The sequence below is a fragment of the Sphingomonas chlorellae genome, from assembly GCF_056485145.1.
The window spans coordinates 1-57,671 of the sequence record NZ_JBQXXM010000006.1; the positions used below are offsets into that span (position 1 = coordinate 1).

The 57,671-nt window shown below is 67.6% G+C and carries 48 protein-coding genes; 24 read left to right on the forward strand and 24 right to left on the reverse strand.

Annotated features, from left to right (window positions below; all coding sequences use genetic code 11):
- Window positions 1–457 precede the first annotated feature (457 nt).
- From glmS to ACT3CF_RS15095, 7 genes are all read left to right on the forward strand, one after another.
- Entirely contained in the window at window positions 458–2,281 is a 1,824-nt protein-coding gene (glmS, locus tag ACT3CF_RS15065) for a glutamine--fructose-6-phosphate transaminase (isomerizing) (RefSeq protein ID WP_478424141.1), read from the forward strand.
- 274 nt (window positions 2,282–2,555) lie between these two features.
- The gene (locus ACT3CF_RS15070; RefSeq protein ID WP_478424143.1) at window positions 2,556–4,355 is read left to right on the forward strand and encodes a hypothetical protein; all 1,800 of its coding nucleotides are present in this window, start codon (window positions 2,556–2,558) and stop codon (window positions 4,353–4,355) included.
- A 64-nt stretch (window positions 4,356–4,419) separates the two neighbouring features.
- A complete protein-coding gene (locus tag ACT3CF_RS15075; protein ID WP_478424145.1) occupies window positions 4,420–6,690 on the forward strand; it encodes an SAM-dependent methyltransferase in 2,271 nt (756 codons plus the stop codon).
- Complete coding sequence (locus tag ACT3CF_RS15080; RefSeq protein WP_478424146.1) at window positions 6,687–7,520, forward strand: phytanoyl-CoA dioxygenase family protein; 834 nt, start codon at window positions 6,687–6,689, stop codon at window positions 7,518–7,520. The genes ACT3CF_RS15075 and ACT3CF_RS15080 overlap by 4 nt, the downstream gene beginning before the upstream one ends.
- Entirely contained in the window at window positions 7,517–8,731 is a 1,215-nt protein-coding gene (locus ACT3CF_RS15085; protein ID WP_478424148.1) for a hypothetical protein, read from the forward strand. The genes ACT3CF_RS15080 and ACT3CF_RS15085 overlap by 4 nt, the downstream gene beginning before the upstream one ends.
- Before the next feature lie 59 nt (window positions 8,732–8,790).
- A complete protein-coding gene (locus ACT3CF_RS15090) occupies window positions 8,791–10,461 on the forward strand; it encodes a hypothetical protein (RefSeq protein ID WP_478424150.1) in 1,671 nt (556 codons plus the stop codon).
- A 152-nt stretch (window positions 10,462–10,613) separates the two neighbouring features.
- Window positions 10,614–11,513: an HpcH/HpaI aldolase/citrate lyase family protein gene (locus ACT3CF_RS15095; protein ID WP_478424151.1), complete on the forward strand. Its 900-nt coding sequence runs from the start codon at window positions 10,614–10,616 to the stop codon at window positions 11,511–11,513.
- A gap of 46 nt (window positions 11,514–11,559) precedes the next feature.
- Here ACT3CF_RS15095 and ACT3CF_RS15100 read toward each other — a convergent pair whose 3' ends face one another.
- Window positions 11,560–11,964, reverse strand: coding sequence for a response regulator (locus ACT3CF_RS15100; protein WP_478424153.1), 405 nt, complete (start codon window positions 11,962–11,964; stop codon window positions 11,560–11,562).
- On the reverse strand, window positions 11,961–13,766 hold the full coding sequence (locus ACT3CF_RS15105; protein WP_478424155.1) for a PAS domain S-box protein: 1,806 nt from the start codon (window positions 13,764–13,766) through the stop codon (window positions 11,961–11,963). The genes ACT3CF_RS15100 and ACT3CF_RS15105 overlap by 4 nt, the downstream gene beginning before the upstream one ends.
- Before the next feature lie 561 nt (window positions 13,767–14,327).
- Here ACT3CF_RS15105 and ACT3CF_RS15110 point away from each other — a divergent pair.
- Window positions 14,328–16,115 carry a putative bifunctional diguanylate cyclase/phosphodiesterase gene (locus ACT3CF_RS15110; RefSeq protein WP_478424157.1) on the forward strand — a complete coding sequence of 596 codons (1,788 nt, stop codon included), beginning with the start codon at window positions 14,328–14,330 and terminating at the stop codon, window positions 16,113–16,115.
- Window positions 16,116–16,137: 22 nt separating this feature from the next.
- Here ACT3CF_RS15110 and ACT3CF_RS15115 read toward each other — a convergent pair whose 3' ends face one another.
- From ACT3CF_RS15115 to ACT3CF_RS15135, 5 genes are all read right to left on the reverse strand, one after another.
- Complete coding sequence (locus tag ACT3CF_RS15115) at window positions 16,138–16,869, reverse strand: 3'(2'),5'-bisphosphate nucleotidase CysQ (RefSeq protein WP_478424159.1); 732 nt, start codon at window positions 16,867–16,869, stop codon at window positions 16,138–16,140.
- Window positions 16,851–18,764, reverse strand: coding sequence for a sulfate adenylyltransferase subunit CysN (cysN, locus tag ACT3CF_RS15120; RefSeq protein WP_478424160.1), 1,914 nt, complete (start codon window positions 18,762–18,764; stop codon window positions 16,851–16,853). The genes ACT3CF_RS15115 and cysN overlap by 19 nt, the downstream gene beginning before the upstream one ends.
- Window positions 18,764–19,669: a sulfate adenylyltransferase subunit CysD gene (cysD, locus tag ACT3CF_RS15125; RefSeq protein WP_478424161.1), complete on the reverse strand. Its 906-nt coding sequence runs from the start codon at window positions 19,667–19,669 to the stop codon at window positions 18,764–18,766. The genes cysN and cysD overlap by 1 nt, the downstream gene beginning before the upstream one ends.
- A 182-nt stretch (window positions 19,670–19,851) precedes the next feature.
- On the reverse strand, window positions 19,852–21,141 hold the full coding sequence (locus ACT3CF_RS15130) for an exopolysaccharide biosynthesis polyprenyl glycosylphosphotransferase (RefSeq protein WP_478424164.1): 1,290 nt from the start codon (window positions 21,139–21,141) through the stop codon (window positions 19,852–19,854).
- A gap of 201 nt (window positions 21,142–21,342) precedes the next feature.
- Window positions 21,343–22,653, reverse strand: a complete 1,311-nt coding sequence (locus ACT3CF_RS15135; protein ID WP_478424166.1) for a UDP-glucose dehydrogenase family protein — start codon at window positions 22,651–22,653, stop codon at window positions 21,343–21,345.
- A 511-nt stretch (window positions 22,654–23,164) separates the two neighbouring features.
- Here ACT3CF_RS15135 and ACT3CF_RS15140 point away from each other — a divergent pair.
- The 3 genes from ACT3CF_RS15140 (at window position 23,165) to ACT3CF_RS15150 (ending at window position 27,415) form a co-directional block, all read left to right on the forward strand.
- On the forward strand, window positions 23,165–24,487 hold the full coding sequence (locus tag ACT3CF_RS15140; RefSeq protein WP_478424167.1) for an EAL domain-containing protein: 1,323 nt from the start codon (window positions 23,165–23,167) through the stop codon (window positions 24,485–24,487).
- Between the two features lie 30 nt (window positions 24,488–24,517).
- Window positions 24,518–26,956 (forward strand): ATP-binding protein, encoded by a 2,439-nt coding sequence (locus ACT3CF_RS15145; protein WP_478424169.1) that lies wholly within the window; start codon window positions 24,518–24,520, stop codon window positions 26,954–26,956.
- Window positions 26,957–27,025: 69 nt separating this feature from the next.
- Window positions 27,026–27,415, forward strand: coding sequence for a response regulator (locus tag ACT3CF_RS15150; RefSeq protein WP_478424171.1), 390 nt, complete (start codon window positions 27,026–27,028; stop codon window positions 27,413–27,415).
- Window positions 27,416–27,437: 22 nt separating this feature from the next.
- Here the strand turns inward: ACT3CF_RS15150 and ACT3CF_RS15155 are convergent, their stop codons facing one another.
- Window positions 27,438–28,733 (reverse strand): MFS transporter, encoded by a 1,296-nt coding sequence (locus tag ACT3CF_RS15155; protein ID WP_478424173.1) that lies wholly within the window; start codon window positions 28,731–28,733, stop codon window positions 27,438–27,440.
- Between the two features lie 295 nt (window positions 28,734–29,028).
- On the opposite strand from ACT3CF_RS15155, the gene rpsU reads away from it, so the two are divergent.
- From rpsU to ACT3CF_RS15170, 3 genes are all read left to right on the forward strand, one after another.
- Window positions 29,029–29,235, forward strand: coding sequence for a 30S ribosomal protein S21 (rpsU, locus tag ACT3CF_RS15160; RefSeq protein WP_478424459.1), 207 nt, complete (start codon window positions 29,029–29,031; stop codon window positions 29,233–29,235).
- Window positions 29,236–29,399: 164 nt separating this feature from the next.
- Window positions 29,400–29,939, forward strand: a complete 540-nt coding sequence (locus ACT3CF_RS15165; protein WP_478424175.1) for an FKBP-type peptidyl-prolyl cis-trans isomerase — start codon at window positions 29,400–29,402, stop codon at window positions 29,937–29,939.
- Between the two features lie 212 nt (window positions 29,940–30,151).
- Window positions 30,152–30,934, forward strand: coding sequence for a metallophosphoesterase family protein (locus ACT3CF_RS15170; RefSeq protein WP_478424177.1), 783 nt, complete (start codon window positions 30,152–30,154; stop codon window positions 30,932–30,934).
- Between the two features lie 267 nt (window positions 30,935–31,201).
- On the opposite strand, the gene ACT3CF_RS15175 is transcribed toward ACT3CF_RS15170, so the two are convergent.
- Entirely contained in the window at window positions 31,202–31,429 is a 228-nt protein-coding gene (locus tag ACT3CF_RS15175) for a hypothetical protein (protein ID WP_478424179.1), read from the reverse strand.
- A 305-nt stretch (window positions 31,430–31,734) separates the two neighbouring features.
- Between ACT3CF_RS15175 and ACT3CF_RS15180 the strand changes: the two genes are divergently transcribed.
- Complete coding sequence (locus ACT3CF_RS15180) at window positions 31,735–32,790, forward strand: M48 family metallopeptidase (RefSeq protein ID WP_478424181.1); 1,056 nt, start codon at window positions 31,735–31,737, stop codon at window positions 32,788–32,790.
- Window positions 32,791–32,802: 12 nt separating this feature from the next.
- Here ACT3CF_RS15180 and wecC read toward each other — a convergent pair whose 3' ends face one another.
- Together wecC and wecB are read right to left on the reverse strand one after the other, a co-directional pair.
- Window positions 32,803–34,095 carry a UDP-N-acetyl-D-mannosamine dehydrogenase gene (wecC, locus tag ACT3CF_RS15185; protein WP_478424183.1) on the reverse strand — a complete coding sequence of 431 codons (1,293 nt, stop codon included), beginning with the start codon at window positions 34,093–34,095 and terminating at the stop codon, window positions 32,803–32,805.
- Window positions 34,079–35,209 carry a non-hydrolyzing UDP-N-acetylglucosamine 2-epimerase gene (gene wecB / locus ACT3CF_RS15190; RefSeq protein ID WP_478424185.1) on the reverse strand — a complete coding sequence of 377 codons (1,131 nt, stop codon included), beginning with the start codon at window positions 35,207–35,209 and terminating at the stop codon, window positions 34,079–34,081. The genes wecC and wecB overlap by 17 nt, the downstream gene beginning before the upstream one ends.
- Window positions 35,210–35,620: 411 nt before the next feature.
- On the opposite strand from wecB, the gene galU reads away from it, so the two are divergent.
- On the forward strand, window positions 35,621–36,487 hold the full coding sequence (galU, locus tag ACT3CF_RS15195; protein ID WP_478424187.1) for a UTP--glucose-1-phosphate uridylyltransferase GalU: 867 nt from the start codon (window positions 35,621–35,623) through the stop codon (window positions 36,485–36,487).
- Between the two features lie 24 nt (window positions 36,488–36,511).
- On the opposite strand, the gene ACT3CF_RS15200 is transcribed toward galU, so the two are convergent.
- The 9 genes from ACT3CF_RS15200 to ubiE form a co-directional block, all read right to left on the reverse strand.
- A complete protein-coding gene (locus ACT3CF_RS15200) occupies window positions 36,512–37,507 on the reverse strand; it encodes an NAD-dependent epimerase/dehydratase family protein (protein WP_478424189.1) in 996 nt (331 codons plus the stop codon).
- 77 nt (window positions 37,508–37,584) lie between these two features.
- Window positions 37,585–38,343: a HesA/MoeB/ThiF family protein gene (locus ACT3CF_RS15205; RefSeq protein ID WP_478424460.1), complete on the reverse strand. Its 759-nt coding sequence runs from the start codon at window positions 38,341–38,343 to the stop codon at window positions 37,585–37,587.
- A complete protein-coding gene (locus tag ACT3CF_RS15210) occupies window positions 38,340–38,717 on the reverse strand; it encodes a hypothetical protein (protein ID WP_478424190.1) in 378 nt (125 codons plus the stop codon). The genes ACT3CF_RS15205 and ACT3CF_RS15210 overlap by 4 nt, the downstream gene beginning before the upstream one ends.
- 7 nt (window positions 38,718–38,724) lie before the next feature.
- The gene (dut, locus tag ACT3CF_RS15215; protein WP_478424192.1) at window positions 38,725–39,171 is read right to left on the reverse strand and encodes a dUTP diphosphatase; all 447 of its coding nucleotides are present in this window, start codon (window positions 39,169–39,171) and stop codon (window positions 38,725–38,727) included.
- Window position 39,172: 1 nt separating this feature from the next.
- Window positions 39,173–39,898, reverse strand: a complete 726-nt coding sequence (locus ACT3CF_RS15220; protein WP_478424194.1) for an alpha/beta hydrolase — start codon at window positions 39,896–39,898, stop codon at window positions 39,173–39,175.
- A gap of 112 nt (window positions 39,899–40,010) precedes the next feature.
- On the reverse strand, window positions 40,011–41,231 hold the full coding sequence (coaBC, locus tag ACT3CF_RS15225) for a bifunctional phosphopantothenoylcysteine decarboxylase/phosphopantothenate--cysteine ligase CoaBC (protein ID WP_478424196.1): 1,221 nt from the start codon (window positions 41,229–41,231) through the stop codon (window positions 40,011–40,013).
- Window positions 41,228–42,307 (reverse strand): hypothetical protein, encoded by a 1,080-nt coding sequence (locus ACT3CF_RS15230; protein WP_478424197.1) that lies wholly within the window; start codon window positions 42,305–42,307, stop codon window positions 41,228–41,230. Before ACT3CF_RS15230 ends, coaBC begins: the two co-directional genes overlap by 4 nt.
- 20 nt (window positions 42,308–42,327) lie before the next feature.
- Complete coding sequence (gene ubiB / locus ACT3CF_RS15235) at window positions 42,328–43,863, reverse strand: 2-polyprenylphenol 6-hydroxylase (protein WP_478424199.1); 1,536 nt, start codon at window positions 43,861–43,863, stop codon at window positions 42,328–42,330.
- 79 nt (window positions 43,864–43,942) lie between these two features.
- A complete protein-coding gene (gene ubiE / locus ACT3CF_RS15240) occupies window positions 43,943–44,674 on the reverse strand; it encodes a bifunctional demethylmenaquinone methyltransferase/2-methoxy-6-polyprenyl-1,4-benzoquinol methylase UbiE (RefSeq protein WP_478424201.1) in 732 nt (243 codons plus the stop codon).
- A gap of 105 nt (window positions 44,675–44,779) precedes the next feature.
- Between ubiE and mutM the strand changes: the two genes are divergently transcribed.
- The 3 genes from mutM (at window position 44,780) to dnaA (ending at window position 47,851) form a co-directional block, all read left to right on the forward strand.
- On the forward strand, window positions 44,780–45,589 hold the full coding sequence (gene mutM / locus ACT3CF_RS15245; protein WP_478424203.1) for a bifunctional DNA-formamidopyrimidine glycosylase/DNA-(apurinic or apyrimidinic site) lyase: 810 nt from the start codon (window positions 44,780–44,782) through the stop codon (window positions 45,587–45,589).
- 168 nt (window positions 45,590–45,757) lie between these two features.
- Window positions 45,758–46,021, forward strand: coding sequence for a 30S ribosomal protein S20 (gene rpsT, locus ACT3CF_RS15250; RefSeq protein ID WP_478424205.1), 264 nt, complete (start codon window positions 45,758–45,760; stop codon window positions 46,019–46,021).
- A 462-nt stretch (window positions 46,022–46,483) separates the two neighbouring features.
- Entirely contained in the window at window positions 46,484–47,851 is a 1,368-nt protein-coding gene (gene dnaA / locus ACT3CF_RS15255; protein ID WP_478424461.1) for a chromosomal replication initiator protein DnaA, read from the forward strand.
- Window positions 47,852–47,981: 130 nt separating this feature from the next.
- Here dnaA and trpS read toward each other — a convergent pair whose 3' ends face one another.
- The 3 genes from trpS to secB all read right to left on the reverse strand — a co-directional run bounded on the left by trpS (window position 47,982) and on the right by secB (window position 51,315).
- Window positions 47,982–48,971, reverse strand: coding sequence for a tryptophan--tRNA ligase (trpS, locus tag ACT3CF_RS15260; protein WP_478424207.1), 990 nt, complete (start codon window positions 48,969–48,971; stop codon window positions 47,982–47,984).
- Window positions 48,972–49,133: 162 nt separating this feature from the next.
- Entirely contained in the window at window positions 49,134–50,702 is a 1,569-nt protein-coding gene (murJ, locus tag ACT3CF_RS15265; RefSeq protein WP_478424208.1) for a murein biosynthesis integral membrane protein MurJ, read from the reverse strand.
- 103 nt (window positions 50,703–50,805) lie between these two features.
- Complete coding sequence (secB, locus tag ACT3CF_RS15270) at window positions 50,806–51,315, reverse strand: protein-export chaperone SecB (RefSeq protein ID WP_478424210.1); 510 nt, start codon at window positions 51,313–51,315, stop codon at window positions 50,806–50,808.
- A 165-nt stretch (window positions 51,316–51,480) separates the two neighbouring features.
- On the opposite strand from secB, the gene ACT3CF_RS15275 reads away from it, so the two are divergent.
- The 4 genes from ACT3CF_RS15275 (at window position 51,481) to ACT3CF_RS15290 (ending at window position 55,823) form a co-directional block, all read left to right on the forward strand.
- Window positions 51,481–52,125, forward strand: a complete 645-nt coding sequence (locus tag ACT3CF_RS15275) for a Tim44/TimA family putative adaptor protein (protein ID WP_478424212.1) — start codon at window positions 51,481–51,483, stop codon at window positions 52,123–52,125.
- Between the two features lie 14 nt (window positions 52,126–52,139).
- Window positions 52,140–53,495, forward strand: coding sequence for a murein transglycosylase A (mltA, locus tag ACT3CF_RS15280; protein WP_478424214.1), 1,356 nt, complete (start codon window positions 52,140–52,142; stop codon window positions 53,493–53,495).
- 56 nt (window positions 53,496–53,551) lie between these two features.
- A complete protein-coding gene (locus ACT3CF_RS15285; RefSeq protein WP_478424463.1) occupies window positions 53,552–54,085 on the forward strand; it encodes a Smr/MutS family protein in 534 nt (177 codons plus the stop codon).
- A gap of 64 nt (window positions 54,086–54,149) precedes the next feature.
- Entirely contained in the window at window positions 54,150–55,823 is a 1,674-nt protein-coding gene (locus ACT3CF_RS15290; RefSeq protein ID WP_478424216.1) for a putative bifunctional diguanylate cyclase/phosphodiesterase, read from the forward strand.
- A 13-nt stretch (window positions 55,824–55,836) separates the two neighbouring features.
- Here the strand turns inward: ACT3CF_RS15290 and dapE are convergent, their stop codons facing one another.
- Window positions 55,837–56,961 carry a succinyl-diaminopimelate desuccinylase gene (gene dapE / locus ACT3CF_RS15295; protein WP_478424218.1) on the reverse strand — a complete coding sequence of 375 codons (1,125 nt, stop codon included), beginning with the start codon at window positions 56,959–56,961 and terminating at the stop codon, window positions 55,837–55,839.
- 31 nt (window positions 56,962–56,992) lie between these two features.
- On the opposite strand from dapE, the gene ACT3CF_RS15300 reads away from it, so the two are divergent.
- On the forward strand, window positions 56,993–57,454 hold the full coding sequence (locus ACT3CF_RS15300; protein ID WP_478424220.1) for a cupin domain-containing protein: 462 nt from the start codon (window positions 56,993–56,995) through the stop codon (window positions 57,452–57,454).
- The last annotated feature ends 217 nt before the right edge of the window (window positions 57,455–57,671 follow it).

The window sequence follows — 57,671 nt, forward strand, 5'->3', positions numbered from 1 at the left end:
GGCGGCCGTTCGGGGCGGGCTAGGAAGCTGGGCCCCGGCTCGGGGCCGGGGCGACGGGTTTTTGTGCGGTTCGGGTGGTGGGCGGCCGGGTTCCGGGTTCGGGGTTGGGGCGTCGGGCGGCCGTTCGGGGCGGGCTAGGAAGCTGGGCCCCGGCTCGGGGCCGGGGCGACGGGTTTTTGTGCGGTTCGGGTGGTGGGCGGCCGGGTTCGGGGTTGGGGCGCCGGGCGGCCGTTCGGGGCGGCCTAGGAAGCTGGGCCCCGGTTCGGGGCCGGGGCGACGGGGTTTGTGCGGTTCGGGTGGTGGAGTGGCCGGTTCCGGTTCGGGGCTGGGGCGGCGGGGGTGTCGTGGGGCCGGGGCTGTGCGCGGGGACGGGGGAGTCGTTCAGCTTGTTGACAGCGCCCGGCCCCTAGGCGCGGCCGCCCGCCCGCGCTAGGGCAGGGGCCAGGAGGTTTTTCCCATGTGCGGAATCGTCGGAATTGTCGGTAAGGAAGATGTGGCGGAGCGCCTGTTCGACGGGCTGAAGCGGCTGGAATATCGCGGCTATGACTCGGCGGGCATCGCCACCGACGTCGACGGGCGCATCGAGCGGCGCCGCGCGTCGGGCAAGCTGGTCAACCTGGGCAAGGAACTGGCGGCGCACCCGCTGCCCGGCACCACCGGCATCGCGCACACGCGCTGGGCGACGCATGGCGGGCCGACCACCAACAACGCCCATCCGCATGCCACCGGCGAGGTGGCGGTGGTGCACAACGGCATCATCGAGAACTTCAAGGCGCTGCGCGAGGAACTGGTCGCGCGCGGGCGCCAGTTCACCAGCGAGACCGACACCGAGGTCGTCGCGCATCTGGTGAGCGAGAAGGTCGAGGCGGGGATGGCGCCGGCCGACGCGGTGCGCGAGGTGCTGCCGCGGCTGCAGGGCGCGTTCGCGCTCGCCATCCTGTTCCGCCAGCATCCCGAACTGCTGATCGGCGCGCGGCTCGGCTCGCCGCTGGTCGTCGGCTATGGCGACGGCGAGACCTATCTGGGGTCGGACGCGCTCGCGCTGGCGCCGCTGACGCAGCGCATCGCCTATCTCGACGAGGGCGACTGGGTCGTCATCACGCGCGAGGGCGCCGAGATCTTCGACCGCGAGAACAACCCGGTCGAGCGCGCGGTGACGATTTCGGGCGTGACGGGCGAACTGATCTCGAAGGGCAACCATCGGCATTACATGCTGAAGGAGATCTATGAGCAGCCGATCGTCGTCGCACAGACGCTGCGTTCGTACCTGCAGCGGATGGACGAGCGGATCACGCTGCCCATCCCCGATTTCGACCTGACCGCGATCAAGCGCGTCACCATCGTCGCGTGCGGCACCAGCTTTTACGCCGGGATGGTCGCCAAATACTGGTTCGAGCAGTTCGCGCGCGTGCCGGTCGACCTGGATGTCGCATCCGAGTTCCGTTATCGCGCGCCGGTGATGGAGCCGGGCGGGCTGATGATCGTCATCAGCCAGTCGGGCGAGACCGCCGACACGCTGGCGGCGCTGCGCCATGCGCGCAGCGAGGGGCAGAAGATCGCCGCGGTGGTCAACGTGCCGACCAGTTCGATGGCGCGCGAGGCCGACCTGTTGCTCCCGACGCATGCCGGGCCGGAGATCGGTGTCGCGTCGACCAAGGCGTTCACCTGCCAGCTGGCGGTGCTCGCCGCGCTCGCCGCCAACCTGGCCGTCGCCAAGGGGCTGATGCCGCACGAGGAAGAGCGCCGGATCGTCCGCTATCTGAGCGAGACGCCCGCCGCGCTCAACGCCGCGCTGGCCTATGACGAGGCGATCCAGGGCGTCGCGCAGACGATCGCCAACGCGCGCGACGTGCTGTATCTGGGCCGCGGCACCGACTATCCGCTGGCGCTGGAAGGCGCGCTGAAGCTGAAGGAAATCAGCTATATCCACGCCGAGGGCTATGCCGCGGGCGAGATGAAGCACGGGCCGATCGCGCTGATCGACGACAATGTGCCGGTGATCGTCATCGCGCCGTCCGGCCCGTTGTTCGACAAGACCGTGAGCAACATGCAGGAAGTGCAGGCGCGCGGCGGCAAGGTGGTGCTGATTTCCGACTATGACGGCATCCAGGCCGCGGGTGACGGGTGCATGGCGACGATCACCATGCCCAAGGTCCACCCGCTGATCGCGCCGCTCGTCTATGCGGTGCCGGTGCAGTTGCTCGCCTATCACGTCGCGGTCGCCAAGGGCACCGACGTCGACCAGCCGCGCAACCTGGCCAAGTCCGTCACCGTCGAGTGACGCGCCGCCCGCCCGTGCCGTGCCCGACCGGGCGCCGGCGCGGGCGGGCAGGTGCCCGATACCTCCATTCTGACTTCGGGAACGGATGCGATCGCCGTTGAGGCGTGCTGCGACGCGCATATAACCGGCAGCAATCGCAACGCTTTTCCTTAGCGTTTTCAGGACCGACCGATCGTTTTCGGCGCCCCGGGGGGGCGTCGGGCGCGTGACGGCACAGCGCCGTTTCGCGGGGCGACGGCGCGCGTCCGCAAGGCGCGGGGCAGGGGAGGGAATGATGGCCAGCTATCCGTTCACCGTGCAAAGCAGCCTGGGCGAAACCGTCAACGTCTATTCGACCTTTTCGCCGGCGCCGACCAACCCGCCGTCGACCGATCCGTCGGCCTATATCCCCACCTATACGTTGCTGGGCAGCGTGGCCGCGAACGCGACGGGCAGTTTCGCCACCGACGAGCCGCTGGCGCGCGTGGTGATCGCCCGCCAGTCGGACCAGTTTCCGGTCAAGCTGGCGGTCATCGACGCGCTGACGCCGAGCACCCAGTCGGTCACGGTCGCACCCGCCGACGTCAGCGTCGCGCAGAGCGGATGGCAGCTTTACCAGAACCTGGTCAGCCAGCCCTTTACCCCGACCGCGCTTGGCTTCACCGCGCTGGTCGAGAATACGCCGGTGACCGGGCTGATCCCGGCGGCGGCGACCTTCTTCAACCAGAACGGCGCGCCGGGCCTCGATTTCGGGCTCTATTCGGCGATCGGCTATTGGGCGACCAACCGGCTCTATGCCTTTCCGGGCGTCTATTATTGCTATTCGCCCCCGGCGGCGAGCGCGATGGGCTTCATCGTGCCGACCGAGTCGATCGGGACGCTGACGATCGCCGACGGCACCGCGAGCTTCACTCCCGCGAACGGGCAGGGGCCGGCGGTGCCGCTGGACTTTGCCGGATCGCAACTGACCAGCGCGGGCGCGACGGCGCAGGCGGGTTTCATGCTGACCGGCGTGATCCGCGACCTGGCCTGGGAGGGCAAGCCCGACACGATCACCTGGGCCTTTGTCGGCACGCATGACGGGCAACAGTTCATCGCCCAGTCGTACCAGGACCCGCAGCTCCCCTGGTACGCGGTGTTGTACGACATGGTCTATGGCGCGTTCTTCACCGTCCAGCTCGCAATGGCGGTCGATTCGGCGATCAACCTGCTCGGCGCGGTTCCCGACGGGCTGAAATGGCTGACGGAGAATGTGCAGGCGATCGCGGGCAAGATCCGCACCGCGCTCAACAGCACCGGCGACACCGCCGCGCCCGACAGCGCGGTGGGCGACGACGCCGACCCGATCAACATCGACATCGACATCGATATCGATATCGACATCGATGTGGACGTCGACATCGATATCGACGTGGACGTCGACGTGGACATCGACATCGACGTCGATGTCGACTTCATCGCGGTGGTCGATGTGGACGTGGACGTCGACATCGACATCGATATCGACGTCGTGACCGACAACGACGTCGACGTGGACGTCGATGTGGACATCGATACCGACGTCAATGTCGAGCCGGGCGCGATCGCGTCGGTGCTGGGACGACTGGGCAACTGGATCATGGCGAAGGCGCTGCCGACGCTGATCGAGGGCGTTGCCATCTATGTCGCCTTCCAGACCGCAGGCACGCTGCTCGAGGCATGGCGCAAGCAGGACGAGCAGGACATCGCGAACCTGCAGCCGCGCCAGACCACGGGGCTGGGGCTGCTGATCAACTATATGCTCAACGGCGCGATCCCGGTCGCGACGCGGTGGACGACCTTCTCGCAATATGTGCAGGAAGTCGGCGGCGACCCGACGACGCTGGAGGTCACGCTGTCGACGCTGCTCCAGACCAAGAACAGCCAGGCCGACACCGAGCAGCAGAACTGGCGCTGGCCCGCCGACGCGCAGAAGGCGCTGGTCACGCAGATGAGCGCCAATAGCGGCGACAAGGCTTATCTGGCGTTCCAGACGCTCGCCGCGGCGACCTATGACGGCAAGCCCTTGCCGGTGAAGGTCGGCGCCGGGGTGGCGATGACCTATCTGAAGGGCTGAGCGCGCGCCGCCCATTCCCCAGTCCGTGCCCCGGTTCCCCCGTTTCGCACCGAAAGGAAGGACGATGCCCGTCTCCCGGCTTCAGCCCAGCCCTGACCTGTACCCCGATGCCGAGGCGCATCGCCGCCGCTGGCGCAGCCTGGCCCGCGCGATCGCGGCGCGCGGTGCGACGATCAGCGACGACCCCGCCGCGATCACGCCGCCCGCGCAGCCCGGCATGCTCGAGATCCTGGGATCGGGGATCGAGGCGATCGGTTTTACCCGTGCCGACGAGGCGCGCATCCGCGCCGCCGACGAGGTGTTCTTCTGTGTCGCCGATCCGGCGACGAAGCTGTGGCTGCTCGACCAGCGGCCCGACGCCTATGACCTGTACGCGCTCTATGACGACAGCAAGCGGCGTTACGTCACCTATATGCAGATGGCCGAGGCGATGCTGCACCCGGTGCGCGACGGGCGGCATGTCGTCGCGATCTTTTACGGCCATCCCGGCATCTTCGTCCTCGCCACGCATCGCGCGGTGAAGATCGCGCGGCGCGAAGGGCACCGCGCCGAGATGCGCGCCGCGGTGAGCGCGCTCGACACGCTGTGCGCCGACCTGGGCGTCGATCCCAGCCAGCCGGGCATGCAGATGTACGAGGCGACCGACATGCTGATCCGCGCGCGGCGCCCCGATCCGGGACTGCACCTGGTGCTGTGGCAGGTGGGGCTGATCGGCGAGCTGGGGTATCGGCGCCAGGGCTATCTCAACAGCAATTTCGCGGCGCTGCTCGACTATCTCGAGCCGCTGTACGGCCCCGACCATCCGGTCGTGAACTATGTCGGGTCGCGTTATCCGGGCGTCGAGCCGCTGATCGACCGGCAGACGATCGCGTCGCTGCGCGATCCGGCGGTACAGAGCTGGGTGACGGGGATCTCGACCTTTTACCTGCCGCCGCGCGCGGCGGCGCCCGCCGACCCGGCAATGCTCGCGCGGCTGGGGTTGCTCCAGCCCGGCCAGAGCGTGCAGGCGGGTACCGACCCGCTGCGCGTGATCGACCAATATGGCCCGCGCGAGCGCCGCGCCTTCACCGACTTTGCGCGGTTCGACGTGCCGCAGAGCTATCAGTGGCAGCCCGACAGCGCCGCCGCGCGGTTCGTCGTCGCGCTGTGCGAAGACCCGGCGCTGCGCGACGCATATCGCCGCGATCCGGCGGCGGCGGTGGCGCAATGGCCGGGGCTGGCGCCGCGCGAGCGCGCGTTGCTGGCGCGGCGCGAGGCGGGGGCGATCCAGCTTGCGGCCAAGGGGCTGCGCGGCACCGGCGAGCCCGAGAACCGGCGGCTGTTCGAAAAGCTGATCGGCCGCGGCAGCACGAGCGCGGCGTTGCTGGCGGCGGTGCGTTCGGCACCCGCGGGCGAGGCGCGCGCCGCCGCCGAACGCTGGCTGCGCGCGAACGCCATGCCCGCCGATTTCGATGCGCTCGCCGCCGATTTCCAGCAACTGCTCCGCCGCGACCTGGGCGTATGGACCGGGCTGTACCTGGCGCCGGGGCGCGAGCTGGCGCTTTCGGTATTCGGCCGGCCGGGCGGCGGCACCGTGCGCGTCGACCTGAACGGCGTGCGCATCCAGCAGGCGCGGTTCGAGAAGGGCGTGCTCGTCTGGTCGGCGGGCGCGGGCAACGCCAGTTCGGGCTATCTCCAGCCCGACCTGACGCCGCGCGGCGCGCGGCGCTGGGTGGGGCTGATCTGGCCCGCCGGGGCCGGGCCGGATGCGGCGTACAAGCTGGTGCTCGACGCGCACGAGGCCGGCCAGCAGCCGGGCGACTTCAATGCGCTGCCGGACGCGACCGCGCTGGCGGGCGAGTATCGGCTGATCGTGCAGCACGGCCCGCTTGCCGAAGTCGTTCCCGCGACGATCGCGGCGGGGGCGATGACGATCGGCGGCGTGCCGGTCTCGGCGCGGATCGGCGACGGGCGGGTCGCGTGGGAGGGCGGCAGCGGCAAGCTGGCGTCGGGCACGCTCGAACTGGTGTGCGACCCCGTCACCGGCCGGCCGCTGGCGCACGGCAGCGCCCGCAGCGCCGCGGGCACCACGGTCGCGCTGCGCGGAATGATGCTGATCGACGATGCGACGGCGACGGCGCTCGCCGCGTCGCCGCGGCTGGGGCTGCCCGACTGGGCATGGCGCCCGCTGGTGGCGATGATGGCGGGCGCGAGCCGCAAGGGCGGGCTGTTCCTGTGGCACGGCTATGCCCGCACCGGCACCAGCCTGAGCCGGGTCCGGCGCATCCTGGCGCGGCTGCACCGCGACGGCGCGCGCGCGGAGGCGAGCGCGCCGCAATCGGGGGATATCGCATGAGCAGCGCCGCCGCGTCGGTGGCCGCGCCTGCGGCACCGCCGGGGCTGCGCCCGCCGCGCGGCGCCATGGGCGGGCATCCCGCGGGGATCGCCGATGTCGACCGGGCTGCGCTGACGCACGCGGCGGGGCCGGTGCCGCAGCGCCCGTGGATCCTGCTCGATTACGACACGCGCCGCTTCCCCTTTGCCGCGGTGCTGGGGCGCGACGTGTTCCGGGTGGGGCGGCTCGACCAGCTCCATGCCTATCTGGCCGACGACCGGCGGCGGCGCGGCCAGCGGACGGCGCTGCACGGCGGCGACAACCTGTTGCTGGGCGCGATGATGCAGCGCCAGCCCGCGGGGGCCGATTTCTGGACGCTGTATCACGGCTTCATGCTGCGCGTGCTGGCGCCGCTGGTGGGGCGGGGGCTTTCCTATACGTGCAACCCGAAGCTGCGCGTCCACCTTTCGGGCACGCCGAGCGTCAGTTCGTTCCACCACGACATCTGCGTCACGCGGCGGATCGACCAGGTCAATTTCTGGCTGCCGTTCACCGATGTCGACCAAGGCGCGACGCTGTGGCTGGAGAGCGATTACGGGCGCGGCGATTTCGCGCCGGTGCCCGTCGCCTATGGCCAGGTGCTGATCTTCGACGGCGGCTATCTGGGGCACGGATCGGTCGCCAACCGGTCGGGGGTGACGCGCGTCAGCCTCGACATGCGCTTTTCGTACAAGCGGGCCAGCACGCGCGCCGAGGGCGTGGCGCTGATGGACCGCATCATCGCCGCGATCGGCGCGCGCCGCGCCGCCGACGCCGCGTCGCCTTACCAGTCCGAGGAGCCCAGCGCATGAACGAGCCCGATCCCGCGGCGGGTATCGCCGCCCTTGCCCTTTCCGCCCATGATCCCGCAGCCATCGCCGGCAGCGACCGGCTTGCCGCCGGGCGGACGCCGTGCACGGCGACGGTGGTCCATTACGGCCCGTGCGGACGCCGCGTCGCGCGGCGCGGCGAGGTCGATTATTCCGGGCTGGGGGCAGGGGGCGGCACGATCGACTATCGTGCCCGCGACGCCGGGGGCGTGCTGCGGTCGCAGTCGACCGTGACGGTCGACGGCGACGGGCGCCCGCAGTCGGCGCAGACGCGACTGCTCGACCCGACGGGCGCGCTGCGCGGCACGATCGCCACCGACTATCGCGTGCTGGTGTGCAATCCCGCCGGGCTGCCCGCGGCGGGAAGCGCGCGCTTTACCGTCAGCGACGCGCAGGGGCAGCCGACGCATCGCGCGACGATGGACTATGCCGGCGAGCGGCCCGCGCTTTACCGGCTGGAGACGCTGACGAACGCGGCGCCCGAACAGCTCGAGGTGGATTTCCGCAAGGCGGGCTTTGCGGGGTTGCGGCTGGCCGGCGGCGCGCTGGCGGTGACGCGCCGCGCCGGCGCCGCGTTGACGCTGGCGAGCGTCGCCCAGTCGCAGCTCGGCCCCGAAGGGCGGCCGCAGCGGCTGCACACGATGCGGTTCGCCCCCGACGGCAACGGCGTCGTCGCGCAGAGCAACAGCGATTATGCGGGGATCGTTTTCGATCCCGTTGGACGCATCCTGGCGGGCGACCTGCTGGTGACGAGCGAGGACGCCGACGGGCAGGTGGGCGCCGTGACGCGGTTCCGCTTCGTCGGCGGAAGGCTGGTCGCGACGTTCGACGGACGCCGCCCGGTGCCGCCGGTGCCCCCGTCCGCGATGCCCGCGATACCCGCGAACGTGCCGGCCGCGTTGCCGTGGCAACCGTCGCGCGCGCCCGACCGCAGCATCGCGCGCCGCCGCCCCGACGGCACGCTGGCCCAGCGCAGCGACGACTGGCTCGCCCCCGGCAGTGCGGTGCCGATGCGGTCGCAGATCATCGATTTCGCGCCCGACGGCAGCACGCCGGTGCGGCTGACCGACCTCGACTATCGCGCCGTCCGCTTCGATCCGGAAGGCAATCCCCGGCAGGGCGCGATCGTGGCCGAGCGGTTCACCGGCGGCGCGCGGTCGAGCAGCACCGTCATCCGCTACGCCCAGGCCTGAACCGGCGCGCCATGCGGACACAGCCTTGAAACGAACCGGCATCCAACAGGAGGAAGCAAATGGACGTGAACAAGAACTGTTCGATCACCAACCAGTCGGGCAAGGGCGTCGTCGTGCTCAACGCATTCGACGCGTCGACCAACATCGCGAAGAACTCGCCGCAACAGGGCTATCTGCAGTCGCTGAAACTGCTGCCGCTTTCGGACGGGACGCAGGTGCTGGCGAACGGGGCGACGGGGACGGTGACGCTCGACGGCACCTATGTCGATTCGAAGGGCAAGACCCAGCCCTGTTATATCTACCAGCTGCTGATCTCGCAGCCGGACTCGCTGTTCCCGGCGAAGGTGGTGGGCGAGCAGCTCGACTTCACCTCGCTCGCCTATCCGGCGATCACCGTCACCGCCGCCGATGCCGCGAACATGGCGAAGGCGTTGAGCTTTTGCCAGAACATCATGACCTCGCCCTCGTCGAAGATGGCGTCGTCGTTCCAGTCGACGATGACCGATGCGTTCAAGCTGCCGACGGTGGCGCAGAGCGAGCAGGCGATCGCCGACTTCTTCAACCAGTATGACGTGTTCAAGGGGCTGGATTTCCCCAGCTATCTGGCGGTGAGCACCTGGCTGCGCGGTTTTGCCTATCTGTGGGGCATGAACGACAACGGCCAGCCGGGCCGCACCTATTACGTCTATTCGGCGGGGACCGACGGCAAGTCGGCGACGACGAGCGAGGGGTCGATCGTGTTCGCGCGCAAGGGCAATGCCCCGTCGCCCGCCGACCCGACCGACCGGCAGAGCGGCATGACGATCGTGCTGACCGGATCGGACGGCAGCACGACCAACCTGAGCTTCGACCAGGGGCAGATCGTCGACACCGCGGGTGCCGTCGCGCTCAACGCGTCGTTCGGGTTCAAGGGCACCTTTACCGGCAAGGAGAGCGACACGACGGTGTGGCCGATCCTGACCGGCACGCTGCTCAACAAGAAGGTGATCGCGATCCCGCTGCCGCCCGAATCGGGCTGGGACAAGTTCTGGTCGGGGCTGAGCTTCGAGAAGCTGCTCAACTATTTCCTCCAGGCGATGGGCGTCTGGATGGCGATCGACTTCCTGAAGCAGAAGCTCGCCGGCAAGGACAACAAGCTGAAGGACGACCAGTCGAACGAGAACAGGGGCGGCGAGCCCGATCCGCAGCAGCAGCAGCAGGACGCGCAGCAGGCGGGCGAGGAAATCGGCAACCAGGCACGCCAGGCGGACCAGCAGCTCGCCGATCGCGTCGCGGGCGACGGCAATGTCAACGTCCCCGTCGACGACGTGCAGTTCGGCCAGCAGGTCTCCGAGGTGCGCGGCCAGGGCGCCGAAGCCTATCGCCAGGTCGCCGAGGACAATATCGGCGGCGGGCTCGACAGCGCCGGCGAGCAGTTGCGCGACCTTGCGCAGATCGAGGTCAACCCGCAGATCGAGGAGGCCGAGGGCAACCTGATCCAGGCGCGCGAGAGCCTGAGCAACGGCGAGCTGGATGCCGCCAATCAGGGGCTGGGCGAGGTGAATGTCGAGCTGCCGCAGATCGTGCAGGACATGGGCAGCGCGGTGAGCGAGCAGTTGCAGGAGCAGGTGCGCGACGCCGTCGAGGCGCAGGAGGAAGCATCCGACATCGCCGACGACATGAGCGAGAATTCGGACGAGGCGGCGTCGGGCGAGGAGGAGCCGTTCGACGATCCCGTGATCCCCGAATAAGCGGCATGAACCGCCCCGCGCCGTGCGCGCGGGGACCGCGACGGCGCCTCCCGTGGCCGGGGGGCGCCGTTGGTCGCTCTGCCATCGGCGATGCTATGAGGCCGCGACGAGACAGGCGACCCCGATTCGGGGCGGAGAGGGAAAAAGCCGAGATGCAAGCGAGTGATGCGCGTTCCTGGCTGTTCGCGCCGGGCGACAGCGAGCGGAAGATGGAGAAGGCGGCGGCGGGCGAGGCCGATGTGGTGATCCTCGATCTGGAGGATGCCGTCGCCGAGGCGGAGAAGCCCGCCGCGCGCGGCCGGGTCGCGGCATTCCTGGCGGCGCAGCCGGCGGCGGCGCGCGCGCGGTTGTGGGTGCGCATCAACCCGATTGACGGCCCGCACGCGCTCGCCGATCTGGCCGCGGTAATGCCCGCCGGCCCGGGCGGCATCATGCTGCCCAAGGCGAACGGGCGCGGCGATGTCGAGACGCTCGACCATTATCTGTCGGCGCTGGAGGTTGCGGCGGGAACGCCGCGGGGGGCGACGCGCGTGATCGCGCTGGTCACGGAAACCGCCGCGGCGATGTTCACCACGGGCAGCTATGCCGGTGCGCCGCGGCTGGCGGCGATGAGCTGGGGCGCCGAGGATCTGGCCGATGCGCTGGGCGCGAGCAGCAACCGCGGCGCCGATGGCGGCTATGGTTTCACCTATCGGCTGGCGGGCAGCCTGTGCCTGATCGGCGCGGCGGCGGCCGGGGTGGCGCCGGTGGAGACGATCGAGGCGGAGTTCCGCGACCTGGACGTGGTGCGGCGGCGGGCCGAGGGCGCCCGGCGCGACGGCTATCGCGGCATGCTGGCGATCCATCCGGCGCAGGTGCCGGTGATCAACGCGGCGTTCACGCCCGATGCCGACGAGATCGCCGAGGCGGAGGCGATCGTCGCGCTGTTTGCCGCCCATCCGGGCGCGGGGACGATCGGCCATCGCGGCGGCATGGTCGACCGCCCGCATCTGGCGCGCGCCGAAGCGGTGTTGCGGCGTGCGGGCCGGACGGCGGACGGCGCGCGCGGCTGACCAACGGGCGGGGCTGGCCACGACGCGGCTGACGAACGGGTGCGGCTCAGCCCCGGCGCAGCGCGTCGAGCAGGGCCGCCACCTCCTGCTGGCGATAGGGCTTGCCGAGCAGGCGGCTGTCCTCGAAACCCTCGGGCGGGGTGCCGTAGCCGCTGGCGAAGGCGAAGGGGATGCCGCGGTCGCGCAACAGCGCGGCGATCGGCGTGCTGCGTTCGCCCGAGAGGTTGATGTCGAGGATCGCGACGTCGAAGCTGGCGCTGCGGGCAAGCGCCAACCCCTCGTCGAGCCGCGCGACCGGCCCGACCGGCGTGCAGCCGATCGCGTCGAGCATGTCTTCAAGGCACATCGCGACGACCGGCTCGTCCTCGACCACCAGCACGCGGACGGCGGCGGGACGGCTGGCCCCGCCCCGGTCGGCTGCGGCGGACGGGCAGGGCTGAATCGCGATCATCGGGAACGGCTTTCCTGGGGCAGCGGGGCCTCGACCGTGCAGACGAGCCCCTGTTGACGAAAGGCGATGGTGACGGCGCCGCCGAGCTCGGCGGCGAGGCCGCGTTCGATCATGCGCGTGCCGAAACCGCGGTGGCGCGGCACCTCGACCGGCGGACCGCCGCTTTCGGTCCAGTGCAGGACGAGCCGTGCCGCGTCGTCGGCGCCCGTGACCGACCAGTCGATCGCCACGCGGCCGGCGGACGCCGAGAGCGCGCCGTGCTTGACCGCGTTGGTGGCGAGTTCGTGGATGGCGAGCGCGAGCGAGATCGCGGTCTTGGGCGCGATCATCAGATCGGGGCCGTCGAGCGTGAAGCGGCCCTCGTCGCCGCCATGCGGGGCGACCGCGTCGGCGATGATGCGGCGCATCGACACCGGCGTCCATTGCTGGCGCGTGAGCAGATTGTGCGCCTCCGACAACGCGGCGAGCCGCCCTTCGAAGGCGCGGCGCCCGGCCTCGGGTTCGACGCCGCGGCGGAAGCTCTGCTGCGCGATGCCCTGGACGATCGCGAGCGTGTTCTTCACGCGGTGGTTGAGCTCGTCGATCAGCAGGCGCAGATGCGCCTCGGCGCGCTTGGCTTCGGTGACGTCGCGGCAGATCGCGTGGAGGCCGGTGGGCACCCCGTCGGGGCCGACGGTGATCTGCGAATTGGTTTCCCACACCAGCCGACGACCGTCGCGGGCGAGGACGTGGAGCGTCAGCCGCGTCGACCCGCCGTTGCCGCAGCGGGCCAGCCCGGCCTTGAAGGTGGCGGCGCTGCGCGCAAAATCGCCGGCATCCATGAAGTCACCGATCGAACGACCCACCATTTCGGCCTGGGCATAGCCGAGCGCATGTTCGACCGCCGGATTGACCGAGGTGATCCGTTGATCGAGGTCGGTGGTGATGAGGAAGTCGTTGGCCTGTTCGAAGATCGTGCGGAAGCGCGTTTCGCTGGCGCGCAGCCGCGCTTCGGCGCGCTTCGCCTCGGTGATGTCGAACGAGACGCCGACGAAGCGGGTCGGGCGCCCGTCGCTATAGTCAACGCGCGTGCCGTGGCTTTGCAACCAGCGTTCGCCGCCGGTATCGGCCCGCAGGATGCGATATTCGATCGTGTAGGGCGTGCCCCGGTCGAAGCAGCGCCGCGCGGCGGCCTCTGCGCGCGGGCGATCCTCGGGATGGATCCGGTCGAGCCAGTCCTGGAAGCTGCCGCGCCCATCGGCGCGCCGGGGCATGCCGAACAGGTCGAAGCGATTGGCGGACCATTCGCCGGCGAGCGTCGTCAGGTCGAGCTCCCAGGTTGCCATCCCGGCATCCTCGATCGCAAGCCGCAGGCTTTCCTCGCTCTTGCGCAACTCGGCCTCGCGTTCGCGCAGCGCGAGCTCGATCTGCTTGCGGTCGGTGAGGTCGTGGGCGACGCCGATATAGCCGGCAAAGACGCCCGCCGCGTCCATCCGCGGCGTCATCGCGGCGTGGAGCCAGCGCCATTCGCCCTCGGCATTGCGGACGCGCGCTTCAATCGTGAAGTCGCCGCGCGCCGCGCAGCCGCGTTCGGCCGCACCGATCACGGCGGCGGCATCGTCAGGGTGAAGGATCGTCCGCCAGTCGAAATCCAGCGCGCCCTCGGGGGCCAGGCCGGTGAAGCTGGAGAAACAGCGGTTGACGAAGATGGTGCGCCCGTCGGCGCGCGTTGCCCAGATCACCACCGGCGCGCGTTCGGCGATCAGCCGGAACTCTTCCGGATTCGGCGGGGCCGCCGACAGGTCGTCGGCAGGGTTCACCATCGTCGTCGGGCGCGTTCGTCAGGCATGTTCTCCCCCGCAATCGGATATAGGCGACCGGAACGCCAAACGCCCGATGCCGCAATTGGATGCGAAACGATTTGCTGCGCGGAAAATAATGCGTTCGCGCGGAAAGGACCGGGGACGGGGGACGTGCGCTTGCCGCCGCGCGACCGGACGGCGGCGGCACGTCGGCCCGCGAAACGAACGCCTTGTCGTCGACCTGAGGAGGAAATGCGACAAGCCGGAGCCGTGAGGGATCGACGGACGGCTCCGGCTTGCTCCCATATGCAGTTCCCGCCCTGGGGGAAAGAAGCGGGAAGGACGCTTTTTTACCCGTGAAAGGTTCCGGGGAGACGGGGCCTCTCACAACTGCTGTTCTAAAGGACGATCTTGTTTCGTGCGACTAAGGGAATCTTCGGAACGTAGCTCGCCGGTGCAGTATAAACGGGATGCGTCCGAAGAAATCGATGGTCGATGGCGGGGACGATAGTTTATCTTGTGTTGGCAGGATGGTGATTGGCGTTTGGACAGGGACCGTTGCCCTGTCGGGGGGTGTTACGCGTGCGTATTCTGATTGTGGACGATCGGCCCGGCGCCCAGACGGCCTGGTCCGCCGCGGCAGGGGCGATGGCAGGGGCGGCCGAGGGCGAGGCGCCGACGGTGGCGACCGGCGCGGCGGCGATCGCGATGCTGCGGGCCGCGCGGGGCGGGGGCGCGATCGTGGGCGCGCTGATCGACCTGCGCGGTGACGCGGCGGCACTCCACCAGGATCTGCCCGCGCGACTGGCGACGGCGGACCCCGTGCTCGCGCTCGTCGTGCTGGTCGACCGGGCCGATACGGCGATGGCGACGATCGCGGCAATGCCCGAAGCGGCCGAACGGCTGACGCTGTTGACCGAGCCGCTGACGGCGGACGGGCTGGCGCGCGTGCTGGCCGCACTGATCGAACGCGCGCGGTCGGCGCGGCGGCTGGTCGCGACGCAGGCGGCGCTGCGCGACGAGCGGGCGGCGCGTTCGGCGGAGCGGGTCGCCGCGGAAGGGCTGGCGACGCGCGATCCGCTGACCGGCGCGCCCAACCGGCTCGCATTCCTGACGGCGCTCGATCGTGCGGCGGCGGGGACGCAGCGCTTTGCGCTGGCGATGCTCGACCTTGATCGGTTCAAGCTGGTCAACGACACGCTCGGGCATCTCGCCGGCGACGCGATGCTGCGCGAAACGCATGCGCTGCTGGTCGCGACGGTGCCCGAAACCTGCCTGACCGCGCGGCTGGCGGGCGACGAGTTCGGGCTGTTGCTGCCGGTGGTGAGCGAGGATGAGGCGGTGATGCGCGTCGAGCAGGTGATCAAGGCCTGCGCCGCGCCGATGCGCGTGCTCGGTCACGCCGTTCCGGGAGGAATTTCGGCGGGGCTGGTAGTGGTCGATCCGGCCGCGGGTGAGGACCCGATCGACCTGCTGCGCCGTGCCGACCTCGCGCTCAACGACGCCAAGCGCTGCGGCCGCGGCTGTGCCCGGCTGTATGATGCGGCGATGGACGCGCGGTTGCGCCATCGTCGCGAACTGGAAGGCGCGCTGGCCGGGGCGATCGCGCGCGGCGAGCTGGACCTCGTCTTTCAGCCGATCGTCGACCAGCGCGACCTGATCGTCGAGGGGTTCGAGGCGCTGATCCGCTGGCAAAGCCCCGATTTCGGCATGGTGCCGCCCGCGCTGTTCATCCCGATCGCCGAGGAGAGCAACCTGATCCATATGCTCGGCGACTGGGTGATCGACCGCGCCGTGGCGGCGTTGCGCGACTGGCCGACGCAATATCTGTCGGTCAATTTCTCGCCGCGCCAGTTCCGCCGGCCCAATTTCGTCGCGCACGTCATCGCGCGGGTGGCGCAGGCCGGGGTCGCGCCGCAGCGGTTCCAGATCGAGATCACCGAAACGGCGATCTTCGACGACGGCGACCGCGCGGCCGAGACGCTGTATCGGCTGCGCCAGATGGGGTTTCGCGTCGCGCTCGACGATTTCGGCACCGGCTATTCCTCGCTGTCGAACATTCGCCGGTTCGCGCTCGACTGCCTGAAGATCGATCGCACCTTTGTCGAGGGGCTGGGCCGCGACCGCGAAAGCGCCGCGATCGTGCAGGCCGTGATCCAGCTCGCGCGCGCACTGGGCATGTCGGTGGTCGCCGAGGGGGTGGAGACGCGCGTCCAGCTCGAAGCGTTGCGGGCGGCGGGGTGCAGCCACCTTCAGGGCTATTACATCGCGCGCCCGCTCGACGCCGCGGGCGCTGCGGCGCTGGCCGCTGCGGGCCAGCTTGCCGAGGCGGGGCTGACGGGACTGTCGGCGGCGGGCGCCAAGCGGTGAACGCCGCGGCGATCCAGGCGCGTCAGGCGCAGGCGGCGACCGCCTCGAGCACGCGCGTCGCCCATTCGCGGCGGCAGATCAGCAGATCGGGTACCGCCCGTTCGGCAAGGTTGTAGACGAGCGGACTGCCGTCGATCCGCGACGCGTGCAGACCCGCGGCGAGCGCGACCGCGACGGGGGCGCAATTGTCCCATTGATACTGGCCGCCGGCGTGGAGGTAGATTTCCGCCTCGCCCCGCACGACCGCCATCGCCTTGGCTCCGGCCGACCCCATGGTCAGCGACGTGGCGCCGATCCGCCCCGCCACGTCGCCGCACAGCGCACTGGGCCGCGTCCGGCTGACGAGCAGGCGCGGCGGCGAGACGAGCGGCGCAAGCGGCGGCGGCGCGTCGGTGGACAGGGTGCGGCCAAGCGGCGGAAGCGCCACCGCGCCCGCGGCAGCGGCGCCGTCGATCGCGAGCGCGACATGCACCGCCCAGTCGCTGCGCCCTTCGGCAAATTCGCGCGTGCCGTCGAGCGGATCGACGATCCACACGCGCCGCGCGTCGAGCCGGGAGAGGTCGTCGGCCGATTCCTCGGAAAGGATTGCGTCGTCGGGGCGTGCGGCGCGCAGCCGGTCGAGGATCAGCGCATTCGATTCGCGATCGCCGCGTGCGCCGTCGGCGCCCTCCGCCCGGATGCGCAGCAGGAGTTCGCCCGCCTCCTCGGCGATGGCTCGCGCCAGCGCGGCGTCGTTCAAAGCACCGGTGCCCATATCCCCATGATCTCCTCGACGATCCGTTCCGCAGCCTCTTCGGGCGTCTCGCGCGTCGTGTCGATCCGGATTTCGGGATTCGCGGGCGGTTCATAGGGGCTGGTGATGCCGGTGAAGTTGGCGATCTCTCCCGCACGGGCCTTGCGGTACAGGCCCTTCACATCGCGCGCCTCGGCCACCGCGATCGGCGTGTCGACATGGATTTCGAAAAACTCGCCGGGCGGCAGCATCGCGCGAACCATCTCGCGTTCGGCGCGGAACGGCGAGATGAAGGCGGTGAGCACGATCAGCCCGGCATCGGTCATCAGCTTGGCGACTTCGCCCACGCGGCGGATATTCTCCACCCGGTCGGCATCGCTGAAGCCGAGGTCGCGGTTGAGCCCGTGGCGGATATTGTCGCCGTCGAGCAGGAAGCTGTGCTTGCCGAGCGCGTGCAGCCGCTTTTCGACCAGGTTGGCGATCGTCGACTTGCCGGCGCCGGACAGGCCGGTGAACCAGAGCAAGCGCGGCTGCTGCCCCTTTTGCGCAGCATGCGCGTCGCGGGTGATTTCCAGCGCCTGCCAATGCACGTTCTGCGCGCGGCGCAGCGCCGAATCGAGCATTCCGGCGCCGACCGTGGCGTTGGTGAGCTTGTCGATCAGGATAAAGCCGCCCAGGTCGTGGCTGTCGGCATAGGGTTCGAACACGAGCGGCCGATCGGTCGCGATTTCCGCGACGCCGATATCGTTGAGCGCCAGCGTCTTGGCGGGCGTGCGCACCATGGTGTTGACGTCGATCGCATGATCGGGCGCGCGGACGACGGCGCTGACCGTCTGGGTGCCGAGTTTGAGCCAATAGGCGCGACCGGGCAGAAGTTCCGCCGCGTCCATCCAGACGAGCGTCGCCTTGAACTGGTCAGCAGCCTGCGGCGGCGCATCGGCAGCGGCGATCACGTCGCCGCGCGAGCAATCGACCGGATCGGTGAGGGTGAGGGTGATCGATTCACCCGCGACCGCGAGGTCCTTGTCGCCATCCATCGCGACAATGCGGGCGACGGTGCTGGTCCGGCCCGAGGGCAGGACACGGACCGGATCGCCCGGGCGAACGGTGCCGCCGGCGATCAGCCCGGCAAAGCCGCGAAAGTCGAGATCGGGCCGGTTGACCCACTGCACCGGCATGCGGAACGGCTTGCGGCGATCCGCATCGGCGTCGACCTCGACCCTCTCGAGATGATCGAGCAGCGCGGGTCCGGTGAACCACGGCATCGCCGGGCTGCGGGCTGTGACGTTATCGCCGCGGAAGCCGGAGATCGGGATGGCGGTGAAGTCCCGGATGCCGATCGAACGGGCGAATTCGGCATAGTCGGCGACGATGCGGCCGAACACGGCCTGATCGTAATCGACCAGGTCCATCTTGTTCACCGCCAGCACCAGATGCCGGATGCCGAGCAGGTGCGCGAGGAAGCTGTGCCGCCTGGTTTGCGTCAGCACGCCCTTGCGCGCGTCGATCAGGATCACCGCGAGATCGGCAGTCGAGGCGCCGGTCACCATGTTGCGGGTGTACTGCTCGTGGCCGGGGGTGTCGGCGACGATGAACTTGCGCTTCTCCGTCGCGAAGAAGCGATAGGCGACGTCGATGGTGATGCCCTGCTCGCGCTCGGCGGCGAGGCCGTCGACCAGCAGCGCAAAGTCGATCGCCTGGCCCTGGGTGCCGACGCGCCTGGAATCAGTTTCCAGTGCCGAGAGCTGATCCTCGAAGATCTGCTTCGAATCGTAGAGCAGCCGGCCGATCAGCGTCGACTTGCCGTCGTCGACCGAGCCGCAGGTAAGAAAGCGCAGCAGCGACTTGTGCTGGTGCAGCTCGAGATAGGCCGAGATGTCGGAAGCGATCAGTGCGTCGGGGCGGTAGGCGGTCATCAGAAATACCCCTCCTGCTTCTTCTTCTCCATGCTGGCGGCCTGGTCGTGGTCGATCGCGCGGCCCTGGCGCTCGCTGGTGGTGGTGAGCAGCATTTCCTGGATCACGCTTTCCAGCGTGTCGGCGGTGCTCTCCACCGCGCCGGTGAGCGGATAGCAGCCGAGCGTGCGAAAGCGGATCGAGCGTTCGACCGGTACCTCGCCGGGGTGCAGCCGGAAACGTTCATCATCGACCATCAGCAGCATGCCGTCGCGCTCCACCGTCGGGCGCGGCGCGGCGAAATAGAGCGGCACGATCTCGATGCTCTCGGCGAGGATATACTGCCAGATGTCGAGCTCGGTCCAGTTGGAGAGGGGGAAGACGCGGATGCTCTCGCCCTTGGCCTTGCGGGCATTGTACAGCCGCCAGAGTTCGGGGCGTTGCGACCGGGGATCCCAGCGGTGGCTTGCCGAGCGGAAGGAGAAGACGCGTTCCTTGGCGCGGCTCTTCTCCTCGTCGCGCCGGGCGCCGCCGAACGCCGCGTCGAAGCCGCCGCGGTCGAGCGCCTGCTTGAGCCCTTCGGTCTTCCACAGGTCGGTGTGGAGCCCCCCATGGTCGAACGGGTTGATCCCCTGCGCGAGCGCGTCGGGATTGCGATGGACGATCAGCTCCATTCCCGCGGCGGCGGCGGCTCGATCGCGCAGCTCGTACATGGCGCGAAACTTCCACGTCGTGTCGACATGGAGCAGCGGAAAGGGCGGGGGCGCAGGATAAAAGGCCTTGCGCGCGAGGTGGAGCATCACCGCGCTGTCCTTGCCCACCGAATAGAGCATCACGGGCCGTTCGGCCTCTGCGACGACCTCGCGGAGGATGTGGATGCTCTCGGCTTCGAGCCGCTGAAGATGGGAAAGGGCAGAGTCGGGCAAGCGCAACTTCCGATCGAGCGTCCTGTTCGGGGTCGGCCCGCTGCTTCTATCCGAAGCGATGCGTGCCGGCAGCATCGATCTATCCGCCCCGCGCCGTGTGGCGCGAGGCGGAGTTGGTTCACGGGGGTGAAGAAAAACTGCGCCGTTCGCCGCCACGTCGAGGGCGCTGGCCGCGCGCGGGATCAGAAGGCGTTTTTGTGCATCAGCACGCTGAAGGTCATGAACATGATCTTCACGTCCTTCCAGATCGACCAGTCGGTGACATATTCGAGATCGGCCTGCAGCCGGTCGGTGAGGTCGCGTTCGAACAGCGTCGCGCCGCGGAAGCCGCGGACCTGCGCGAGGCCGGTGAGCCCGGGCTTGAGCGCATGACGGTGCCAGTAACGCTCGTCGATTTCCCAGAACAGTTTGTCTTCGGCGCGCGAGCCGAGCGCGTGCGGTCGCGGACCGACGATGCTCATGTCGCCGAACAGCACGTTGATCAGCTGGGGCAGCTCGTCGATGCTCGTCTTGCGGATGAAGGCGCCGACGCGGGTGATCCGATCGTCGGTGCGGCCGGTCGACTGGGCGCCGGCGCTGTCGCAGCGTTCAGCGCGCATGCTGCGGAACTTGAGCATGTGGAACATGCGGTTGCCCCGGCCGAGTCGCGGCTGAACGAAGAAGACCGGTCCTGCGCTGTCGAGCTTGATGAGGATCGCGGTGGCGACGAGGAGCGGCGCCAGCACGATGAGGCCGGCACCGGCGAGAACGATGTCGAACGCCCGTTTGAGCGCCTCGTCGAAGCGCGACAGCGGACCGTCGGCGACGACGAGCGTCGGCGCGCCGCCCCAGTGATCGAGCGCGAGCGGCTGGAGATGGGCGAGTTCGGGCGCGACGATCTCGCTGCGGATGCCGGCACCCTTGAGCAACCCGACCCAGCGTTCGCGAAGCGCGGGCGTACACGCGACCACGACGCGGTCGCTGTCCTGCAGCACGCTTGCCAGCCGGTTGTGCGTCGCGGGCGAGTTGGCGGCGGCGGTGTTCACGTCTCCCGCCGCGACGATCATCGAAAAGCCGTCGAGCGGCATCGACAGCGTGCCGTCGGAGATCAGCACTACGCTATAGGGGTTGCCGCCGAGAATCCGGTTGGCGCGGCGCAGGAACAGCCCGCGCGCGGCCATCAGCATCGACACGCTGAGCACGCAGCCGAGCACGATCGTGACGCGCGAGAAGGCGGCGGTCGTCTTGAGCGCGAAAGCGACGATCATCACCACCGCAATGGCGATCAGAAACGCCTTGGCCGCGCGGGTAACCCCCAGCCAGGGAAGCTGGATCAGCCGGGCTGAATAGGCGTGGCAATTGAATGCCGCGCCGAAATAGATCGGAATGATCCCCCAGCCGATCAGCAGCCAGTTATGCGGGTTGGCACGATCGTAAAGGCGATCGGCCAGCAGAAAGCCGCCGACCAGACAAAGCAGATCGATCAGAATCAACGCCAAGTGCAGCCGGGCGCGGAGCTTGCTCCGGCTCGGCGGCAGGGCAGTGGGCCTGAACAGGCCCTCCGCAGACATACGTCCGACTTCGAGGTGCACGCTACTCGCCTCCGACAGTCGTTATCCAACGCCGGAGGCATAGCATATTTCCGCACTTGCGAACGGAAGAATTGATTAAGATGCGACTAACGGTTCATCCCGTTATTGCGGCTTGCCGACACCAACCAGCTTCAAACCCGCACGTTCTGCCTCAGCGGCGGGATAGATGTTGCGCAGGTCAACAAGTAACGGATGCGTAAGGATCTTCGCGATGCGATTGAGATCGAGTGCCCGGAATTCATCCCACTCCGTAACGATCACCAGCGCGTCGGCGCCTTCTGCTGCTGCATAGGGGCTGGCGCAGAACTCGACATCGGTGAGCAACGGGCGCGCTTGTTCGACGCCTTCCGGGTCATATGCCCTGACGTGTGCACCTGCGTCCTGGAGCGCCTGGATGAGCGAAAGGCTGGGCGCCTCGCGCATGTCGTCGGTGTTGGGCTTGAAGGTAAGGCCGAGCACGCCGACGGTCTTGCCGTGCGCATCGCCGCCCATCGCCTTGATCACCTTGCGCCCCATCGCGCGCTTGCGGGCGTCGTTGACCTGCACCGTCGCCTCGACGATGCGCAGCGGCGTTTCGTTGTCCGCGGCAGTCTTGAGCAGGGCGAGCGTATCCTTGGGGAAGCACGACCCGCCATAACCGGGCCCCGCATGGAGGAACTTCGCCCCGATGCGGTTGTCGAGCCCGATGCCGCGCGCGACCTCCTGCACATCGGCACCGACCGCCTCGCACAGATTTGCGATCTCGTTGATGAAGGTGATCTTGACCGCCAGAAAGGCGTTGGCGGCGTATTTGATCAGTTCCGAGGTGCGGCGGCCGGTGAACAGCACCGGCGCCGACTGGTTGAGCGACAGCGGCCGATAGATTGCGCGCATCACCTCGCGCGCCGCCTCGTCGTCGGTGCCGACGACCACGCGATCGGGACGCTTGAAGTCCTCGATCGCCGCGCCTTCGCGCAGGAACTCGGGGTTGGAAACGACCTTGGCGCCGCAATCGGGTGCGACTTCCGCGATGATTCGTTCGACTTCGTCGCCGGTGCCGACCGGTACGGTCGACTTGGTGACGATCACCGCGGGGCGGGTAAGGTTCTCGGCGATCTCGCGCGCGGCCGCGAAGACGTAGGACAGGTCGGCATGGCCGTCGCCCCGGCGGCTGGGCGTGCCGACCGCGATGAACACCGCGTCGACGTCGCGAACGCCCTCGGCGAGATCGGTGGTGAACGAAAGCCGGCCGGCGCGGACATTGCTGGCAACGAGCTCGGCGAGCCCCGGCTCGTAGATCGGCATCACATTCTGACGAAGCGACTCGATCTTGCGCGCGTCCTTGTCGACGCAGATGACTTCGTGGCCGAAGTCCGAAAAACAGGCTCCCGAAACCAGGCCGACATAGCCGGTGCCGATCATTGCGATGCGCAAGGCATGATCCCTTCAGGGTTGAACAGTCGGTTCAGCCCTTAGCGCGATGGGCGTCGGGAGCAAGCCGGAGTCGGCCTTGCCGGGGACTCTGCGGCGGGTCCGGTCGAATTTTGATTTCGGTCAGGCGATTCTGCGTCGGGATCGCGTGGCGCAGCAAGGGGGACACTATGAAAGAGCCGGGGCAGCGCGAACCGCCCCGGCTCAGAATACGATCATGTGATCGTTAGATCGGCAGGATTTCCTCGCCGCCCACACCGTCACGGAAAAAGGCAAAAAGCATCGCGAACATCGATTTTCTCCCATCGTGCGCCCGCCGGGGGCGCGCCAATATGGTTAAGGTTGCTTTAACCTTGAATCAATCCGGGAATTGCCGAGGCGGGGCATGGGTTTGTCCGGTTTCCGAGCGTTAACCAATCTGCAAGCTCGACGGCCTAGTCCTGCCGCAATTGGCGGTGGCGGATCGGGGATCGCCCGGCCCGCTCGTCCGTCCCGGCAAGGGGTTTGCGTTTCCGTGCAGGCAACGGGGGATTTGGCGACTTCGGATGGACACGCCCTGGTGCCCGGGGACAGCGCTGCCCGGCGCGCCGAGGGGCGTTCATGCCGCGTCCTGGGTCTGTGCGAAATCGCCAATTTTGCCGCATTGCGGCGTCACCTGGGGCGCCCGCGTGCCGATGCGCTGGTGGCCGACGTGTCGCGCCGGATCCTTGCGACTGAGCCTGACCTCCGTGTTCTGACGGCCGGGCGCGCTTTTGTCGAAATCGCGTTCGAGGCGGCGTCGCCGGCCGAGGCACTGATGCGCATTCAACGCGTTCGCGATGCTTTCCGTACGCCGATCGACCTCGACGGCGAGGCGATGATGATCCAGCTGCATCTGGGCGGCGCTGCGGCTCCGATCGAGAATTGCGACGAGGTCCGGCTGACCGAGGCCGCCGAATCGGTATTGGAAGAGGTGCGCCGCGGCGGCACGGAACTGCTGGTGGACTTGTCCGGATCGAACCCGGTGTTTGACCGGTTGACGCTGATGCGCGAACTTCCGCGCGCCATAGCGCGCGGTGAAATGTTCCTCCAGTATCAGCCGAAGGTGCATGTCCGGCGCCAGCAGATTGCAAGCGCCGAAGCACTGGTGCGCTGGCAGCATCCCGAGCGGGGCCTGATTCTGCCCGGCGAGTTCATCTCGCTCGTCGAAGAGGCGGGGGCGATCGGTGCGTTGACGTTGTGGACGCTGCGCCAGGTCATTGCCGACCAGCGGCGCCTGGCCGCGCTGGAGCGCGACCTGCCGCTGTTCCTGAACATTTCCGGCATGCTGCTGGCGGACGAGGCGTTCGTCGAAGAGGCTTGCGCGATCGTCGCAGCCAACCCCGAGGCCCGGCTGGGTTTCGAAATCACCGAAACCGCGGTGATCCGCGATCCGCAGAGCGCGATCCGGAACCTCCAGCGCTTTGCCGATAACGGTGTGCAACTGGCGATTGACGATTACGGCGCGGGACTTTCGTCGCTTGCCTATCTCAAGCAGTTGCCGGCGCGCGAACTCAAGATCGACAAGATGTTCGTGCTGCAGTTGACGAGCAGCAATCGTGACCCCCTGATCGTGCGCTCGACGATCGATCTGGCGCATGCCCTCGAAATGGAAGTGACCGCCGAAGGCGTCGAGACTCCGTCGGCGCTGGCGCTGTTGTCCGTGATGGGATGCGACCTGGTTCAGGGCTTCCTGATTTCGCGCCCGCTGGGATTCGATGCCTTTTGCAAGTTCCTGGCAGACGACGGGCACCTTCCCGCGACGGGGGCAGCGCGGGCCTCCTTTCTGCGGCCCGAAAGCTTCTGGAAGCGGGCGTAGATGTCGTGGCGATCCAGCGTAGGGCTAATCTTGGCTCTTTTGCTTTGTCTCTTTACGTTTCCATGTGCGAACGCCCAACCCTTTGGGGAGCCGCTGGATAGCGCTATTGCACGCGCCAAGTCGGAAATGCTCTCAAATCCAGAGAACGTTCTAAAAACTTTGTCTGGAGGGGAGGGGCTTGCCAGTGGAATCCGTTCGCCCCGTCAACGGGCAATGGCATTCGGTAATATCCTTTGGCTTCGCGGGGAAGCGTATCTTCGAACCGGAAATCTAATTGCGGCGCAGAGGGAGCTTAACAGGGCGCTTGAAGCAATCGACAAATACCCAGAACCTGTGATTCTGAGATCGAACCTGCTCCTGTCTGAAGGAGGGCTGTATAGAAGGGCGAACGCCGTCGGCCAGGCGCTCGCCCGATTTCAGCAGGCTTATGTGGTTTCGCGGAAAATCAACGACAGAAGAGGAATGTCAAAGTCTCTTCAAAATATGGCCGTATTATATTACGAGGCTAATGATAACTCCAGGGCGGAAAAGTACTTCAAGCAGGCGGCTGATTATTATTCCGAAGATCCCAGCATGGTTGTTGCTCTTCATAATAACAGAGGCAATGTGCTTCTTAGCATGGAGAGGTATTCCGAAGCTTCGGTTGAATATGATCAAGCAATTTCTGTTGCCAGGAGGATGGGGGACAAAAGCCTGCAGGCAAAAATACTCGTAAACATATCCAGAAATGAAGCTGAGGCTAGGAATTATGATCGTGCGGAGGCGGCGTATAAGCTCGGCCTCTCGCTCGCCCGCGGGGCTGAGAATCAAGGAATTCGTCGACAATTCCTGATTACCGCGGCGAGCGTGGCGGCCGATAGAGGGCAGCTTGCTGCGGCCGAGAAGCTTGCGCGCGAGAGTTTTGACGGAGTCGATCTTCGGAAAACCGGCGCCGACTTTCGCAATGCGCACCTGATCGCGCATCGTATCTTTCGTATGTCGGGCGATACCGAGCGGGCGCTGGAGCATCTGGAGGCCTATCGTCGGCTGACCGATGAGGCGACCAAGGTGGCGACCACCACCAGTGCCGCGCTGATGGCTGCCCGGTTCGACTATCAGAATCAGCAGCTTACCATCGAGCGTCTGACCACCGAGCAATTACGTCGCGCCGCCGAGACGCAGCGGAAGCTGTTCCTGATGGCCGCCGGCGCCACCACGGTGATCATCGCGCTGCTGACGATCGGGCTGTTGACGATCCGCCGCAGCCGGAACCAGACGCGTGCGGCGAACATCGTGCTCAACGAGACCAATGTCGCGCTCGAAAAAGCATTGCGGGCGAAGACCGAGTTCCTTGCCACCACGAGTCACGAGATCCGTACGCCGCTGAACGGCATCCTGGGCATGACGCAGGTAATGCTTGCCGACACCCGGCTGCCGGGCGAGCAGCGCGAGCGGGTCGAGGTGGTGCAGGGTGCCGGCCTGACGATGCGCGCGCTTGTCGACGACATTCTCGACCTGGCGAAGATGGAATCGGGCAAGCTGACGATCGACCCGGTGCCGATGAACCTGCCGACCACGCTGCGGGAGGTTGCACGGATCTGGGAGGTGCAGGCCCGGGCCAAGGGCCTGGGCTTTGCCGTCGCCGTCGACCCTGCGTTGGGATGGATGGTGAGCGATCCCGATCGCCTTCGCCAGATCGTCTTCAACCTCCTGTCCAACGCGATCAAGTTCACCGCGGCCGGCGAGGTTACGCTGGAGGCGCGCCTTGCCGGCGATTCGGACGCCGAAGGCGAGGGGCGCCTGCTGGTGATCGCCGTGCGCGACACGGGCATCGGCATCCCCGAAGCCAAGTTCGACGAGATATTCGAATCCTTTCGCCAGGTCGATGCGAGCACGACCCGTCGTTTCGGCGGCACCGGACTGGGGCTGGCGATCTGTCGCAACCTTGCACATGCGCTGGGCGGAGAGATCAACGTCGCGAGCCGCGAGGGCGAGGGAACGACTTTCACGGTCACGCTACCCTATCGGGCTGCGGAGCCTGCCGGTGCGGCGGTCGCCGAGGGGCGCGACGGTGGCGGGACGGCGTTGCTGGTGCTCGAGCGCAATCCGATCGCGCGCGGCATGTTGCGCGCTTTGTTTGCGCCGGTCTTCGACTGCGTGCTGTTCGCGGCCAATCAGGCGGAGGCAGGAACGGCACTCGAATCGGGGCAGGTGGCCGTGCTCCTGATCGACGAGGCAACATTGCGGGCGGAAGACGGGGATGCTTTGGCGCGCCTTTCGGCGCTGATCGATATGGCGGCCGGTGGCGCCGTCATCCTGCTGCGGCCGCAGGGTGAGAGCGCGGATCATTCTCAACTTTTGCAGCTTGGTATCGGAAAGATATTGGAAAAACCGATCCCCGGAGATGCGCTGGTGGCTGCGGTGCGCGACGGGCTTGGTGCGCCACCACCCGCAGATGGACGCAAGCCGCTTGTCATAGCTGCGGCTTAACGCAATAGCACGGTTCGGAACTCAAAAAATGGTCGCCCCGATGCCCGTCCAGCTCCCGGTCTCCTGCCGATGAACATCCTTTTCATCGAAGACGACGCCATGAACCGCCGGGTGGTCAAGGACATGCTTGACGTGGCGGGCGTCACGATGGCCGAGGCGGCCTGGGCCGAGGAGGGGCTGGCGCGGATCGACTCGGAGACCTTTGATGTCGTCCTGGTGGATCTGCGGATGCCGGGGACCGATGGTTTCGAGACCATTCGACGCATTCGCGCGCGCGCCGACGCCAAGGCGCGGTTGCCGATCGTGGTGGTCACGGCCGATATCGCGCCCGACCTGCGCGAGCGTTGCCTGACGCTGGGAGCTGACGATATCCTGTTCAAGCCGGTGGCGATGGACGCGTTGTTCGACACGATCGGGCGCGTGCTGGCCTCGCGCGGCGACGGCGGGATGATCGCCTGACGGCGCGTGGCGCCTTCGCGCCTCAGTCTTCCAGAATACGGCTGGTTTTTCGCGTATCGCGCATCCGCAGATAGGTGACGAGCGACACCCCGATCATCAGGGTGACATAGCCATAGAAAGCACGCTCGACGCCCGCGTGCTTCAGCCACAAGGCGACATATTCGGCAGTTCCCCCGAACAACGCGTTCGCGATCGCATAGGGCAGGGCGACGCCGAGCGTGCGGATATGGGCGGGGAACATCTCGGCCTTCACCACGGCGTTGATCGCGGTGTAGCCGGTGACGACCACCAGCGCCCCCAGCATCAACGCGAACGCGGCGAGGGGGCTGCGCACCTGTTCGAGCGCCAGGAACAGGGGATAGGTGCCGAGGACGCCCAGCACGCCGAACGCGACCATCAACGGCTTGCGCCCGATCCGGTCCGACAGCGCGCCGGCGAGCGGTTGCAGCAACATGAAGACGAACAGCGCAGCGGCGTTGATCTGGGTCGCGACCGCGCGGCTGAACCCGCTCGTCTCGACAAGGAATTTCTGGAGGTAGATCGAGTAGGCATAGAAAGCGAGCGTTCCGCCCGCGGTGAGCAGCATGACCGTCGCGGCCTCGTGCGGGTGCTGACGGAGCAGCGCTGTAAAACCGGTGCGGCCCCCCTCCTGTCGTTGCGCGTTGGTGAAGCTGGGCGTTTCCTCCAGCCGCCGCCGCAGCCAGAAGACGAGCACCGCCAGCACGCCGCCGATCGCGAATGGAATGCGCCAACCCCACGCGTCGAGCGCGGTTTCGGGAAGCAGCGCCTGAAGCACCAGCAGGACAAGGAGCGCGGTGAGCTGTCCTGCGATCAGCGTGACATACTGGAAGCTGGAGAAGAAACCGCGATGGCTGCGTCCTGCCATTTCAGACAGATAGGTTGCGCTGGCGCCGTATTCGCCGCCCACCGACAGCCCCTGGAGCAGGCGAGCGAGCACGAGCAGTGCGGGGGCGAGCCAACCGATCGCCGCATAGCCCGGGCAGACGGCGATGATGAGCGATCCCAGGCACATCAGCGTGACCGAAAGGGTCAGTCCTGCTTTCCGGCCGTGCCGGTCGCCATACACGCCCATCAACCAGCCCCCGATCGGGCGCATCAGGAAGCCGACGGCGAATACGCCCGCCGTGTTGAGCAACTGCGTCGTCCGGTCGCCTGCGGGGAAGAAATGCGGGGCGAAATAGAGGGTGAATGCCGAGTAGGCGTACCAGTCGTACCATTCGACCAGATTGCCCGCCGACCCGCCCAGAATCGAACGCAGGCGGTGCGGGGACTGGACGGACGGAGTGCTGACTGCCATTGCGCGTCTATAGCAAAGTGCCCGCCCGCCGGAAGCAGGCCGCTCTTGCCGAATCGATCCGCGCGACGCGAACGACTCGGATCGCCGCGCCCCCGCGTTGTCGGCATCGGCAGTGCTTTGGGCATCCGGGCGCCTTGCGGCATCATCGTTGCGAAAAAGGCGCGGTTTTGGCCGGATCCGCAAAGACTCATGCTTGAAAAATCCCGGCTTGGCTGTTAGGTGGGCCGCTCGACGCCGCAACCCATGTTCCGGCGAACCCTATTCTATTGAAATAAGATCGGAGCTGTACGGCCTTATGCAAATCATCGTTCGCGACAATAACGTCGACCAGGCGCTGCGGGCGCTCAAGAAGAAGCTGCAGCGTGAAGGCGTTTATCGCGAGATGAAGCTGCGCCGTCATTACGAGAAGCCCAGCGAAAAGCGCGCTCGCGAGCGCGCGGCGGCTGTGCGTCGTGCGCGCAAGCTGGAGCGCAAGCGCATCGAGCGCGACAGCGCCCGTTAAGGCTGTGGAGCAGGGCGGTCGAAGGGCCGCCTTGCCTGTCATGACCTTCTTGTGCTTTGGGCGGGGCATTACCCGTCAACCAAGGTGAACCTGCCATGTCCGTGACCGCCGTCCCTCTCCAGCCTGTCAAGTCCAGCTACAAGACCTGGATCTGGATCGGTGTCGTGGCGGCGCTGGCGCTCGCCTTTGCGCTTGCCTGGCTTGGCACGCGTGAGCAGGTCGCCCTGAAGGGCAGCGATGCCGATTTCATGGCCTGGAACGCTGGCCGCGCCGGGGTGCATACGACCGCGTCGGGGCTGCAATATCAGGTCATCAAGCCCGGTGACGGCCCGGTTGCGGCCGAGGGCGATTATGCGCTGGTCAGCTATGAGGGCAAGTTCCGGGACGGACGTGTCTTTGACAAGAGCGATCGTCCCGCGCCGTTTCCGGTCGCGCAGGGCAGTGCAATTCCGGGCTTCGTCGAAGGCCTGAAGCTGATGCAGCATGGCGGCACCTACCGGCTGTGGATCCCTGCCAAGCTCGCTTATGGCGCGCCGGGAATGCGCAGCCCCGACCCCGAGCGCGTGCCGTCGGATGCGATGCTGATTTTCACCGTCACGCCCGAGCGCATCATCCCTGCGGTGAAGGTCCGCGAAATGATGATGCAGCAGCAGATGCAGATGCAGCAGCAGGGCGCCGTGCCGCAGGGCGATACGGGCCGCTGAGCGACACCGTTAGAGCCGGCGGCCATCGGGGCGCCGGCTCATCCTTGTGATCCGGCGGCAACTGGCATTTTTCCCGGTTGCCGAGAGCTGTTCAAGATATTCCCCCGCATCGCGACGATCATGTCGTGGCCGCGTTTATGCATCGGTCGGCCGTTCGGCCATCATGCTCCGCAATCGCCGGTTCAGCCGATCTGGGTTAGGGCGTAATCACCATGTTTGGTGACCTGTTCTCGTTTCGACGCAACAAGAAGTCGCCTGTCGCGCGGGTTCCCGACGGTGCGCGCGTCTATGCCATTGGCGACGTCCATGGTCGTGCCGACCTGATGCACGATCTGCTCGCGCAGATCGTCGCCGATGATTCGCGGCGCGGCCCTGCCGACACGCAGGTTATTTTTCTGGGCGATCTGGTCGATCGCGGCCCCGATTCGGCGGAGGTGTTGGAGACGGCGCGCCTGCTGGCGGCGAACGACTCGCGATACCGCTTTATTCAGGGAAACCATGAGGAAGTGTTTCTCAAGGCGCTGGGCGGGGACCGGAAGGCGCTTACGTTCTTTACCCGCATCGGCGGCAAGGAGACGATCCTCAGCTATGGCGTCAGCAAGCGCGAGTATGACGATGCCGATTACGACACGCTGATGGCGCTTTTCAGTGCACGCGTTCCCGACGCGCATGTCGCCTTTGTCGCGGCGTTCGAGGACATGATCGAGATCGGCGATTATGTGTTTGTTCATGCCGGGGTACGCCCCGGCGTGCCGCTTGCGTCGCAAAAGCCGTCGGATCTGCGCTGGATCCGCCAGGAGTTTCTGGAGAGCCGCGAGCGGCCCGAAAAGGTCGTGGTGCATGGCCACACCATCTTTGAGACCGTGGAGGAACAGCCGTTCCGAATCGGTCTCGATACCGGCGCCTATGCCAGCGGCGTGTTGACGGCGATGGGTTTCGAGGGCGACCAGCGCTGGACGATCCGCGCGGAAGGCTCGCGCGCCGACGCGGCCTGACTGCCGCGGGGCGGGGACTTTCGTCCCATCATTACACCGCGATATTGTTGGCTGGGCCGGCTGCCGGGGTGATTTGCCGCAGTCTTCGGCTCGCCGCGCGGCTGGGCCATGCGAACAGGGGCGGGCCGGTTCCGGCCTATTCTTGCAGCAAAGTGCCGCCGAAGGTGAATGGCCCCCTTGCAAGGCAAGGGCAATTTCTTATCCCAAAAAGAAAGTGGCGGCCGGAGACCCGACCGCCACTTCCGAAACCTGACAGTAAGTCGAAACTTACTTGCTGTCGGGGCTGTCGCTGTTGTCAGCGAGCGCGATCGCGCCACCGACAATCGCCGCCGTCGCGAGGACGCCGATGATCACGGCCGGAGCCAGTTCGCTGCCCTTGTCGCCCTTGGTCGACGCGCGGGTCAGCGACAGGCTGGCGGCCGGGTTGGCCGAGGCCACGACCGGGGTCACGGCCATGGCCGCAACGGCAACCGCCGAAAGAAGCTTGGAAACCATAAAATACTCCCTCTTCGAGCTTTGATGCTCTCGTCCCTGCCCGCTATGACACAGGCAGGGGAACTTCTCAACAGTCCAAGCACCACAAGCCCGACAAACGCTTTTGTCGTGGCTTGGATGCAACATTCGGCGTCGGTCGAATCCGAACCCCGACGGCCCATAACAACGACCCGCGTCATGGACCCCTCATTTTATAACGCGGCGCAACAATATAGCCAAGTCGGTTAAGTGAATTCCTGATCTTTTCCATCAGGGCACCCCTGTTGACGTTGTTGTCAGTCCTTAGAAAAGGCTAAAGACGACCGATGGTTGAACGACACATCGCCAAGTGGTGCCGGCGGCTGACGCTGCTGCTTGGCCTCGCTGTGCCGCTGGCAGCGCCCGCGGCGCCTGCCTTGCCTGCCGCTGCGGCCGATGCCTCGGTGTTCGAGGCGGTGCGGGACGCGGATGGGCGCTTGGCCGACATCGGCTATCGGCTCGCGCGCGCCAACGTCGCGCTGTGCGACCGACGCGAGGCGGGGCTGGGGCTTCAGCTCCATACGCTCGACCAGTTCGACGACGCGAATCGCGCGGCGGCGGCACGGCATTTCTCCTTTGCCGCGCCGGTTGCCGTCGAAGCCGTGGTGGCGGGCGGCCCCGCGGCACGGGCCGGCATTCGCCGCGACGATTCGCTCCTCCGTGTGGGAAGCATCGACACCGCCGCGTTGCCTGGACATCCGAATACGACCGAACGCCTGGTCGCGGCACAGCTCGCGATCGCGGCGTTGCCGGCCGATGCGCCGGTCGTCATATCCGCGATTCGCGATGGGGCCCCGATTACGCTGACGGTAGTTCCCGAACCCGTCTGCCGAACCCGTTTCGAGTTGCGGCTTGCGCAGGACTTCAATGCTTCGGCCGACGGTACGATGGTGCAGGTGAGCGCGCGCTTTCTGCAGGAATATCCCGCGCCGCAGTTCGCCGCGGTCGTCGCGCACGAATTCGCACACAATATCCTCCATCATCGCGATCGACTGGAGGCGCGCGGCGTCGATTATGGCTTGCTCTCCGGCTTCGGCGCCAACGTGAAATATTTCCGGCAGACCGAGATCGAGGCCGACCTGTTGTCGGTCTATCTGCTGGTCAATGCCGGCCTCGACCCGCGTGCCGCGGTCGATTTCTGGCGGCATTTCGGCCCCAGCCGGGCCGGGGGCATTTTTCGCAGCCGCTCGCATCCCGGCTGGCGGGACCGCGTGGCGACGCTGAGTGCCGAGATCGGGCGAATTGCCGCCGACGCGCCGCGACCGATCGTGCCGCCGCTGGTGGCGGTGCGGGACCGTCCGCTCGACGGCGATTGGCAGGCGCTGCTCGTCCGGGCGCGTTGACGCGCGGGCCCTTCAGCCCGCGAGCCGCAGCGCCGGCGGCTCTGTCGGATTCGGCTGGTCGGGCCAGATCCCGCGCGTGTCATACACTCGCTTGCCGGCGCGTTCCTCGAGCGGGATCGAGCGGAACACGTCATGGTCGACGAGCACGATCAGCGTGTCGCACGTCTCCAGCGCGGTATCGATGTCGATGAGTTCGGCGCCCGTTTCCGCCAGTTTCGTGGGGAGCGTGCGGGCATAGGGTTCGACGATCGCCACCTGATCGCCGAATCGGCGCGCGAGCGCCGTCGCGACCTTGAGCGCCGGGCTTTCGCGGAAGTCGTCGATATTCGCCTTGAAGGCGAGGCCCAGGCACGCGACGCGGCGGGCGCCGGCCGCGATCAACGCCGCAGCCTGTTCGACGACATGGCCGACCTTGCCGTCGTTCACTTCGCGCGCGGTGCGGATCAGCGGGGTGCGCGACGGCGCAGCGCTGACGAGGAACCACGGATCCACCGCGATGCAATGGCCGCCGACGCCAGGGCCGGGTGAGAGGATGTTGACGCGCGGATGGCGGTTGGCGAGGCGAATCACCTCCCACACATCGACCCCCATCTGCTCGGCGACGAGCGACAGTTCGTTGGCAAAGGCGATGTTGACGTCGCGGAAGGCGTTTTCCGCCAGCTTGGTCATTTCCGCCGCCTTGGCCGACGTGGTGACGCATGCCCCGCGCACGAACCGGCGGTAGAATTGCAGCGCCTTGCGCGCGCAACGCGGCGTGATGCCGCCGATCACGCGATCATTGTCGATCAGTTCGACGAGGATGCGTCCCGGCAATACGCGCTCGGGACAATAGGCGATCGCGACGTCGGGCGACCCGGTGCAGTGGCCGGGAATGCGGAGGTCAGGACGCTGTTCGGCGATCAATGCCGCAACCTGCTCGGTCGTGCCGACCGGCGAGGTCGATTCGAGCACCACGATGTCGCCATGCTTGAGCACCTTCGCGACCATTCGCGCTGCATCGAGCACATGGCGGATATCGGGGGCATGATTCTCGCGGAACGGCGTCGGCACCGCGATGACGAAGACGTCCGCGGGTTCGACCGTCAGCGCCGCGCGCAACTTGCCGCGGGCGACGACGCCCGAGACGAGGCCGTCGAGGTCGATCTCCTCGATATGGACGCGGCCCGAATTGACCGTCTCGACGACATGCGCGTCGACGTCGATGCCGAGCACCTGCGCGCCGCTGCGCGCGATGACCGCAGCCGTCGGAAGGCCGATATAGCCGAGCCCGAGAACGGCAACCTTGAGATCAGAGTCCGAAGCCATTGGCGATGATTCCCGCGATACGCGCCGCGGCATGGCCGTCGCCGAACGGATTGTGCGCGCGTGCCATGCCCGAATAGGCGCTGCTATCGTCGAGCAGGGTTGAGATTTCGGAAACGATGCGGTCGGGATCGGTGCCGACCAGTCGTGCGGTGCCCGCAGCCACGCCCTCCGGACGCTCGGTCGTCTCGCGCATCACCAGCACGGGCTTGCCGAGCGCGGGCGCCTCCTCCTGGACACCGCCGGAGTCGGTGAGCACCAGATGGGCAAGGTCGAGTGCGCGAATGAAGTGCGGATAATCCAGCGGGTCGATTCGGGCGATATTGTCGGCCTGTCCCAGTTCCGCCTCCATCACGCTGGCGACGTTGGGGTTCGGATGCATCGGGAACAGCACCGCAATGTCGGGGCGGGCAGCGATCCGGCGGATCGCCTCGGCGATTCCCGCCATGGCGGGGCCGAAATTCTCGCGTCGATGCGTCGTCACCAGGACGATGCGGCGTCCCGCGAACCGGTCAGCGATCGGATCGAGCCCTGCGGCCAGCGTCGGATCGGCGGCGATCCGCGCCCGCGTCGCCAGCAGCGCGTCGATCACGGTGTTGCCGGTCACGTGGATCGTTGCCGGATCGATATTCTCGCGTCGGAGTGCGGCGGCGGCGGTTTCAGTGGGCGCGAAATGCAGATCGGCGATCGGCGCGACGATGCGGCGATTCACTTCCTCGGGCCAGGGCTGGTAGATGTCGCCCGACCGCAGACCCGCTTCGACATGGCCGACGGGGATCTTGCGGTAATAGGCGACGAGCGCACCGATCATCGCGGTGGCGGTGTCGCCCTGAACGATCACCCGGTCGGGCCTTTCGGCGTCGAGGGTCGTGCCGAGGCCGGTGAGCAGCCGGGCACTCAATGCGTCGAGCGACTGGCCGGGGGTCATCAGGTCGAGGTCGTGGTCGGGCGTCAGCCCGGCGATCGCCAGAACCTGATCGAGCAATCCGCGATGCTGTGCCGTGATGCAGGTACGAACCTCCATTCCGCCATGGGCGCGCAGCGCCTGGACGACGGGAAAGAGCTTGATGCCCTCGGGCCGGGTGCCGAAGATCAACAGAATGCGGGGCTTAGCCATAGCGCACGGTCTAGCCGCGAAGATTTAAGGTCTGGATAAGCGGGTGCTCGAAGCTGTTCGTTGCCGTCGCGCCGCAATCCGCAGCTTGAGGGTGCGATGGCACCGTCGTAAAGGCTGCGTATCGATGCTGGGGAAGGGCCGTTGCATGCCGTTCAGCGCACGAACGGAACGGATGACGACAAGCTGGCGGCGATCAGGACTTGGCCTGGCAAGCGCGTGGCGAACGGCATGGGACCAAAGGTGCCGGGGCGTACCCGATTTCCGGTTGCCGGCTGTCCTTTTCCCGCAATCCGGAGTGGCGCTTTCCCTTCGCTGAGGCGTTCTCAGCCCGAACCCTCACCCCGAGATGCGTGCCCCGCTTGATTGCCGCCGTGCAAAGGCGCAGGGGGCGCATCCGCACAGGAGATTTGAATGATCAAGCCGTTGCGCAAGGCCGTGTTTCCCGTGGGCGGCCTCGGCACCCGATTCCTTCCCGCCACCAAGGCGATGCCCAAGGAAATGCTGCCCGTCGTCGATCGCCCGCTGATCCAATATGCGGTCGAAGAGGCGATGGAGGCGGGGATCGAACAGATGATCTTCGTCACCGGCCGCGGCAAGACCGCGATCGAGGACCATTTCGACATCGCTTTCGAACTCGAGGCGACCCTCACCGAACGCGGCAAGTCGCTCGACATTCTCGACGCCACCCGATTGCGTCCCGGTGCCGTCGCCTATGTCCGCCAGCAGGAGCCGCTGGGGCTGGGCCACGCCGTATGGTGCGCACGCGATATCGTGGGCGACGAACCGTTCGCGGTGCTGCTCGCCGACGACTTCATGGTCGGCCAGCCGGGTTGCCTGAAGCAGATGGTCGACGCCTATAACCGCGTCGGCGGCAACCTGATCTGCGCCGAGCAGGTCCCGGACGACCAGACGCATCGTTATGGCATCATCACCCCCGGCGTGCGTGAAGGTACGCTGACCGAGGTGAAGGGGCTGGTCGAAAAGCCTGCGCCCGGCACGGCGCCTTCCAACCTTTCGGTGATCGGCCGGTACATCCTTCAGCCCGAGGTGATGCGCGTGCTCGACCGGCAGGAAAAGGGTGCGGGCGGCGAGATCCAGCTGACCGACGCGATGGCGCGGATGATCGACGCGCAGCCGTTCCACGGCGTCACCTTCCAGGGCAAGCGCTATGACTGTGGCGACAAGGCGGGTTTCGTCCAGGCCAGCATTGCCACGGCGCTTGCCCGCGAGGATATCGGCCCCGCGGTGCGCGCGTTCCTGCAGAACGATCTCGCCTGAAGAACGACCTCGCCTGAACGGCGTCTAGACGCCGTAGTGGTCGCGATACCAGTGCACGAACCGCGCGACGCCGTCGCGCGCGTTCGTGGCGGGGACATAACCGGTCAGCGCCTCGAGCAGCGCGGACGATGCCTCGGTCGTCGGCACGTCCCCCGGCTGCATCGGCAGATAGTTCTTGATTGCCTCGCGCCCCAGTGCGGTTTCGAGCGCGGCGATATAGTCCATCAGCGGCACCGGCCGCCCCGCGCCGATATTCACCTGGCGGAACGGTGCGACCGGTGACAGGCTGTCCCCCGCGACGGGCACCGAGCCCGGCACGACGTCGATCAACCGTACCACCGCCTCGACCAGATCGTCGATGAAGGTGAAGTCACGCGCCATCCGGCCGTGATTGTAAACGTCGATCGGTTCATCCGCGAGGATGGCCCGGGTGAACTTGAACAGCGCCATGTCGGGGCGTCCCCAGGGGCCATAGACCGTGAAAAAGCGGAAGAACGTCGCCGGGATCCCGAACAGGTGGCTATAGCTGTGGCCGAGCAACTCGGTCGCGCCCTTGGTCGCTGCGTACAGGCTCATCGGCAACTGCGTCCGCTGTCCCTCGGTAAAGGGCATGTCGCGATTGGCACCGTAGACCGAACTGGTCGACGCGGCGAGCAGGTGACGAACACCGTGCGCGCGCGCCAGCTCCAGGACATTGTGCGTGCCGACGATATTGGTGCCGATATAGCTGCGCGGCGCATCGATCGAATAGCGCACGCCGGCCTGGGCAGCGAGGTGGATCACAACCTCGGGTCGGAACGCGCTCCATGCGGCGCCGAACGCGTCGGCGTCCTCGATCGACACGCGGGCGAGGGTGAAGCCCGGCGCATCGGCAAGCAGCGCATTGCGCGCTTCCTTCAACGCGACGTCGTAATAGGTTGTGAAGTTGTCGACCCCCAGCACCGTATCGCCGCGGTCGAGCAATCGGCGGGCGATGTGAAACCCGATGAACCCAGCCGAACCCGTTACCAGCACCCGCATGCGATCATGTCCCTCGATCGGACCGCGGCGGCGGCCCGGCATTGTCGTCCGCTTAGCAACGCCAGGTTGCGGAACTGTCAAGCACCGCAGACGGGGCAGCCGGGATCCTTTGGAAGCCGCAAGGTCGCGATCCGCAAGGCAAGCGCGTCGATCCGCAGCAGCTTGCCGCCGCTGTCTTGCCCAAGTCCGACGCAGGCACGGATCGCTTCGAGTGCGGCGAGGCTGCCCACGAGCCCCGTGACCGCCCCCAGCACGCCCTGCTCGGCGCAACTGATCCCGGCGCGCTCCGGATCATTTCCCACCAGACAGCGATAACAGGGCTTGTCCGCCTCCCAGCCGCGGAAGGTGCCGACCAGCCCGGTGAATTCGCCCACCGCTGCGGAAACGAGTGGAATGCGCAGCGCGAGCGCCGCGTCCGCGACGGCGAGCCGCGTCGGGAAATTGTCGCAGCCGTCGACGATCACATCGGGTTCCGCCTCGGCCAGCAACGCCCGCGCCGAGTCCGCGTCGACCCGGAGCGGACGTCCTTCGAAACGGACATGCGGATTGAGTCGAGCGACCGCTGCGCTTGCCGCCGCGACCTTGGACTTGCCGACGTCATCGGTACCGTAGAGCGTCTGACGTTGCAGATTGGAAAGCGCGACGACGTCGTCGTCGAATACCGTCAGCCGCCCGATCCCGGCGGCGGCGAGATACTGAATCGCGGGTGAGCCGATGCCCCCCGCACCGATCATCGCGACATGGGCGGTTCGAAGGCGATTCTGTCCGGCACCGCCCAATTCGCGCAGGATGATCTGGCGCGAATAGCGTTCGAGCTCGGTGTCCTCCAGCATCACGGTGTCCAGTTGAACGTCACCGCGGTGCGATACCATTGATCCTGCGCCCCCAGGCGCGGGAGCAGGTTGTTGCGGGCAAAGGCCGTGACCAGCGCGGCGCTATATTGCTCGACCGTCGGGCACTGGATCGCGCGCGGGATGGCGGCGCGGATCGTGCCATCCTCTGCCACGCGCACCGCCACGTCGACGGTCAACGTCGCCGCGCCGCCATTGGCGTCGGGCAGCGGACAGCCGCGGGCAGCGACTTCGTGCGCGACGAAGGCATGCATCTCTGCCGTCACGACCGGGGGGGTGCGATAGGGGAGCAGGGGAAGCGCTCCCCATTGGATCGTCGCGGCCTGCAAGGCCATGGCAAGGGCGGGTGCGAATATCATCGATCGATCATCTGCCTGTCGATCCGAACCCGTTGCTGCCCCGTTCCGTTCCCTCCAACGTTTCGACGAGGTCGAAGCTCGCGCGCTGAACCGGCGCGGGAACGATCTGGGCGATGCGTTCGCCGCGCCGGATCGGGAAGGGCGTGTCGCCATGGTTGATGACGAGGATCTTCAGTTCGCCGCGATAGTCGCTGTCGATCGTCCCGGGCGCATTCGGTACCGAAAGGCCATGACGAAGCGCGAGGCCGGAACGGGGGCGCACCTGTACCTCATAGCCATCGGGAATCGCGATCGCGAACCCCGTGGCGACCGGATGGCGTGCACCGGGGGCGAGATCGAGATCCTCTGCGGCAACGACGTCCATGCCCGCGGCCCCCGGCGTGGCATAGCTGGGCAGGGGAAGCCCCTCCCCATGCGGGAGGCGCTTGAGCTGGATACGGATCGGGGGAAGCATGTCAGCCTTTCCTGGGCAGTGCGGCGGCGAGGCGCTCGACAGCCGAAATCAGTTCGGGATCGTTGAGGATTGCATTGCCCTTGCCGGGCAGGATGCGGAAATCGGTCGCGATCCCGCGAAGCGCCAGCGCCTCGGCATAGGGACGCGAGAAGCGCGGCGGCATCAGCTTGTCGTCGGTGCCGACGAGCAAGGCGACGCGCAGACCCAGCGTTGCGCCGCCCACCGTCTGCAGCGGGTCGAGACTGCGTACCGGCTGATCGAAGCCTGCCTTGGGCTGCTGTGCCTGACGGAAGCGCCGCCATTCGGGAAGGCTGCACGGGCAGGCCGCAAGGACCAGCCCGTCGACGAGCGCGGGGCGCCCCCCGGCGAGGTTGGCCGCCAGCGCGGCGCCGCCCGAATGGCCGATCAGCACGATGTTCGCGTGCGGATGGCGCTGGCGCAGCCGTTCGACCGCGGCGGCGACGGCGCCGATCGCCTCCGGGGTGAAATTGTCGCCGGTGTCGAGCCCCCGTTCGCCCGGCGACCGATGGCCGTTTGCGTCGACATAGCCGGGGCGGAGCACCGCAACGCCGATCGCGTCCGGCAGGCGTGCGGCCAGCGTCTGCGCGAGCGTTTCACCGTCATCGGGGGCGCCGTCGCCATGCAGGACGACGGCGACGGTGCGCACCCGCGCCGGGTGGCCGTGGCTTTCGATATGGAGCCGTGCCTCGGGCACGATCCGCGGCATGGCGTTGGGAGCCTGCGCAGACGGGGTTCCCGCGCAGCCGGCGAGAGCCAGCGAGACGAAGATCAGCGCAGCGAACCGCGAGCGCCGCCCATGAGGTCGCGAGGTCCGCCGTTCAAGCGGCATCGGGCGTGGGTCCGGGGGCGAGGACGGCGTCGGCAATTCGATCCGCGAGCCGTCGCGCAACTTCGGCCTTGGGCAAGCGGCTCCAGCTTTCGACGCCGTCGGCGGAAACGAGATGAACGGTATTTTCGGCACCCCCCATCACATCGCCCGAAACGTCGTTGGCGACAATCCAGTCGGCGCCCTTGCGCAGCCTTTTTGCGGTGGCATGCTCGACCACACGTTCGGTTTCAGCCGCGAAGCCGACCACAAGCTTCGGCCGTTGCGACGACCGACCGACCGCGGCCAGGATGTCGGGGTTCTCGGTCAGCCGCAGTACGGGCGCTGCGTCGCCCTTCTTCAGCTTCTGGACGGCGCGTTCCGGGCGCCAGTCGCCGACAGCCGCGACCATCACCGCCGCGTCAGCGGGCAGGGCCGCCGCCACGGCTTCGGCCATTTCGTCCGCGGTTTCGATGTCGATCCGCGACACGCCGGGCGGCGTCGGCAAGCTGACCGGGCCGGCGACCAGGGTCACCTGCGCCCCCAGCGCCGCGAGTGCGGCGGCAATTTCAAACCCCTGCCGGCCGGACGAGCGGTTCGCGATATAGCGAACGGGATCGATCGGTTCGTGCGTGGGCCCCGCCGTGACCAGAACATGCCGGCCGCTGAGCTTGCGCGGCGGCTCGGCGGGGCCGGGGAGTCGTCCGAGCATGCGTTCGATCGCCAGGTGGATCGCCTCGGGCTCGGGGAGACGGCCCGGCCCGAATTCGCCGCACGCCATCGCGCCGTCGGTGGGTTCGAGCACCGTCACCCCGTCGGCGCGCAACTGCGCCACATTGCGGCGGGTCGCCGCATGGAGCCACATCCGCACGTTCATCGCCGGTGCGGCGAGCACGGGCTTGTCGGTGGCAAGCAGCAATGTGGTCGCAAGATCGTCGGCGATCCCGCCTGCCATCCGCGCGATGAGGTCGGCAGTCGCGGGCGCCACCACGACCAGATCGGCCTCGCGGCTGAGCTGGATGTGGCCCATCTCCGCTTCGTTCTTCAGATCCCACAGCGTCGTGTGGACCGGATTTTCCGAAAGCGCGGCGAGTGTCATCGGCGTGACGAACTGCGCGCCGCCGTCGGTGAGCACGCAGGTCACATCAAGGCCCGACTTGCGGCACAGCCGCACCAGTTCGCAGGCCTTGTAGGCCGCGATGCCGCCGCCCACGATCAGCAGGATCCGCTTCATCTCGTCACCCTTGTCACGGTGATGCGCCGCCTGTCGAGCGCGCGCGCCGTGAGGTCGCGCAGCGCATCGGGCACGTACACCAGTCCGCCGAGCAGCATCGGCGCCACCATCAGCGCCCAGTAAAAGGTATCGAGGCGCGCAAACAATGCGATCAGCGCGCCATAGGCCACGAACAGCGCCAGCACCCGTACCGACAGTGCATCGGTGCGGCTCGCCCAGCCAAACAGCGCCAGCCCGACGAGCGGGGCGGCGGCACCCTGCCACAGTAGCTGCAGTGCGGTCGCAAGGCGCAGCGAATCGACAAAGAAGCCGAAGCCCAGCATGCCCGTCCAACCCGGCGAGACCGGATCGAGCGGCCCGGTGATCCGCATCACCGCGATCGCGTGCGCCGCCAGCGCGACGCCGAACAGCGCGATCGACACGCCCCATCCCGTCGCCTCACGCCAGGCGCGGTCGCGGACCGCAAAGCCCAACATCACCAACGCATAGAGCAGCGCCGTCTCGCGCACCAACATCGCCGCGAGTGCGATCGCCGCGGATTCGATCCAGCGTCCCGGCCGATAGAGCGCGAGCGACAGTGCGACGAGCAATCCCGCCCAGATTTCGTGGAGTGCCACCAGCTCGGGTTGGACAAAGGCCAGCATCGATCCGGCGAGGAGTACGACCGCAGCCAATCGGCCGGCGGTTCCCGGCAGCTGTTCGAAAAGGCGCATTCCCCAGGCAATGCCGGTCAACGCGGCCAGCCCGATCAACAGCGCATTGCCGAGCACGGGGGGGCTTCCCGCGAGCAGTGCTGCGAGCGTGGGCATCCGCACGGTGAAAAATGGGCGCAACGGATAATGTCCGGCGCGCATCGCGTCGGTCGCCGCCAGATAATAGTCGCCGCCGTTGCGCATGCCGGCGACGACCTTTTCGTACAGCATCAGATCGGTCTGGCCGTCGGGCGACGGCCCAAGCGCGCTCGCATCGGGGACGCGCAGCGCCAGCATGCACAGGCCGATCAACAGCGCCAGCGCCGCGAGCCCGAGCCGCGCGCGGTCGCGCGGCCAGTGGGCAAAGCGGCTTCGGCCCGCCAAGCCAGGCGTGCCGTTTGCGGTCACCGCAGCAACATCAGCGTCGCGCCGACGCTCGCCGCCGCGCTTGCCAGCGCCACCACCGCGTAACGCCAGCCGCCGCCGACGCGGACGAGCTGGATCTCCTTGAGCGGCGGGGCGGGCGGCGCGCCGCCGGGATCGGGGAAATGCCGTTCGATGTTGCGGATGAGCTGGGGCAGTCGCGCAAAGGTGCGCAGGTCGGTGATCAGCCGATCGGCGATCGCCGCCTCCGGCCCCAGTTCGGTGCGCATCCATTCGCGGACGAACGGGGCTGCGGTCTCCCAAAGATTGATGTCGGGATCGAGCCCGCGCGCGACGCCTTCGACCATCACCATCGTCTTCTGGAGCAGCAGCAGATGCGGCTGGGTCTGCATGTCGAAGTCGCGGGTGATGTTGAACAACCCGTCGAGCATGCCGCCGACCGACATTTCCTTTACCGGTAATCCGCGCATCGGTTCGCCGACCGCGCGCAACGCCGTCGCAAATTCGTCGACATTGTGATGCGGGGGGACATAGCCCGCCTCGAAATGGATTTCGGCCACGCGGCGATAGTTGCCGGTGATCAGACCATAAAGGATCTCGGCCAGCCATACGCGGGCGCGGCGGTCGATCCGCCCCATGATCCCGAAGTCGATCGCGGCGATCCGGCCATCGGGCAGGGCGAACAAATTGCCCTGGTGCATGTCGGCGTGGAAAAATCCCTCGGCGATCGCCTGCCGCAAAAAGGCGCGGATCAGATTGGCTGCGAGCGCGCGTGTGTCGTGCCCGGCGCGCACCAGCGCATCGCGATCCGACAGCTTGATCCCGTCGATCCATTCGAGCGTCAGAACCTTGCCCGTGGTCCGTTGCCAATCGATCGTCGGCACCATGAAATCGGGCTCGGCGGTCATGCCTTCGGCGAGTTCGGATGCCGAAGCCGCCTCGCGTCGCAGATCGAGCTCGCGCAGCGACCAGCGCTTGAACGTTTCGATCACCAGCCGCGCGCGCAGTCGGCGCGCCTCGCCGCCCATGCCTTCGACCTGCGCCGCGGCCCATTCATAGGTGTCGAGCGCGCGCGCGAATTCGGCCTCGATCCCCGGGCGCAGCACCTTGACCGCGACCTGGCGGCCATCGGTGGTGACCGCCCGATGGACCTGGGCGATCGACGCCGCGCCGATCGCCTCTTCGCCGATCTCGGCAAAGAGCGTTTCGATCGGGCGCCCGAAACTCGCCTCGATCCGTTCGCGGATTACGGGGAAGGGGACGGGGGGCAGCGCGTCCTGGAGACGCAGCAGATCGTTTGCCGCAGCCTCGCCCACCAGGTCGGGACGAGTTGCAAGCGTCTGCCCAAGCTTGATTGCCGCCGGTCCGATCGCCTGGAATGCGTCGGCGTAGCGCGGAACCGCAGGGATGCGGGCACCGAACCGCGCGATGCGCGCGATGCGGCGCACCGGGGCGGGCGTGTTCGGATCACGCTCGATCCCGCGCAGCGCGCCGTGGCGGGCAAGAATGCGACCCCATTTGAGCAAACGCCAGAGATGCACGGCAGGTGCGGTCACTGGACACTCCTGCGCTGCGCCGTGAGGATGACGCGCGTCCTGCGCCCCCGCAGCGAGGCCGCCCCACGAGCAAGCAGCATCAGATCTTCCAGCCGCTGTGGATCGCGACGAGCCCGCCGAGCAACGGCTCGACGCGAGTCTGGCTGAACCCTGCCTCGCGAATCATTGCTTCGAACCGCGGCATGTCGGGGAAGCGGCGGATCGATTCGATCAGATAGCGATAGCTGTCCTCGTCATTGGCGAGCAGTTTGCCGAGCTTGGGCACCAGATGGTGCGAATAGGCGTCATAGACCTGCGCGAATCCCGGCCATTGCGTCGTCGAGAATTCGAGCACGAAGAGTCTGCCGCCGCGCTTGAGCACACGGTGCGCCTCGCGCAGCGCCGCCGGGATGTCGGTGACGTTCCGGATCCCGAACGCGATCGTGTAGGCGTCGAACTGCCGGTCGTCGAACTGCAACGATTCGGCATTGGCTTCGGCCCAGGTCAGCCCGTCGATGCCGCGCTTGGCGGCGCGATCCATTCCCACGGCCAGCATGTCGGGATTGATGTCCGCCACGGTCACGGCCGCGCCGGAACGCGCCAGGCGAAAGGCGATGTCCCCGGTGCCCCCGGCCATGTCGAGGATGTGTTCATGCGCGCGCGGCTTCACGCGGCGGACGAAATGGTCCTTCCACAGCCGGTGCAGCCCGCCCGACATGGCGTCGTTCATCAGGTCGTACTTGGCGGCGACGTTCGAAAAGACCTGGCCGACGCGGCGGGTCTTTTCCTCGGGGGCTACGTCCTCGTAGCCGAAGGAGACGGTCTCGGGCATGGGCTCGCTCTAGCCGCGAGCCGGGGCAGGGGCAAATGCTTCGATCTCGCAACGTCCCTTGGGGCAGGGCTCGCGCCGTTCGGCGGACGGCCTATATGGGCAGCCATGCCCGAACTTCCTGAAGTCGAGACCACGGTCCGCGGTCTGACGCCTGCACTTGCCGGCGCAAGGATCGACCGTGTCGTGCTGCGACGTGGCGATCTTCGTCGCCCATTCCCGCTCGACCTCGGGCAGCGCTTGACCGGTGCGACCGTCACGAATCTGGGACGCCGTGCCAAATATGGCCTCATCGAGACCGATCGCGGCGACACGTTGATCTTCCACTTGGGGATGTCGGGGCGCTGGCGAATCGATCCGGACGTGCTGGGCGCACACGATCATGTGGTGATCGAGACTGCGGCGCATCGCTTGGCGCTCAACGATCCGCGGCGCTTCGGCTCGCTCGATCTTGTTCCGACCGCCGAACTGGCTGCCTGGCCGGCGTTCCGCACGCTCGGCCCCGAGCCGCTTGGGCCGGCGTTCACGACCGCCTATCTCGAAAAGGCATTCGAAGGCCGCGTCGCGCCGGTGAAGGCCTTGCTGCTCGATCAGCGAATCGTTGCGGGTCTGGGCAACATCTATGTCTGCGAAGCGCTCAACATGGCCCGAATCGCGCCGACGCGGCCCGGCGGGCAGGTGGCGGCGTCGCGGATCGCCGCACTGGTCGATTCGATTCGTTCGGTCCTCACCGCCGCGATCGAGGCGGGCGGATCTACATTGCGCGACTATGCCCGCCCGGACGGGCAGCTCGGCTATTTTGCCCGCGACTGGCGCGTCTATGGCCGCGAGGGCGAAAAATGCCCTTGCGGCGGGACGGTTGAGCGCCGGGTGGATTCTGGGCGTTCGACCTTCTGGTGCCCGCGGTGCCAGAAATGAGCCTGGTCGGGCTTTTGGTCGGGATAAGACCTTCTGTGTGATCAGGAAGGCGGCCAAGAAGCTGTGCGACCGGTTGACCCGAATCGCTGAGGCCGCTATGGGGCGCCCTTTCCCGGGCGAGGACACCGTTTCCGCGCCCTTCCCATTTGAGCAGGAACGAGAGACGGCATGGCGAATACGCCGCAGGCGAAGAAGCGTATCCGGCGGAACAACCGCCGCGCGGAAATCAACGGTGCGCGCGTGAGCCGCATCCGCACCTTCATCAAGAAGGTCGAGACCGCGCTCGATGCGGGCGACAAGGCCGCTGCGGCGACCGCGCTTGCCGCGGCGCAGCCGGAGATGGCGCGTGGCGTCGCCAAGGGCGTGCTCCACAAGAACACCGCGTCGCGCAAGTTCTCGCGTCTGACGAAGCGGATCGCTGCGCTCGCATAACTGACGCATTCGCGTAATAAAAACCCCGCCGGGCATGTGCTCGGCGGGGTTTTTCGCGTCTCCGTCGTCATTATGACCTTTTGGAACGAATCGGGATGGGCCATTTACGCGCCCGATTCGAGCGCGGCCTGCGCCGTCGGCGAAGGCCAAATTGCTGTTATTATTGGCGTATTTTCGACCATCCACGGATTTCCGCCACTTCCGCCTGTCAACAAAACTATTTCAGATTCTTGACGTCGCGGACCCTTGATCGACTCAGAAATCGGCACCTAAAACCAGCCTCCCGGCGGCGATGCCTCGGGGTTTGAGGGAAGCTTGCCGCGCCTGCCTGGGGGCATTCCGGCGGTGGCGAGCCTTGGTGCTAGTTTTTGTTTGTTTCGCGCGGAAGCCAGGGTTTCCGCGGGGGAGGAGTGCGTCGTTGTGACTCAGGTTCGGGCCGTCGAACGGAACGATCGGGATGCCCTGGCGAAGGCCTGGACGCACGTGCGTGGCAATCTGCGGCGCTCGGCGGGTCAGCGGCTGTTCGACCAGTGGCTGAAGCCCGTGGTGCTCGTCCCCGGCTCGACCGTCGAGGACGTGCGGCTGGGCTTGCCGTCGGCGTTCATGTCGCAGTGGGTCAAGAACCACTATGCCGACCGGCTGCTGCTCGAATTCCGCGCCGTGCTGCCCGAAGTCGCCAGCGTCACGATCGAGACGCTTGGTCAAGATGCGCAGCGCGTGCTTTCGGTCGATTCGGCCCCGGCCGTGCGTCCGGCCGCGCCGGTTCAGACGGTGCAGGTGCCAGGCCCTGTGGTGCGTGCCGAACGCCCGCAGTTCGACGTGCGCTTCATCTTCGACCGATTCGTGGTTGCGCCGACCAATCGCGTGGCGTTCAACGCCGCCCGGGCGACGGCAGCGCCGGGGACGCCGCTGTTCAGCCCGTTGTTCATCCATTCGGGCACCGGCCAGGGCAAGACGCACCTGATGCACGCGATCGGCCAGGCGTTTCTCGATCAGAACCCCGGCGCCACCGCGATCTATGTGACCGCCGAACGCTTCATGTTCGAATTCGTCCAGGCGCTGCGCAACAAGGATACGCACGCGTTCAAGACGCGGCTGCGTTCGGTCGATCTGCTGATGATCGACGACCTCCAGTTTATCGGCGGCAAGGAAGCGACGCAGGAAGAATTCTTCCACACCGTCAATGAGTTCATGTCCTCGGGCAAGCGGCTGGTCGTCGCTGCGGACCGCGCGCCCCAGGCGCTTGAAGGGTTCGAGCCGCGGCTGGCAGGACGCCTAGGTTCCGGTCTGGTGGTCGACATCAAGCCCGCCGAGCTGGAGCTGCGCCGCGCGATCGTGCTGCGCAAGCTTGAGGATATGCCGGCAGTCGCGATGCCCGACGAGGTGGTCGACCTGCTTGCGGCGCGAATCACCAGCAATGTTCGCGAGCTCGAAGGCGCGCTCAATCGCCTGGTGGCATATGCCAGCCTGTCGAACGAGACGATCACGCTCGACTTTGCGGTGCAGACGCTTGGTGAGGTGCTGCGGACGGCGCAGCGCCGGATCACGATCGACGAGATCCAGCGGGCGGTTTCGACCCATTTCGACGTCAAGCAGGTGGACCTGCTGTCGGCCCGGCGTGCGGTGGCGATCGCACGCCCTCGCCAGATCGCGATGTATCTCGCCAAGCGGCTGACGACGCGTTCGTTGCCCGAGATCGGCCGCAAGTTCGGCAATCGCGACCATTCGACCGTCATCCACGCGGTCAAGCGCATCGAGGATCTGCGCACCCGCGACGCGGAGATCGACGGCGCGGTGCGCACGCTGCTCCGTTCGCTCGAAGGGGCCTGACATCGGCCGGCAACGGGCCGGGCCAGCACATAAAGAAAAGGGGGATCGGCACGTTGCCGGTCCCCCTTTTGTCATACTCGTCCCATGCGGCGGGCGGGGCGCCTTGTGCAAGGCGCCCCGGTCAAGCCGGTCAGACCTGAAGGCCGACTGCCGCCTGCGCAGCGCGCAGCGTCGGCTCGGCGATGGCGGCCGCACGTTCGGCGCCGCGGGCAAGCCCCGCGGCCACGGCGCTGCGATCGTCGAGCAGGCGACGCAGCCGGTCCCGCACCGGTCCCAACACCGCCACCGCCAGATCGGCGAGAACCGGCTTGAAGCTGCCAAAGCCCTGGCCTGCGAATTCCTCGACCACCGATTGCGGCTCGCGCCCCGCGAGTGCGGCGTAGATCGTGACAAGGTTTCGGGCTTCCGGACGTTCGGCAAGCGCGTCGAACGAATCGGGCAGGGGTTCGGGATCGGTCTTTGCCTTGCGGATCTTGGTCGCGATCAGATCGTCGTCGTCGATCAGATTGATGCGCGACATGTCCGACGGGTCGGACTTCGACATCTTTGCGGTGCCGTCGCGCAGGCTCATGATCCGCGGGGCGGCCTTGCTGATCAGCGCTTCAGGAAGCGGGAACAGGTCGACGCCGAAATCGGTGTTGAACTTGGTCGCGACGTCGCGCGCCAGCTCCAGATGTTGCCGCTGGTCCTCGCCGACCGGAACGTGCGTCGCCTGATAGACGAGAATGTCCGCAGCCTGGAGAACCGGATAGGTGAACAGGCCGACGCTTGCCCCTTCGCGGTTCTTGCCCGCCTTGTCCTTCCACTGCGTCATGCGGTTCAACCAGCCCATGCGCGCGGTCCCCTGGAGGATCCAGCAGAGTTCGGCATGAGCGGGGACGCGGGCCTGGTTGAACAGGATCGCTCGGTCGTCGACTCCGGCGGCCATGAGCGTCGCGGCCATTTCGATGGTCGCGTTGGCGAGGTCGGCGGGGCTGATGTTGCTGGTCAGGGCGTGAAGATCGGCGAGGAAGAACAGGCATTCCCCCTGATCCTGCATCGCGACCCACTGGCGGATAGCGCCCAGATAATTGCCCAGGTGCAGATTGCCGGTGGTCTGGATGCCGGAAACGACGCGCATGATAGGATGCTCCGTTGCGCCCGGGTTACCTTTCGGCCGTTGGACCGGCCGCGGGTTCCGGGCGGCGGGGGCGCCGCCGCGCGTTGCTGATTTGCCCGGAACGCCCCGTCCCTAGGCCGGTTGCGTCGTCAAGGCAAAGGTCGTGCTTTGCGCGCCGCCGGCTCAGCGCGCGGCGCGGCGGCGGATCAGTGTCTTGAGATCGGCCAGGCGATAGGCCCCGGTGGCAAAGCAGGCGCCGACATAGAGCGCCATACCGCTGCCCACGAGGACGCCGAGCGCGGCATAGCGCTGGAACATCCGCCCGTTGAGCCACGGGTCGAGCAGCGAATCGAATGCCCACAGCGCGAGCCCCATCAAGACTGCGGCGGCAAGGAGCCGCGGCACGCGCCGGCGCAACTGGGCGTCGATCGCGAAATGCCCCCGCTTGCGCAGCGCGTGATAGAGCATCCAGACGTTGACGCTCGACGAGATCGCGGTGGCGAGCGGCGGGCCGACATGGTGGATCAGCGGGATCAGGATCAGGTTGCCGATCAGGTTTACGCCGACCGACCAGGTGGCGAAGCGTACCGGGGTGCGCGTGTCCTGACGCGCATAAAATCCCGGCGTCAGCACCTTCACCAAAACATAGGACGGCAGGCCCAGCGAGAAAGCCGAGAGTGCCCAGGCGCAGCGCTGGGTCGCTTCGGGCGTGAACACGCCGTGCTGAAAAAGTCCGCGAACGATCGGTTCGGAGGCGACGATGAATGCGACCGTTGCCGGGAGGGTGAGAAAGAGCGCGAGTTCGAGTCCGCGATTCTGCGTCTCCATCGCTTCGGCATCGCGGCCGGCGCCGAGCAGGCGCGACACCGTCGGGAGCAGGATCGTGCCGAGGCCGATGCCGATCATGCCCAGCGGCAGCTGGTTGAGGCGGTCGGCGTAATAAATGTACGAGATCGACCCGGCGTCGAGCAGATAGCCCGCCATCGCCGTCGACACGAGCAGGTTGATCTGGACCGCGCCGGCGCCCGCCGCGGCCGGCAGGATCAGGCGGAGCAGCTCGCGCACTTCGGGATCGAGGCGCGGGCGGCGCAGTCGCAGCCGAACGCCGGCGCGGTGGCACGCCCACCACAGCCATAGCAGCTGGAGCGCGCCGCCGATGGGCACCGCAATCGCCTGTGCGCGGGCGGTTTCGAACGGATCGCCGTGGAAAAAGAGGAGTGCGGCGACCATCGCGATGTTGAGCAGCACCGGCGCTGCGGCGTTGACCCAGAACTTGTCGAGCGAATTGAGGATGCCGCCCAGCAGCGAGGCAAGCGAGATCAGCATCAGATAGGGGATGGTGATCCGCGACAAGGTCACGGCAAAGGCGAACTCGTCATGGCTCGGCTGTTGCCGCGCGAAACCGCCGGAGAGCAGCGCGGTGATCGGCCAGGCAGCGGCGAGCATGACCAGCGTGAACAACACCAGAAAGACGAACAGCACCGCCAGTGCGCGTTCGGCAAAGTCGATCGCCGGATCGAGCGCGCCGGCCTCGCCCGCCTTGCGGTTGAACATCGGAATGAAGGCCGATGCGAACGCCCCTTCGGCAAAGAAGGCGCGGAACATGTTGGGGAGCCGGAACGCGACCAGAAAGGCATCCGAGGCGAAGCTCGCGCCGACATAGGCGGCCTGGAGCGAATCGCGGACAAGCGCGAGGATGCGGCTGGCAAGCGTGAGACCGCCCACCGAACCGAGGCTGCGCACAAGTTTCATTGCGGCGGCAACTCCATGAACGGTATCGGTGGCGGGAAGCGAAGGGTTCTACAAGTCGGTCCGGCAGGGAGGCGAGCCGCGGCCCGCCGCCCCGTCGACGCGTTCAGGCGTGCCCGACTTCGCCTGCAACGCCACCCTGCTCGGCCTGGACGCGCTGCTGCATGTAAATGCCGCCGAAGTCGATCGGCTCGAGCATCAGCGGCGGGAAACCGCCGTCGCGGACCGCATCGGCCACGACGCGGCGTGCGAACGGGAACAGGATGCGCGGGGCTTCGCCCAGCAGGAAGGGTTCGAGCTGTTCCTGCGGGACGTTGCGGAGTGCGAACAGGCCGGCATAGGCCAGGTCGACCAGGAACGCTGTCTGGCCTTCCGCCTGTGCCTTGATCTCGATCTTCAGGACGACTTCGAACACCTCATCGCCGACCTGCGCCGAATTGATGTTGAACTGGACGTCGATCGCCGGCGCAGCCTGATTCTGATAGATCTGCGGCGCGTTCGGATTTTCGAACGAAAAGTCCTTCACATACTGCGACAGCACGCCGGCGACGGGCGCGGTATCGGCGCCATTGGCTGCGGGCTCGCTCGATGCGGCGCCGTTCTCGGTCTCGTCCATGTGAATTTTCCTCTTCGTCCGGATAGTTTTGCGTCCGTGACGCATTGTCGATCGGGCGCGCCTAGCAGGGCATCGACCGTGATTCAATCGCCCGCCCCTCAGGGCAGGTTTGAATCCGGCGGCACTCGGGCCTATGTACCATGGATGCGAGGTGTCGGAGGCACTGTGTTCAACGTAATTCTGTTCGCGATGGTGGCCGGTTTCCTGGCGCTCAGGCTCTATTCGGTGCTCGGCAAGCGCACCGGGCATGAGCAGGCGCTGCCCAAGCCCGCTGAAGAGCGGTTCGGTCCTGCATCGCTGCCGCGTGCGCCCGAAATCCCGCCTGAGACGCGGGAACCCGTCGACGGCCCGATCGAGGCCGGCGCGGAAGTCGGGCTGCGGGCGATCGTGTCGGCCGATCCGCATTTCGATCTCGCGCGCTTCCTTGAAGGTGCCAAGTCGGCGTATCGCATGATCCTCGAAGCCTTCTGGAAGGGCGATCGCGAGACGCTTGAGTGGCTTGCCGAAGCCGACGTCCGCGCCGCGTTCGACGAGGCGATCGCGGCCCGCGAGGCCGCCGGCGAGGTGCTCGACAACCGGCTCGTTTCGATCGAGCGCGCGACGATCGTCGCCGCCGCGGTCGAGGGCCGCGTTGCCCGCGTGGTGATCCGCTTCGATGCCGACATCGCTGCGGTGACGCGTGATCGCGACGGCCATGTCATCGCGGGCTCGCTGAGCGATGCGGTCGAGACGCACGATGTGTGGACTTTTACCCGCAATCTGCGCAGCAGCGATCCGAACTGGAAGCTCGCCGAAACCGACGAAGCGTAAGGAACGCCGAAACGATGGCAGTGCGCGGAATGGGGGGCGCCGCGCTGGCGGTGCTGTTGGCGGCAACGGCGCTGTCGGGATGCGTCGGTGGAGTCGTTCCGCCTGAGCGCGGGCCACGCCCGGCGCCGACGCGGCCGACGTCAGGACGGCCCACGCCGCTGGCCCCGCGCCCCGCGCCGGCACGCCCCGTTGCTTCGCTTCCCGAAACGCCGACCAATTTGCCCGCGCGCCAGCCGGTAGCAGCGGTGCCGTTGCCGGCCGTTCCGGTCGCCCCGGCGCCGACGGGCGCGACGAGCGCGGCATCGCTGGGCGTCGTGGCGGGGCCGCCGGTCGAGACGCTTCCGATCACGCCGGCCAATGCCGAGCGGGCTTTGACCGCCTTTCGCAGTAGCTGCCGCGCGCTTCAGGCGCGCACCGACGTTTCAGGGCTGACGCAGCCGGCCGATTGGGCGCCGGCCTGCGCCGCGGCGGCGGACTGGCCCGGACGCGATGCGATCACCTTCTTCCGCAACTATTTCGAGGCGGCGCAGGTCGGCGACGGCCGCGCCTATGCCACCGGTTATTACGAACCCGAGATTGCCGGCGCCCGTGAGCGCGGCGACGGGTATGACGTGCCCATCTATGGGTTGCCCGACAATCTGATCGAGGTCGATCTCGGGCTGTTCTCCGACGACCTCAAGGGCAAGCGCATCCGCGGCCGTGTCGAGGGGCAGCGCTTCGTTCCCTATTTCGATCGCGCGGCGATCGAGGGCGGCGCGATCGATGCGCACGCGCCGGTAATCGCCTGGGCCGCCGACGCGATCGAGATGTTCTTCCTGCAGGTCCAGGGATCGGGCCGCTTGCGCCTTCCCGATGGCGGAGTGATGCGCATCGGTTATGCCGGACAGAATGGTCGCGACTATACCGGGATCGGCAAGCTGATGCGTGATCGGGGGCTGCTTGGTCCCGGGCAGACGTCGATGCAGGGGATCATCGCCTGGCTGCGCGCACACCCCGAAGAGGGGCGCGCGATCATGCGCGAAAACAAGAGCTTCGTCTTCTTCCGCCCGCTCACCGGCGCCGGACCGCTGGGCGCGATGGGCGTGCCGGTGGCGGGATGGGTGACCGTCGCTGCCGATCCCCGCTTCGTTCCGCTGGGCGCTCCGGCGTTCCTGTCGATGGACCGCACCGATGCGACCGGGATCTGGATCGCCCAGGACACGGGCGGCGCGATCAAGGGCAGCAACCGCTTCGATACTTTCTGGGGCGCCGGCGACGATGCGCGGGCGATCGCCGGTGGGATGTCGGCACGCGGGACCGCGTGGTTGCTGCTGCCGCGCGGCGTGCTCGCCCGACTGGCACCGCCGGTCGCGACGCCGTCGACGCCGTGAGCGGGCGCCGCGGGCGCAGCCTGTCGCCCGAGGAAAGTGCATTGTGGCAGCGGGTGATCGCGAGCGTGAAGCCGCTGATGCCGCCCCGGAGTCGAGCGGCCGGCGCGACGATCCCTGCCATGGCTGTTGCCCAGGACGAAACCGTTGCCCCATCCCCGGCGAAACGCCCGCGGGGACGTATTCCCGATCCGCAGCCGCCGCGGGTGACGGGCGAAGTCCGAGCCGATCCGCCGGCGTCGACGCTCGACGGCGGATGGGATCGCCGGCTGTCGCGCGGGCTGGTCTCCCCCGAAAGCTCGATCGACCTCCATGGTCACACGCTGGCTTCGGCCTATGACCGCCTCGATCATGGGCTTGAGCAGGCGATTCGTCGCGGTGACCGGGTGCTGCTGCTGATCACCGGAAAGCCGCCACGGCCCGAATCGGAGCGTCCGCACGCACGCGGCGCGATCCGCGCGGCGGTGGGGGACTGGCTCGCGGCATCGCGCCACGCCGACCGGATCGCCGCCGTCCGCGGCGCGCATCCACGGCACGGCGGCAACGGTGCGCTGTACATCGTGCTTCGGCGGCAACGTCCTCCAAAACCATGAAATTGTTAACCTGTGTCTGACACGCTGCCTGCTCGACGGATGGGGCGGGGGATCGGACCGCAGGGTGCAGAGATTTTCGCTCAGGAAACGAGCGGCCGTGTTCGCGGTGTGCGCCGGTGCGGTCGCGTTCATCCTCGCGCTCGCGGCGACGGCTGATTCGCCGCTCGATGTGCCGGCTGCGGGGCGGGCGCTGATCGTTGCCATCGTATGCGGCGTGCTGTGCTGGGCGTCGGCGGAGCGGGCGCTCGCGGCGACAGCGGGCGCGATCGACGCGGCGATCGAGCGGCTGGCGCAGGCGGCGCATGGCGACCTGCGGGCGCAGGTGCCGCAGACGGTGCGCGACCGGGTGCCGCCGCTTGCGGCGGCGATGGACGGGCTGTTCCACCAGATGCACAACAATCTGGAGAGCATCGAGCGGCTGGCGCTGTTCGACGCGGTGACCGCGCTGCCCAACCGCACCCATTTCCGGCGGGCGAGCGAGCGGATGCTCGGCGAATTGCCGTCCGAGGCGCTGGCGGCGCTGTTCTTCATCGACCTCGACCGGTTCAAGGCCGTCAACGACACGCTGGGCCACGCGGCGGGGGACATGCTGCTGAGCCTGCTGGCGGGGCGGCTGCGTGCGCTGGCCGACCGGCTGGCGAGCGACGCGCGGTTGCGCCCGCCGCTGATCGGGCGGCTGGCCGGCGACGAATTCACGATGTTCTTCCCCGAACTCCACCATCCGCGCGACGCCGAGCCGGTTGCCCGGGCGATCCTGACCGCGCTTTCGGAGCCGTTCGAGATCGCGGGCCAGGCGGTCGAGATCGGTGCGTCGGTGGGGATCGCGCTGCGTCCCGAACATGGCACGACGCTCCACGACCTGATGCGCGCCGCCGATGCGGCGATGTACCGTGCCAAGCTGACCGGCCGCGGCCGGGCCGAATGCTATAGCCATCGGATCGAGCACGAACTGGCCGACCGCGCCAGGCTGGAGACCGAGCTGCGCGAGGCGGTGGCATTCGACCAGTTCGCGCTTGCCTTTCAGCCGCAGATCGGCGCGGCGGACGGGCGGATCGTCGGCGCCGAGGCGCTGCTGCGCTGGAAGCACCCGTCGGGACTGCGGCTGCCCGGCAGCTTTCTCGACCGCGCCGAGGAAACCGGCCTGATCATCGAGATCGGCGACTGGGTGTTCGCCAGCGCCGCCGAGACGATCGCCCGGTGGGGGCGGCAGGGGATCGAGCAGCGGCTGGCGGTCAATGTCAGCCCGCGCCAGATCGACCATGCGCTGTTCTTTCGCCGCCTGCGCGAGGCGCTCCATGCCGCGCGGGCGCCGGCGCGGCTGCTCGAACTCGAGATCAGCGAGACGCTGGCGATGCGCTGTTCGGGCGAGGTGATCGCGGCGATCGCGGCGTTGCGCGCCGACGGGGCGAGCATCGCGATCGACGATTTCGGCACCGGCTATACCAATGTCGCGCGGCTGCGCGGGCTGCCGGTCGACCGGATCAAGCTCCACCAGAGCATGACCCACGAAGTGGCCGCACACCCCCAGGCGCGGGCGGTGGTGCAGGCGGTGATCGGCCTGATCCACGGCATCGGTTGCGAGGCCGTCGCCGAGGGCATCGAGACCGACGCGCAGGCGGCGGTGCTGCGCGTGCTCGGCTGCGACATCCTCCAGGGCTATGCGATCGCGCCGCCGATGGAGGAGACGACGTTCCTCGCCTGGGCCGCCGATTTCGCGCCGCGGCGCATGGTCGGCTGAGCCCGGCCCGTCGTCATCCCGCCGACACCACCCGGGTCGCGATATCGGCATAGACATCGGCGAGCGCATGGAGATCGGCGATCGCCACGGCCTCGTCGAGCTTGTGCATCGTCGCGTTGAGCAGCCCGAACTCGACCACCGGGCACAGCCGCGAGAGGAAGCGCGCATCCGACGTCCCGCCGCTGGTCGACAGTTCGGGCGTCACGCCGAGCCGCGCCGAGATCGCGCCGGTGACCAGATCCGAGAACGGCCCCGGCCGGGTCAGGAATGCCTCGCCGTAGACGCGCCCGGTCACGTCGGCATCGGGGGCATGCGCGGCGACGACGGCGCGGATCCGCTCGATCAGCGCCTCGCCGCGATGCTGGTCGTTGAAGCGGATGCTGATCCGCGCCCGCGCGGCACCCGGAATGACGTTGGTGGCCCCGTTGCCGACGGCGAGGTCGATCACCTCGATATTCGACGGCTGGAACCAGTCGGTGCCGCGGTCGAGCTCGATCGCGTCGATCTCGGCGAGCGCGGCGACCAGCCGGGGGATCGGATTGTCGGCCAGGTGCGGATAGGCGACATGCCCCTGGCGCCCGCGCACGCAGATGTCGATCACCGTCGAGCCGCGCCGCCCGATCTTGATCGTGTCGCCCAGCCGCTGCGCCGAGGTCGGTTCGCCGACAAGGCAGCAATCGGGCCGCAGCCCGCGTTCGGCCATCCGCTCGATCAGCCGCGGCGTGCCATAGGTGGCGGGGCCTTCCTCGTCGCCGGTGATGACGAGGCTGATCCGGCCGCGGTCGGGCACGCGGGCCAGCGCGGCGACGAAGGCGGCGATCGCCCCCTTCATGTCGACGGCGCCGCGGCCATAGAGCAGGTCGCCGCGCACTTCGGGCGCAAAGGCGCCGCTCGTCCAGCCGTCGCCCGGCGGCACCACGTCGAGATGCCCGGCAAAGGCGAAGTGCGGCCCGGCACCGCCGCGCACCGCGAGCAGGTTTTCGACCGGGCCGTCGGGCGCCGCGCCCTCGACGAAACGCTCGACCGCGAAGCCGAGCGGACGGAGCGCCGCTTCGAGCACGTCGAACACCGCGCCGCGCGCCGGCGTGATGCTGGCCGCCGCAATCAGGGCCTTGGTGAGTTCGACGGGATCGGGCACAATTTCCTCCTCAACGCGATCGGAGGCGGCATTGCCCAAGCTGGACCTGGATACAATCCCGCAGGTGAACGCCACCGGCTATCCCGCGCCGTTCGACGCCGCGGTCGCCGGCCGATGGTATCGGCGGCTGGCCCCCACGGCAGGGCTGACGGCGATGGGGGCGAGCCATGTCGTGCTGAAGCCCGGCGCCTGGTCGTCGCAGCGCCACTGGCACGCGGACGAGGACGAACTCGTCGTGATGCTGGCGGGCGAGGCGGTGCTGGTCGAGGACGGCGGCGAGACGGTGCTGCGCGCGGGCGACATCGCCGCGTTTCCGCGCGGCGTCGCCGACGGACACCATTTGCAGAACCGTTCGGACGCCGACTGCGTGTTCGTAGCGATCAGCGCGGGAACGCGGGGCAGCGGCGCCTATCCGGACATCGACATGGTGTTCACGCCCGAAGGCTATTTCCACCGCGACGGGACGCCGTACCCGACGCGGCGCATCCCCTGAACCGCGCGGCAGGACGGCGCCGAAGTTCAGGAAGTTCAGGAAGTTCAGGCTCCCGCACGATCGCGCGGCGGCCGGCGGGGGCGGGCCGGTGCCGTGCGGGGGCTCCCGAAGTTCAGGAAGTTTAGGCCCATGCACGATCGCGAGGCGGTCGGCGGGGGCGGGACGGTGCCGTGCGGGCGTTCCCGAAGTTCAGGAAGTTTAGGCTCCCGCACGATCT

Coding starts and splice junctions, on each gene's coding strand:
- murJ (WP_478424208.1), bottom strand. CDS start 50,702: ATGAAACTTGTGCGCAGCCTCGGTTCGGTGGGCGGTCTCACGCTTGCC.
- glmS (WP_478424141.1), top strand. CDS start 458: ATGTGCGGAATCGTCGGAATTGTCGGTAAGGAAGATGTGGCGGAGCGC.
- ACT3CF_RS15100 (WP_478424153.1), bottom strand. CDS start 11,964: ATGATCGCGATTCAGCCCTGCCCGTCCGCCGCAGCCGACCGGGGCGGG.
- ACT3CF_RS15200 (WP_478424189.1), bottom strand. CDS start 37,507: ATGCGGGTGCTGGTAACGGGTTCGGCTGGGTTCATCGGGTTTCACATC.
- ACT3CF_RS15080 (WP_478424146.1), top strand. CDS start 6,687: ATGAGCAGCGCCGCCGCGTCGGTGGCCGCGCCTGCGGCACCGCCGGGG.
- secB (WP_478424210.1), bottom strand. CDS start 51,315: ATGGACGAGACCGAGAACGGCGCCGCATCGAGCGAGCCCGCAGCCAAT.
- coaBC (WP_478424196.1), bottom strand. CDS start 41,231: ATGAAGCGGATCCTGCTGATCGTGGGCGGCGGCATCGCGGCCTACAAG.
- ACT3CF_RS15175 (WP_478424179.1), bottom strand. CDS start 31,429: ATGGTTTCCAAGCTTCTTTCGGCGGTTGCCGTTGCGGCCATGGCCGTG.
- cysN (WP_478424160.1), bottom strand. CDS start 18,764: ATGACCGCCTACCGCCCCGACGCACTGATCGCTTCCGACATCTCGGCC.
- ubiE (WP_478424201.1), bottom strand. CDS start 44,674: ATGCCCGAGACCGTCTCCTTCGGCTACGAGGACGTAGCCCCCGAGGAA.
- rpsU (WP_478424459.1), top strand. CDS start 29,029: ATGCAAATCATCGTTCGCGACAATAACGTCGACCAGGCGCTGCGGGCG.
- galU (WP_478424187.1), top strand. CDS start 35,621: ATGATCAAGCCGTTGCGCAAGGCCGTGTTTCCCGTGGGCGGCCTCGGC.
- ACT3CF_RS15150 (WP_478424171.1), top strand. CDS start 27,026: ATGAACATCCTTTTCATCGAAGACGACGCCATGAACCGCCGGGTGGTC.
- ACT3CF_RS15085 (WP_478424148.1), top strand. CDS start 7,517: ATGAACGAGCCCGATCCCGCGGCGGGTATCGCCGCCCTTGCCCTTTCC.
- mutM (WP_478424203.1), top strand. CDS start 44,780: ATGCCCGAACTTCCTGAAGTCGAGACCACGGTCCGCGGTCTGACGCCT.
- ACT3CF_RS15070 (WP_478424143.1), top strand. CDS start 2,556: ATGGCCAGCTATCCGTTCACCGTGCAAAGCAGCCTGGGCGAAACCGTC.
- trpS (WP_478424207.1), bottom strand. CDS start 48,971: ATGCGCGTCGTTTCCGGCATCCAGACCACCGGCAATCTGCACCTGGGC.
- ACT3CF_RS15220 (WP_478424194.1), bottom strand. CDS start 39,898: ATGCCGCGGATCGTGCCCGAGGCACGGCTCCATATCGAAAGCCACGGC.
- ACT3CF_RS15180 (WP_478424181.1), top strand. CDS start 31,735: ATGGTTGAACGACACATCGCCAAGTGGTGCCGGCGGCTGACGCTGCTG.
- dut (WP_478424192.1), bottom strand. CDS start 39,171: ATGCTTCCCCCGATCCGTATCCAGCTCAAGCGCCTCCCGCATGGGGAG.
- ACT3CF_RS15155 (WP_478424173.1), bottom strand. CDS start 28,733: ATGGCAGTCAGCACTCCGTCCGTCCAGTCCCCGCACCGCCTGCGTTCG.
- ACT3CF_RS15105 (WP_478424155.1), bottom strand. CDS start 13,766: ATGGTGAACCCTGCCGACGACCTGTCGGCGGCCCCGCCGAATCCGGAA.
- ACT3CF_RS15210 (WP_478424190.1), bottom strand. CDS start 38,717: ATGATATTCGCACCCGCCCTTGCCATGGCCTTGCAGGCCGCGACGATC.
- ACT3CF_RS15115 (WP_478424159.1), bottom strand. CDS start 16,869: ATGGGCACCGGTGCTTTGAACGACGCCGCGCTGGCGCGAGCCATCGCC.
- ACT3CF_RS15095 (WP_478424151.1), top strand. CDS start 10,614: ATGCAAGCGAGTGATGCGCGTTCCTGGCTGTTCGCGCCGGGCGACAGC.
- ACT3CF_RS15090 (WP_478424150.1), top strand. CDS start 8,791: ATGGACGTGAACAAGAACTGTTCGATCACCAACCAGTCGGGCAAGGGC.
- wecC (WP_478424183.1), bottom strand. CDS start 34,095: ATGGCTTCGGACTCTGATCTCAAGGTTGCCGTTCTCGGGCTCGGCTAT.
- ACT3CF_RS15170 (WP_478424177.1), top strand. CDS start 30,152: ATGTTTGGTGACCTGTTCTCGTTTCGACGCAACAAGAAGTCGCCTGTC.
- wecB (WP_478424185.1), bottom strand. CDS start 35,209: ATGGCTAAGCCCCGCATTCTGTTGATCTTCGGCACCCGGCCCGAGGGC.
- rpsT (WP_478424205.1), top strand. CDS start 45,758: ATGGCGAATACGCCGCAGGCGAAGAAGCGTATCCGGCGGAACAACCGC.
- ACT3CF_RS15075 (WP_478424145.1), top strand. CDS start 4,420: ATGCCCGTCTCCCGGCTTCAGCCCAGCCCTGACCTGTACCCCGATGCC.
- mltA (WP_478424214.1), top strand. CDS start 52,140: ATGGCAGTGCGCGGAATGGGGGGCGCCGCGCTGGCGGTGCTGTTGGCG.